The 57,671-nt window shown below is 59.1% G+C and carries 43 protein-coding genes and 2 tRNA genes; 14 read left to right on the top strand and 31 right to left on the bottom strand.

Annotated features, from left to right (window positions below; genetic code table 11):
- Positions 1-176: 176 nt before the first annotated feature.
- Both rlmB and rnr read right to left on the bottom strand, forming a co-directional pair.
- The gene (gene rlmB, locus H8F23_RS19570) at positions 177-944 is read right to left on the bottom strand and encodes a 23S rRNA (guanosine(2251)-2'-O)-methyltransferase RlmB (RefSeq protein ID WP_095047304.1); all 768 of its coding nucleotides are present in this window, start codon (positions 942-944) and stop codon (positions 177-179) included.
- The gene (gene rnr / locus H8F23_RS19565) at positions 941-3,571 is read right to left on the bottom strand and encodes a ribonuclease R (protein ID WP_093430184.1); all 2,631 of its coding nucleotides are present in this window, start codon (positions 3,569-3,571) and stop codon (positions 941-943) included. The genes rlmB and rnr overlap by 4 nt, the downstream gene beginning before the upstream one ends.
- Positions 3,572-3,797: 226 nt before the next feature.
- On the opposite strand from rnr, the gene H8F23_RS19560 reads away from it, so the two are divergent.
- From H8F23_RS19560 to H8F23_RS19545, 4 genes are all read left to right on the top strand, one after another.
- Positions 3,798-3,884 (top strand) — tRNA-Leu (locus H8F23_RS19560).
- Between the two features lie 180 nt (positions 3,885-4,064).
- Positions 4,065-4,151, top strand: a tRNA-Leu gene (locus H8F23_RS19555).
- A gap of 191 nt (positions 4,152-4,342) precedes the next feature.
- Positions 4,343-5,353, top strand: a complete 1,011-nt coding sequence (locus H8F23_RS19550) for an extracellular solute-binding protein (protein WP_194935477.1) — start codon at positions 4,343-4,345, stop codon at positions 5,351-5,353.
- Positions 5,353-6,918, top strand: a complete 1,566-nt coding sequence (locus H8F23_RS19545) for an ABC transporter permease (protein WP_194935476.1) — start codon at positions 5,353-5,355, stop codon at positions 6,916-6,918. Before H8F23_RS19550 ends, H8F23_RS19545 begins: the two co-directional genes overlap by 1 nt.
- A 109-nt stretch (positions 6,919-7,027) precedes the next feature.
- On the opposite strand, the gene H8F23_RS19540 is transcribed toward H8F23_RS19545, so the two are convergent.
- The 12 genes from H8F23_RS19540 to H8F23_RS19485 form a co-directional block, all read right to left on the bottom strand.
- Positions 7,028-8,962: a methyl-accepting chemotaxis protein gene (locus H8F23_RS19540; RefSeq protein ID WP_194935475.1), complete on the bottom strand. Its 1,935-nt coding sequence runs from the start codon at positions 8,960-8,962 to the stop codon at positions 7,028-7,030.
- Between the two features lie 140 nt (positions 8,963-9,102).
- Positions 9,103-10,392, bottom strand: coding sequence for an adenylosuccinate synthase (locus tag H8F23_RS19535; RefSeq protein ID WP_007915835.1), 1,290 nt, complete (start codon positions 10,390-10,392; stop codon positions 9,103-9,105).
- 54 nt (positions 10,393-10,446) lie between these two features.
- Positions 10,447-11,634, bottom strand: coding sequence for an ATP phosphoribosyltransferase regulatory subunit (locus H8F23_RS19530; RefSeq protein WP_038360371.1), 1,188 nt, complete (start codon positions 11,632-11,634; stop codon positions 10,447-10,449).
- 313 nt (positions 11,635-11,947) lie between these two features.
- Positions 11,948-12,817 carry a protease modulator HflC gene (gene hflC / locus H8F23_RS19525; protein WP_016984784.1) on the bottom strand — a complete coding sequence of 290 codons (870 nt, stop codon included), beginning with the start codon at positions 12,815-12,817 and terminating at the stop codon, positions 11,948-11,950.
- Complete coding sequence (gene hflK / locus H8F23_RS19520) at positions 12,817-13,992, bottom strand: FtsH protease activity modulator HflK (RefSeq protein ID WP_016984785.1); 1,176 nt, start codon at positions 13,990-13,992, stop codon at positions 12,817-12,819. The genes hflC and hflK overlap by 1 nt, the downstream gene beginning before the upstream one ends.
- A 96-nt stretch (positions 13,993-14,088) precedes the next feature.
- Positions 14,089-15,390: a ribosome rescue GTPase HflX gene (gene hflX / locus H8F23_RS19515; protein ID WP_093430181.1), complete on the bottom strand. Its 1,302-nt coding sequence runs from the start codon at positions 15,388-15,390 to the stop codon at positions 14,089-14,091.
- Between the two features lie 12 nt (positions 15,391-15,402).
- A complete protein-coding gene (gene hfq / locus H8F23_RS19510; RefSeq protein WP_007902656.1) occupies positions 15,403-15,663 on the bottom strand; it encodes an RNA chaperone Hfq in 261 nt (86 codons plus the stop codon).
- A 95-nt stretch (positions 15,664-15,758) separates the two neighbouring features.
- Positions 15,759-16,730 (bottom strand): tRNA (adenosine(37)-N6)-dimethylallyltransferase MiaA, encoded by a 972-nt coding sequence (gene miaA / locus H8F23_RS19505; protein ID WP_194935474.1) that lies wholly within the window; start codon positions 16,728-16,730, stop codon positions 15,759-15,761.
- Positions 16,730-18,631 (bottom strand): DNA mismatch repair endonuclease MutL, encoded by a 1,902-nt coding sequence (gene mutL / locus H8F23_RS19500; protein ID WP_175559558.1) that lies wholly within the window; start codon positions 18,629-18,631, stop codon positions 16,730-16,732. The genes miaA and mutL overlap by 1 nt, the downstream gene beginning before the upstream one ends.
- An 8-nt stretch (positions 18,632-18,639) precedes the next feature.
- Positions 18,640-20,013: an N-acetylmuramoyl-L-alanine amidase gene (locus H8F23_RS19495; protein ID WP_371748301.1), complete on the bottom strand. Its 1,374-nt coding sequence runs from the start codon at positions 20,011-20,013 to the stop codon at positions 18,640-18,642.
- Between the two features lie 57 nt (positions 20,014-20,070).
- On the bottom strand, positions 20,071-20,541 hold the full coding sequence (gene tsaE, locus H8F23_RS19490; protein WP_194935473.1) for a tRNA (adenosine(37)-N6)-threonylcarbamoyltransferase complex ATPase subunit type 1 TsaE: 471 nt from the start codon (positions 20,539-20,541) through the stop codon (positions 20,071-20,073).
- Entirely contained in the window at positions 20,529-22,028 is a 1,500-nt protein-coding gene (locus H8F23_RS19485) for an NAD(P)H-hydrate dehydratase (RefSeq protein WP_194935472.1), read from the bottom strand. The genes tsaE and H8F23_RS19485 overlap by 13 nt, the downstream gene beginning before the upstream one ends.
- Positions 22,029-22,091: 63 nt before the next feature.
- On the opposite strand from H8F23_RS19485, the gene queG reads away from it, so the two are divergent.
- Positions 22,092-23,165 carry a tRNA epoxyqueuosine(34) reductase QueG gene (queG, locus tag H8F23_RS19480; protein ID WP_194935471.1) on the top strand — a complete coding sequence of 358 codons (1,074 nt, stop codon included), beginning with the start codon at positions 22,092-22,094 and terminating at the stop codon, positions 23,163-23,165.
- Between the two features lie 15 nt (positions 23,166-23,180).
- Here the strand turns inward: queG and H8F23_RS19475 are convergent, their stop codons facing one another.
- The 6 genes from H8F23_RS19475 to orn form a co-directional block, all read right to left on the bottom strand.
- Positions 23,181-27,956 carry an RHS repeat domain-containing protein gene (locus H8F23_RS19475; protein ID WP_194935470.1) on the bottom strand — a complete coding sequence of 1,592 codons (4,776 nt, stop codon included), beginning with the start codon at positions 27,954-27,956 and terminating at the stop codon, positions 23,181-23,183.
- Positions 27,957-28,036: 80 nt separating this feature from the next.
- A complete protein-coding gene (locus H8F23_RS19470) occupies positions 28,037-29,023 on the bottom strand; it encodes a hypothetical protein (protein WP_194935469.1) in 987 nt (328 codons plus the stop codon).
- Between the two features lie 340 nt (positions 29,024-29,363).
- Complete coding sequence (locus H8F23_RS19465) at positions 29,364-31,793, bottom strand: leucine-rich repeat domain-containing protein (RefSeq protein WP_194935468.1); 2,430 nt, start codon at positions 31,791-31,793, stop codon at positions 29,364-29,366.
- A gap of 187 nt (positions 31,794-31,980) precedes the next feature.
- The gene (locus H8F23_RS19460; protein ID WP_194935467.1) at positions 31,981-33,012 is read right to left on the bottom strand and encodes a hypothetical protein; all 1,032 of its coding nucleotides are present in this window, start codon (positions 33,010-33,012) and stop codon (positions 31,981-31,983) included.
- Positions 33,013-33,187: 175 nt separating this feature from the next.
- On the bottom strand, positions 33,188-33,799 hold the full coding sequence (locus tag H8F23_RS19455; protein ID WP_093430171.1) for a trimeric intracellular cation channel family protein: 612 nt from the start codon (positions 33,797-33,799) through the stop codon (positions 33,188-33,190).
- Between the two features lie 92 nt (positions 33,800-33,891).
- Positions 33,892-34,434, bottom strand: a complete 543-nt coding sequence (orn, locus tag H8F23_RS19450) for an oligoribonuclease (protein ID WP_064593092.1) — start codon at positions 34,432-34,434, stop codon at positions 33,892-33,894.
- A gap of 107 nt (positions 34,435-34,541) precedes the next feature.
- Here orn and rsgA point away from each other — a divergent pair, with 107 nt between their 5' ends.
- The 4 genes from rsgA to H8F23_RS19430 all read left to right on the top strand — a co-directional run bounded on the left by rsgA (position 34,542) and on the right by H8F23_RS19430 (position 37,640).
- The gene (gene rsgA, locus H8F23_RS19445) at positions 34,542-35,573 is read left to right on the top strand and encodes a small ribosomal subunit biogenesis GTPase RsgA (protein WP_016985702.1); all 1,032 of its coding nucleotides are present in this window, start codon (positions 34,542-34,544) and stop codon (positions 35,571-35,573) included.
- A gap of 212 nt (positions 35,574-35,785) precedes the next feature.
- The gene (locus tag H8F23_RS19440) at positions 35,786-36,193 is read left to right on the top strand and encodes a TIR domain-containing protein (RefSeq protein ID WP_116255789.1); all 408 of its coding nucleotides are present in this window, start codon (positions 35,786-35,788) and stop codon (positions 36,191-36,193) included.
- Positions 36,194-36,195: 2 nt separating this feature from the next.
- Positions 36,196-37,155 (top strand): caspase family protein, encoded by a 960-nt coding sequence (locus tag H8F23_RS19435; RefSeq protein WP_194935466.1) that lies wholly within the window; start codon positions 36,196-36,198, stop codon positions 37,153-37,155.
- Positions 37,155-37,640, top strand: coding sequence for a toll/interleukin-1 receptor domain-containing protein (locus H8F23_RS19430; RefSeq protein WP_093430168.1), 486 nt, complete (start codon positions 37,155-37,157; stop codon positions 37,638-37,640). The genes H8F23_RS19435 and H8F23_RS19430 overlap by 1 nt, the downstream gene beginning before the upstream one ends.
- A gap of 42 nt (positions 37,641-37,682) precedes the next feature.
- On the opposite strand, the gene H8F23_RS19425 is transcribed toward H8F23_RS19430, so the two are convergent.
- From H8F23_RS19425 to motA, 3 genes are all read right to left on the bottom strand, one after another.
- Complete coding sequence (locus tag H8F23_RS19425; protein WP_194935465.1) at positions 37,683-38,846, bottom strand: sterol desaturase family protein; 1,164 nt, start codon at positions 38,844-38,846, stop codon at positions 37,683-37,685.
- Positions 38,847-38,936: 90 nt separating this feature from the next.
- Entirely contained in the window at positions 38,937-40,013 is a 1,077-nt protein-coding gene (gene motB, locus H8F23_RS19420; RefSeq protein WP_194935464.1) for a flagellar motor protein MotB, read from the bottom strand.
- Positions 40,014-40,016: 3 nt separating this feature from the next.
- Positions 40,017-40,868: a flagellar motor stator protein MotA gene (motA, locus tag H8F23_RS19415; RefSeq protein ID WP_007952169.1), complete on the bottom strand. Its 852-nt coding sequence runs from the start codon at positions 40,866-40,868 to the stop codon at positions 40,017-40,019.
- 166 nt (positions 40,869-41,034) lie between these two features.
- On the opposite strand from motA, the gene H8F23_RS19410 reads away from it, so the two are divergent.
- From H8F23_RS19410 to asd, 3 genes are read left to right on the top strand one after another with little or no spacing between them, the layout of a single operon-like run.
- Positions 41,035-42,573, top strand: a complete 1,539-nt coding sequence (locus tag H8F23_RS19410) for an HDOD domain-containing protein (protein WP_194935463.1) — start codon at positions 41,035-41,037, stop codon at positions 42,571-42,573.
- 42 nt (positions 42,574-42,615) lie between these two features.
- Positions 42,616-43,431 carry a thiosulfate sulfurtransferase gene (gene rhdA / locus H8F23_RS19405; protein WP_194935462.1) on the top strand — a complete coding sequence of 272 codons (816 nt, stop codon included), beginning with the start codon at positions 42,616-42,618 and terminating at the stop codon, positions 43,429-43,431.
- 18 nt (positions 43,432-43,449) lie between these two features.
- Positions 43,450-44,310 (top strand): archaetidylserine decarboxylase, encoded by an 861-nt coding sequence (gene asd, locus H8F23_RS19400; protein ID WP_194935461.1) that lies wholly within the window; start codon positions 43,450-43,452, stop codon positions 44,308-44,310.
- 69 nt (positions 44,311-44,379) lie between these two features.
- On the opposite strand, the gene H8F23_RS19395 is transcribed toward asd, so the two are convergent.
- Positions 44,380-44,781 (bottom strand): lectin OAA family protein, encoded by a 402-nt coding sequence (locus H8F23_RS19395; protein ID WP_093430162.1) that lies wholly within the window; start codon positions 44,779-44,781, stop codon positions 44,380-44,382.
- Positions 44,782-45,001: 220 nt separating this feature from the next.
- Between H8F23_RS19395 and H8F23_RS19390 the strand changes: the two genes are divergently transcribed.
- On the top strand, positions 45,002-46,756 hold the full coding sequence (locus tag H8F23_RS19390; protein ID WP_194935460.1) for a molecular chaperone: 1,755 nt from the start codon (positions 45,002-45,004) through the stop codon (positions 46,754-46,756).
- Positions 46,757-46,875: 119 nt separating this feature from the next.
- Here H8F23_RS19390 and serB read toward each other — a convergent pair whose 3' ends face one another.
- Positions 46,876-48,090: a phosphoserine phosphatase SerB gene (gene serB, locus H8F23_RS19385; RefSeq protein WP_093430160.1), complete on the bottom strand. Its 1,215-nt coding sequence runs from the start codon at positions 48,088-48,090 to the stop codon at positions 46,876-46,878.
- 134 nt (positions 48,091-48,224) lie between these two features.
- Between serB and H8F23_RS19380 the strand changes: the two genes are divergently transcribed.
- Positions 48,225-49,730 (top strand): AhpA/YtjB family protein, encoded by a 1,506-nt coding sequence (locus H8F23_RS19380; RefSeq protein ID WP_194935459.1) that lies wholly within the window; start codon positions 48,225-48,227, stop codon positions 49,728-49,730.
- Between the two features lie 320 nt (positions 49,731-50,050).
- On the opposite strand, the gene H8F23_RS19375 is transcribed toward H8F23_RS19380, so the two are convergent.
- The 6 genes from H8F23_RS19375 to H8F23_RS19350 form a co-directional block, all read right to left on the bottom strand.
- Positions 50,051-50,761: a PqiC family protein gene (locus tag H8F23_RS19375; RefSeq protein ID WP_007915780.1), complete on the bottom strand. Its 711-nt coding sequence runs from the start codon at positions 50,759-50,761 to the stop codon at positions 50,051-50,053.
- 177 nt (positions 50,762-50,938) lie between these two features.
- Entirely contained in the window at positions 50,939-53,203 is a 2,265-nt protein-coding gene (gene parC, locus H8F23_RS19370) for a DNA topoisomerase IV subunit A (protein WP_093430157.1), read from the bottom strand.
- A 7-nt stretch (positions 53,204-53,210) separates the two neighbouring features.
- The gene (locus H8F23_RS19365; protein WP_007915776.1) at positions 53,211-53,735 is read right to left on the bottom strand and encodes a retropepsin-like aspartic protease family protein; all 525 of its coding nucleotides are present in this window, start codon (positions 53,733-53,735) and stop codon (positions 53,211-53,213) included.
- The gene (locus H8F23_RS19360; RefSeq protein ID WP_194935458.1) at positions 53,732-54,721 is read right to left on the bottom strand and encodes an esterase-like activity of phytase family protein; all 990 of its coding nucleotides are present in this window, start codon (positions 54,719-54,721) and stop codon (positions 53,732-53,734) included. Before H8F23_RS19360 ends, H8F23_RS19365 begins: the two co-directional genes overlap by 4 nt.
- Positions 54,721-56,628, bottom strand: a complete 1,908-nt coding sequence (parE, locus tag H8F23_RS19355) for a DNA topoisomerase IV subunit B (protein WP_141128523.1) — start codon at positions 56,626-56,628, stop codon at positions 54,721-54,723. The genes H8F23_RS19360 and parE overlap by 1 nt, the downstream gene beginning before the upstream one ends.
- Before the next feature lie 41 nt (positions 56,629-56,669).
- On the bottom strand, positions 56,670-57,278 hold the full coding sequence (locus H8F23_RS19350) for a YqiA/YcfP family alpha/beta fold hydrolase (protein WP_194935457.1): 609 nt from the start codon (positions 57,276-57,278) through the stop codon (positions 56,670-56,672).
- Positions 57,279-57,671 lie beyond the last annotated feature (393 nt).

Below are 57,671 nucleotides of genomic sequence, written 5' to 3'. Positions count from 1 at the left end.
GGACAGAGGAGGTGCAAGGCAATTGGTGATTATTTGAACAATCACCGATCTTCGCCTTCCCACAAAACAATGCAGGAGTGAACCTGCTCGCGATGAGGGGGCAACATTCAACTTTGATGCTGAATGTTGCACCGCTATCGCGAGCAGGCTCACTCCTACAAGGGATGTGCAGCAGATCAGGATTTCTTGGCAGTAGCCTTGGCTTTTGCACCGCGCTGACGCTGCGCTTCGAACAGGCACACGCCCGTCGCAACCGACACGTTGAGGCTGCTGACGCTACCGGCCATCGGCAGCTTCACCAGATAGTCGCAGTGCTCGCGGGTCAGGCGACGCATGCCTTTGCCTTCGGCGCCCATGATCAGGATGGTCGGGCCGGTCAGATCCTGGTCGTAGATGCTGACCTCAGCCTCCCCCGCAGTACCGACAATCCACAGACCGCGCTGCTGAAGTTTTTCCAGGGTGCGAGCGAGGTTGGTCACGGCAACCAATGGAATCACTTCTGCCGCGCCGCAAGCGACTTTACGCACGACCGGCGTCAGGGTCGCCGATTTGTCTTTCGGCACGATCACCGCGAGCGCACCGGCCGCATCCGCCGAACGCAGGCAGGCGCCGAGGTTGTGCGGATCGGTCACACCGTCGAGCACCAGCAACAGCGGTGCGCCTTCGGTGCGATCGAGCAATTCGTCGAGCATCGCTTCGCCCCAGACCTGGCTCGGGCTCACTTCCGCGACCACGCCCTGGTGCACGCCTTCAACCCACGCGTCCATTTCGCGACGCTCGGCCTGGCCGACCTGAACACGGTTTTCGTTGGCCAGCTCAACCAGGGTCTGCACGCGCGGATCGTTGCGGCTTTCCGCCAGCCAGATCTGCTTGACGCGCTTCGGGTGGTGACGCAGCAACGCTTCTACCGCGTGAACGCCGTAGATTTTTTCCAACTGACTCATGACTTCGCCTTCGGTTTACGTGCCCCGCCACTTTTGGCTGGAGCGGAGCCCGCTTTTGGCGGCCCCTTACGGTGTTTGCTCGGTTTCGCTGGCTTGCCGCCGGAGGCCTTTTCAGGCGCCGACCGTCCGGTCTTTCCCCCGGACGCCGCTTTACCACCGTTTTTAGCGTCAGAAAGCAGAGCCTTCTTCATTTCACGGCTTTTGCGCAGCTCGGCATTCTTCGCCACGGCGTCGCTTGGACGATAGGCTTCAGCCGCTTTTTCCTTGGCTGGACGACGGCTGGCGGATTTAGCCGGAGCCTTTTCTTCCGCAACCTTGGCCGCCGGAGCAGCGGTTTCAGCGCCACGTTTTTTGCGACCGATCGGTGCGCTGATGGTTTTTTCGGCCATCTCGAAGTCGATCTTGCGCTCGTCGAGGTCAACGCGCATGACGCGCACTTCAACGGTATCGCCAAGACGGAAGCTGCGACCGGTGCGCTCGCCCGCCAGGCGGTGATGCACAGGATCGAAGTGGTAGTAATCGCCCGGTAGCGCCGTGACGTGGACCAGACCTTCGACGTAGATATCGGTCAGCTCAACGAACAGGCCAAAACCGGTGACCGCAGTGATCACACCCGGGAACGACTCGCCCACGCGGTCCTTCATGAACTCGCACTTGAGCCAGTTCACCACGTCGCGGGTCGCTTCGTCGGCACGGCGTTCGCTCATCGAGCACTGCTCGCCGAGCTGCTCCAGCGCCGCCTCGTCGTACGGATAGATGCGCGCCTTCGGAATGGTCATTGCCCCGGCACGGCGAACGTGCGGAGTGTCCTGTTTCGAATGGATTACGCTGCGGATCGCGCGGTGCGTCAGCAGGTCCGGGTAGCGACGGATTGGCGAAGTGAAGTGGGTATAGGCTTCGTAATTCAGGCCGAAGTGGCCCTGATTGTCAGCGCTGTACACCGCTTGACTGAGCGAGCGCAGCATCACGGTCTGGATCAGGTGGAAATCCGGACGATCCTTGATGCTTGCCAGCAACGCCTGATAATCCTTCGGCGATGGACCGTCCTTGCCTTTGTGCAGGGACAGGCCGAGTTCGCCAAGGAAGGCGCGCAGTTTTTCCAGACGCTCCGGTGGCGGGCCGTCGTGGACACGGTACAGCGCAGGAATTTCGTGCTTCTTGAGGAATTCGGCGGTGGCCACGTTGGCCGCCAGCATGCATTCCTCGATCAGCTTGTGCGCGTCGTTACGGGTGGTCGGACGGATTTCGGCAATCTTGCGCTCGGAACCGAAGATGATCCGGGTTTCCTGGGTCTCGAAATCGATCGCGCCGCGCACGTGACGGGCAGCCAGCAACACTTTGTACAGCGAATAAAGCTGCTTGAGGTGAGGCACGACGTCGGTGTACTCACCACGCAGTTTGCGTGCTTCGGCGACTTTCGGCGTTTCCAGCATCGCACTGACTTTGTTGTAGGTCAGACGCGCGTGGGAATGGATCACCGCTTCATAGAAGCAGTAGTCGGTCATTTCGCCGGACTTGGAGATGGTCATCTCGCAAACCATGGCCAGACGATCGACGTGCGGATTCAGCGAGCACAGGCCGTTGGACAGCTGCTCAGGCAGCATTGGCACCACGCGCTCAGGGAAGTACACCGAGTTGCCGCGCACCTGCGCTTCGTTGTCCAGCGCCGAACCGATCTTCACGTAGCTGGAAACGTCAGCAATCGCCACGTACAACTTCCAGCCGCCGGAGAACAGGCGCAGCTTGCCCGGCTTGGCTTCGCAGTAAACAGCATCGTCGAAGTCGCGGGCATCTTCGCCGTCAATGGTGACGAACGGCAAATGGCGCAGGTCGACGCGCTTCTCTTTGTCCTTTTCCTCAACTTCCGGCTTGAGCTTGGCCGCTTCTTTCAGAACGGCTTCAGGCCAGACGTGCGGAATGTCGTAGGTGCGCAGGGCGACATCGATTTCCATGCCCGGCGCCATATAGTTGCCGACCACTTCAACCACGTCGCCTTGCGGCTGGAAGCGCGGCGTCGGCCAGTGGGTGATTTTCACCTCGACGAACTGACCGATCTGCGCGTTGGCGTTGCGGCCCGGCGTGACCAGCACTTCCTGCTGGATCTTCGGGTTGTCCGCGACGACGAAGCCGATGCCGCCCTCTTCAAAGTAGCGGCCGACGATGGTTTCGTGAGCACGGGACACCACTTCGACGATCACGCCTTCGCGGCGACCGCGACGGTCGAGACCGGACACACGCGCCAGCGCACGGTCGCCATCGAACACCAGACGCATTTGCGCGGGGCTCATGAACAGGTCGTCGCTGCCGTCGTCCGGCACCAGGAAGCCGAAACCGTCACGGTGACCACTGATGCGACCGAGTATCAGGTCGAGTTTGTCGACCGGCGCATAAGTGCCGCGGCGGGTGTAGATCAGTTGAGCGTCGCGCTCCATGGCGCGAAGGCGGCGGCGCAGGGCTTCGATCTGATCTTCTGTGGTCAGACCAAACTCTTCCACCAGTTGCTCGCGGGCAGCCGGCGAGCCCCGATCGGCGAGATGCGCCAGGATCAGTTCGCGGCTAGGAATAGGGTTTTCATATTTTTCCGCTTCACGAGCGGCCTCGGGATCGAGGGACTGCCAATCGGCCATTAGAGAGTTTTCACCTTGTCTATATGCGGGTTAGTTTGGCATAGGCGCCATGAAACGGGAAATTTCCGACTATATAAGGCCCTTATGAGGGTCTGTATCGTCGCTTGAAAGCCGTTTTGAACACCGCCGGTAAAAAAAATCATATTTTTTGCTGACAGGGGTTTACAGTTAAAAAGACGCTCCGTATAGTGCGCGCCATCGACGACGCACAAGCGTTAACGATACTGCCCAGATGGTGAAATTGGTAGACACGCCAGCTTCAGGTGCTGGTGACCTTACGGTCGTGGAAGTTCGAGTCTTCTTCTGGGCACCAATTTCGAGTTTGAGACTAGATCAGTTTCAAGGCTCACACAAAACCCGCGAAAGCGGGTTTTTTGCATTCTAAGCCCGGCTTTTCTTAAAACTGATTTATTAAAATTAAATCAGGGGTTTACAGATCAAAACGCGCTCCGTATAGTGCGCCACATCAACAGCGGCAACGCTAGCGATGATTGCCCAGATGGTGAAATTGGTAGACACGCCAGCTTCAGGTGCTGGTGACCTTACGGTCGTGGAAGTTCGAGTCTTCTTCTGGGCACCAATTCAAATTCAAGGTTACGACCTTGGATTTCACAAAAACCCGCGAAAGCGGGTTTTTGCGTTTCTGGCTTCCCGAAACCCCATCACCATCGCACCTATCAAAACGCCAGCCCCACCGCAAGGCGCACTTGAGAAACAATATCGTTTATCATTGTTGCAAGTTTTTGCAATGCGACAGTGAGGAACCCGCGAATGACGTTTCGAAATACCCTGCGCCGAGGCCTGACCTTCACCTTCCTCGGCCTGGCGCTCGCCACTCCCCTCACCCAGGCTGCCGATGCGGTTTCCCTGACTCTCTATAACGGCCAGCACAAGGAAGTCGGCGACGCGATCGCCAAAGCCTTCGAAGCCAAGACCGGCATTCACGTCAACGTGCGCAAAGGCAGCAGCAATCAGCTCGCCAGCCAGATCATCGAAGAAGGCGACCGCTCTCCCGCCGACGTGATCTACACCGAAGAGTCGCCACCACTGAACAATCTCGGCGAACTGGGCTTGCTGGCCAAAACCGATGACACCACTCTGGCTGTGCTCCCGGAAAAATATGTCGCCGGTAACGGCACCTGGATCGGCGTGACAGCGCGGGTTCGCGTTGTCGCCTACAACCCGAAACTGGTCGACGAAAAAGACCTGCCGAAATCGGTGATGGAGTTCTCCGATCCGCAGTGGCAGGGCAAGGTCGGATTCGTACCGACCAGCGGCGCCTTCCAGGAACAAGCCGTCGCCATCATCAAAATGCACGGTCGCGATGCCGCCGAGGAATGGCTGACCGGCCTGCGCGCCTTCGGCAAGACCTACAGCAACAACATGGTCGCACTCAAAGCCGTGGAAAACGGCGAGGTCGCCACCGTGCTGGTGAACAACTACTACTGGTTCGCCCTGCAACGCGAGAAAGGCAAACTGGATTCGAAACTGCATTACTTCACCGGTGGCGACGTAGGTGGCTTGATCACCGTGTCGAGCGCTGCCGTGTTGAAATCCAGCAAACATCCAAAAGAAGCCCAGCAATTCCTCGCCTATATGGCCAGCGAAGAAGGTCAGCGCGTGATCACCCAGACCACCGCCGAATACCCACTGCACAAAGGCATGGAATCGGATCGCGGACTCAAGCCGTTCAGCGAACTGGAAGCGCCGAACGTAACCCCGGCCGATCTGGGCAATGCCGAAGAAGCGCTGGAGCTGGAACGCGAAGTTGGCTTGAACTGATGACCGCATCGTTATCGGCCCCCGCCATACGCGGGGGTTACGTGCCAAAACGCAAGCGGCCATCAATCTGGCTGGTGCTGCCGGTGTTGTTACTGGTGGTGCTGAGCCTGTTGCCGCTGGCCTATGTCGGGCTCAAGGCCTGGCAGGCCGGCTGGGCCGAGGCGTTGCATTTGTTGTGGCGCCCGTATGTGTTCGGCCTGTTGCGCAACACGTTGGCGTTGATGGTTGGCGTAACCCTCACCTGCGGCGTGATTGGTCTGTCGCTGGCCTGGCTGCTGGAGCGCAGCAATTTGCCAGGGCGTCGGCTATGGGGCGTGATCCTGTGCCTGCCGTTCGCGGTGCCGGCGTTTGTCAGCAGCTTTACCTGGGTTTCGCTGAGCGCGCAGTTCGAAGGGCTTGGCGGGGCGATTCTGGTGATGAGCCTGTCGAAGTACCCGTTGATCTTCCTGCCGGTGGCGGCAACTCTGCGCAATCTCGACCCCTCCCTTGAAGAGTCGGCGCGCACCCTTGGGCAGAATCGCTGGGGCGTATTTTTCCGCGTGACCCTTCCACTGCTCTGGCCTTCGCTATTGGCCGGCTCGCTATTGATTGCCTTGCACATGCTGGTGGAGTTCGGTGCACTGTCGATCATCGGCCTGCAAACCTTCACCACGGCGATCTATCAGCAATTCGAACTGGAGTTCAGTAACGCGAACGCGGCGATGCTTTCCGCCGTGCTGCTGGCGCTGTGTCTGGTGTTGTTGTGGCTGGAGCTGCGCGTACGCGGCAAAGGTCGGCATGTGCGCACCGGACAAGGTGCCGCGCGCCAGGCTGAACAGGTTCGGCTAGGACCATGGGCCACGGTCGGTCAGCTGTATTGCCTGATGCTGGCAATTGTCGGCAGCGGGATTCCGTTGGGGATGCTGGCGTATTGGCTGGCGGTCGGTTCATCCGCAGCATTCCCGGTGGCAGCGATCACTGAAGCCCTGCTTTCTTCTCTGGCACTTTCTCTTGGCGGAGCTGCGCTGTGTCTGGTGCTGGCCGTGCCGGTCGGCTTGCTGGTGGTGCGTTACAAAGGCCAACTGGCAATCTGGGCAGAGCGCTTGCCGTATCTGCTGCATGCGCTGCCGGGCCTGGTGATTGCGCTGACGCTGGTGTATTTCGCCCTGCACTACGTGCCAGCGCTTTACCAGACTTCGGGGTTGCTGCTGATCGCTTATGCGCTGCTGTTTCTGCCATTGGCGCAGGCGCCGATTCGCACGGCACTGAACAAGGCAGCACCGCAACTGGAAGAGGCTGCGCGAACGCTGGGGGCTTCGTCGTTCACGGCGTTTTGCCGAGTGACGTTGCCGATCATCTTCCCGGCATTGGGCGCGGCGTTTGCGCTGGTGTTTCTGGATGCGATGAAGGAGTTGACGGCGACGTTGCTACTGAGTCCGACCGGGCTGAACACTTTGGCGACTGAGGTCTGGGCGCATACTGCGAATGTCGAGTTTGCGGCGGCGGCGCCTTATGCGGCGTTGTTGATTTTGGTGTCGGGGCTGCCGGTTTATTTGCTGACGACCCGGATGTATCTGAGCCGCTGATACCGCTTTCGCGAGCAGGCTCGCTCCCACATGTTGACCGAGTTCCATCAGAGGAACGCGATCCAATGTGGGAGCGAGCCTGCTCGCGAAGAGGCCCGCCCAGACGACCTCAAGCCCTGAACTGCCCCAGACTCGCCTTGAGCTGCGCCGCCAAACCATCCAGCACCTTGCCACTCGCAGTGGTCTCCACCACCGCCTGCGCCGCTTTCTCGGCCTGCGCATGAATTGTCTCGACGCGCCCACGCACAGCCTGCGCTCCCTGCGCCTGATGCGCAGCCGCCTGCGTTGCCAAGCCAATCGCCGCATGCACCTGCTCGACTGAGACCTGTACCGAATGCTGCAAGCGCGCACTGTCACGCAACACGAGTAAACCTTCGCTGGCCTGACGCCCGGCCTGGCCGATCGCTTCGACCGCCTCACGAGCGCCCTGCTGCAATGCCACGATGTGCGCCTGAATATCGCCGGTGGAGCTTTGCGTCTTGCTCGCCAACGCACGCACCTCGTCGGCAACAACGGCGAATCCACGCCCGGTCTCGCCAGCACGCGCGGCTTCAATCGCCGCGTTGAGCGCCAGCAGATTGGTCTGCTCGGCAATCCCGTGAATCACCGTCAGCACCACCTCAATCTGCTCACTCTGCTGAGCCAGCCGCTCGATGACTTTCGCGCCGGTATCGACCTGCCCCGCCAACGCCTCGATCAGGCTGCCGACCTTGGCGGACGTCCGGGTGTTTTCGTCGGTGGCCTGGCGAATATCCACAACCTGTTTCAAAGCCGCTTGCATCGCATGGCTTTCCGACTGCGCCTCATCAGCCATTTGCGACAGCGCGCGCAGACTCTCCGCCACTTCATCACGCTGCATGCCCGCCGCCGCATCGGCACCGGCATTGCGCAGCGTCATCGCGCCGATTTCCACGCCGGTACGCTGCGCGACATCGCCCGCTTCGCGCACAATTGGCTGCAACTTATCCACAAAGCGGTTGACCGCCGAGGCCATGTCGCCGATTTCGTCCTTGCTGTTGATCTGCACACGCTTGGTCAGGTCGCCCTCGCCCGCCGCCAGGTCATCCATCGCAGCGTTGAGCATCTTCAGGCGATTGACCACGCGATGGCCGAGCACGACGGCCAGTAACAGCAGCACGCCAAAGCCGACCAACGCCAGGCCCATGCCGATCCGCCAGCGCAGGGTAGCTGCCGCCTCTTGAACAGTATTGGCGGTGTTGGCTTTCATTTCGACGGCGGTTGACTGCGCCGATTGCAGGCGCGCCTGCATGGCTTTGGCACTGTCCGCTGCAGCGCCCTTGAGGCTGTCGCCGACCAGTTGATCACTGCTCGCGATCAGCGCCGAGAAGCGCTTGTCCAGTGCCGCCAGATCGGTTTCCACCGACGCCGTGGAAACGCCCATCAGCACCTTGCCGATTTCCACGCCATTGGGATTGATCGAGGCTTCAAGGTAGTAAACCGATGGATCGCTCTTCGCCGCATCCAGCACTTTATCCAGTGCACGCTCGCCCTGGCCCTTTTCCAGCAAGGCCTTGTTGATCGGGTTTTCGCGATTGAGATAGCGGGTCAGGTGCTGGCCGGTGGCGTCGTCGTAGACCACGAACAACACATTGGGATTACGCTGGGCACGGCGAGCGAACTCGGACAGGGTCGGTACGTCGCTGTCCCACATGGCTCGCGGCGCTACCGAGGCGAGCAATTGCGCCATGTCATTGGCCGAATCTTTCAGATCTTTTTCCAGCGTCGCACGCAGTTGCGCCTGCTCTTCTTTCAGGCGCGAGGACAGGCCGGCGGTAAGCCGCTGGCGGGTGCTGGCAGACAAAGCATCGAGGCTCGAGGTGACTTCACGCCCGGCCTGCTCCAGTTCACCGGAGAGCTTCTGGCTGTCGGCGCCGAGGCGCACCGCCAAGTCAGCTTCCAGCGCCGTGACGGTGCTCCGCGTCAGGGCAACGGCCACCAACACTTGCACCAAAAGGGCGATACCAAGGGTAACGAACACGGGGCGCAACAAACGGCTTTGTAACAGTGAGAGAACGGCCGACACTGTGAATACCTCTACTTCTGACGCCATTAATTTGATGGCACTCTTGTAGACAGATTCACAGCAAAGGTCATGCCGTCCAACAGGCATAAACGACAAAGACCCCGATGAAGGGGCCTTTGTGTTTTTACATCAACGACTTATCAAGCAAACGGATGACGCAGAACGATGGTTTCGTTGCGGTCCGGGCCCGTCGAAATAATGTCGATCGGTGCGCCGATCAACTCTTCAACGCGTTTGATGTAGGCGCGAGCGTTAGCTGGCAGCTCTTCCAGGGTCTTGGCGCCCACGGTCGATTCGGTCCAGCCCGGCACTTCTTCGTACACAGGCTGCAGGCCTACGTAGCTGTCAGCGTCGGTCGGAGCAACGGCATTGCCTTCGGCGTCTTTGTAGCCAACGCAGATGTTGATGGTTTCCAGACCGTCGAGTACGTCCAGCTTGGTCAGGCAGATGCCCGAAATGCTGTTCACATCGATAGCGCGACGCAGGATAACGGCGTCGAACCAGCCACAACGACGGGCACGGCCGGTGGTCGCACCGAACTCGTGACCTTGTTTGGCCAGGTGTGCACCGACGTCGTCAAACAGCTCTGTCGGGAACGGACCCGAACCGACACGAGTGGTGTAAGCCTTGGTGATGCCCAGGATGTAGTCGAGGAACATCGGGCCAACGCCGGAACCGGTCGCTACGCCACCGGCAGTGGTGTTGGAACTGGTCACGTACGGGTAGGTACCGTGGTCGATGTCGAGCAACGAACCCTGGGCGCCCTCGAACATGATGTCTTTGCCGGCGCGACGCAGGTCGTGCAGCTCGGCAGTGACGTCGAGCATCAGTGGCTTGAGCAGCTCAGCGTATTCCTTGCACTCGGCCAGGGTTTTCTCGAACTCGATGGCTGGCTCTTTGTAGTAACCGACCAGCATGAAGTTGTGGTAATCCACCAGTTCACGCAGTTTGTCTTCGAAGCGCGGCATGTTCAGCAGGTCGCCAACACGCAGGCCACGACGAGCCACCTTGTCTTCGTAAGCCGGGCCGATGCCGCGACCGGTGGTACCGATCTTCAGCTCGCCACGGGCCTTTTCACGGGCCTGGTCCAGCGCCACGTGGAAGGACAGGATCAGCGGGCAGGACGGGCTGATACGCAGACGCTCGCGCACCGGTACGCCTTTCTCTTCCAGCTTGGTGATCTCGCGCAGCAGGGCGTCAGGTGCAACCACCACGCCGTTGCCGATCAGGCACTGCACGCCTTCGCGCAGCACGCCCGACGGGATCAGGTGCAGGACGGTTTTCTCGCCGTCGATCACCAGTGTGTGGCCAGCGTTGTGGCCACCTTGGTAGCGCACTACGGCGGCAGCATGTTCGGTCAGCAGATCAACGATCTTGCCTTTGCCCTCATCACCCCACTGGGTGCCCAGGACTACGACATTCTTACCCATAACACTTGTCCTCATTCGCGCAAACTTGGTGCCGGCGATGGCCGGCAGGAAAACTCAAGAAGCCAGTGGCGATACTTGCCAAAGCCCGTTCTGCTGAATCAATTGCCGGTCGCAGTCCGCATCACGGGCGGCGGCCAAAGGTTGCCCAGGCAAAGCCTGAACGACACGCTGACCCTCACTGCGCAACTGGCAAACCTGCTGCCAGAGTGCCGCATCCGTACTGTCAGGCATCCAGATACCGCCAGACGGTAGCTCGATCTCAGCACGCCCCAGGGTCACCAGGGTTTTCAAATCGGTGGAAAAACCAGTCGCCGGACGCGCGCGCCCAAAATCTGCGCCGATGTCGTCGTAGCGACCGCCCTGAGCGATGGACTGGCCAACGCCCGGCACGAACACCGCGAACACCACACCGGTGTGGTAGTGGTAGCCACGCAGCTCACCCAGGTCGAAGTACAACGGCAGGTCCGGGAAACGCGCCGACAGGCGCTCGGCGATCGCCAGCAAATCTTCCAGTGCTGCCAGAACCGGCGCCGGCGCATTGGCCAGTCGTTCGCGGGCAGCGCTCAACACTTCACGCCCGCCGCACAGGTCGACCAGCGCCCGCAGCATGCCGGACAAGTCGGCCGGCAAGCCTTCGGTCAAGGTAATGACCTCGTCGATGGCCTTGCGTTGCAGCGCATCGAACAACTGCTGTTCGACTTCACCGGACAGACCGGCGGCACGCGCCAGACCACGGTAGATGCCGACATGACCAAGGTCCATGTGCACATCCGGCACATCGGCCAGTTGCAGCATGGCCAGCATCAGGCTGATCACTTCAACGTCGCTGCTCGGGCTGGCGTCGCCGTACAACTCGGCGCCCAACTGGATCGGGCTGCGCGAGGAGGACAGTGCACGTGGCTGGGCATGCAGCACGCTGCCGGCGTAGCACAGACGGCTCGGACCTTCGCGACGCAGGGTGTGCGCATCGATACGCGCCACTTGCGGCGTGATGTCGGCACGAAAACCCATCTGCCGGCCCGATTGCGGGTCGATGACCTTGAAGGTACGCAGATCCAGGTCCTGGCCTGCGCCGGTCAGCAGGGATTCCAGGTACTCGATATGGGGAGTCACGACAAACTCGTAACCCCAGCTCTGGAACAGATCCAACACCTGACGACGCGCGACTTCAATGCGCGCCGCTTCCGGTGGCAGTACTTCTTCGATGCCATCTGGCAGCAGCCAGCGGTCTACCGTTGCCATTACGCCATTCCCCTTTGATCCGGGCGGCCAGCCTGCGGGCGAGCCTTGAGTGAAGCAGAAAATGACCGAACCGTTCAAAACGCACGCGCATGAACGACGCGGCGAAAGGCCTGTTACCGGCTTCGCCCATCACTTTCCTCGAAATACTCTCGGGCCATTCAACCCGATGCCTGCAACAAAAAACAGCAATCAAACGTGCAGACGCAAAAAAGCCGGGAATTTCCCGGCTGCCGCATCATACACACGTTTTCCCAAAGGATCACCCCGCCCGAGGTTTTAGCCGCCGGGCGGAATGATTCAGGTCAACGGCGTATCAAGGCTTGGCCTTTTCCAGGTAGTGGAAAAAGTCGCTGCTTGGGTCGAGGACCAATACGTCGGATTTGTTCGCGAAGCTTTCACGGTAGGCGCGCAGGCTACGATAGAAACTGTAGAACTCCTGATCCTGACCGTAGGCCTTGGAGTAGATCGCAGCGGCCTGGGCATCACCATCACCGCGAACCTCTTCGGACTCACGATAGGCTTCAGCCAGCAGCACGCGGCGTTGACGATCGGCGTCGGCACGGATGCCTTCAGCCAGCTCGTTACCCTTGGCGCGGTGCTCGCGAGCTTCACGCTCACGCTCGGTGCTCATACGTTCGAACACACTGCGGTTTACTTCTTTCGGCAGATCGATGGCCTTGACCCGAACATCGACAACTTCGATACCCAGCTCTTTTTCCGCCATTTTGTTCAGCGAAGCAGTGATGTCAGCCATCAGTGCGTCACGCTCACCCGACACCACCTCGTGCAGGGTGCGCTTACCGAACTGGTCACGCAGACCGGATTCCAGACGACGGGACAGACGCTCGTCGGCGATTTGCTTGAGGCCGGAAGTTGCGGTGTAGAAGCGCTCGGCATCCTTCACGCGCCACTTGGCGTAGGCATCGACCATCACGGCTTTCTTTTCCAGGGTCAGGAAACGCTGTGTCGGTGCATCCAGCGTCATCAGACGTGCGTCGAATTTACGCACCTGGTTAACGTAAGGCACTTTCACATGCAGCCCTGGCTGAACATCGGCCTGAACCACGCGACCGAATTGCAGCAGCACCGCACGCTCGGTCTGAGCCACGATGTAGAAGCAGTTCCAGCCCACCAGTACCACAACAACGCCAACGATCAGGGCGATCAGCGATTTATTGCTCATCAGCGGGTCTCCCTTGTGCGCGACTGCGGCAGGTCAGTGACATGCGGCGTGACGTCCGTGTTGTTGCTGGCGGCAGCCGAACCGGTGACCGGTGCATTGCTGCCCGAACTGTTCTGAATCATTTTGTCCAACGGCAGGTAAAGCAAGTTGCTCTGGCCGTTCTTGTTGCCGGTCACGAGTACCTTGCTGGTATTGCTGAAGACTTCCTGCATGGTGTCCAGGTACAGACGCTGGCGGGTAACCTCAGGTGCCTTGCGGTACTCGGCGACCAGCTTGGTAAAGCGATCGGCCTCACCCTTGGCGCGCGAGACCGTTTCGTCGCGATAACCGTTGGCGTCCTCGAGGATGCGCTGGGCCTGACCACGGGCTTCCGGCACGACGCCGTTGGCGTAGGTTTCAGCCTGGTTGCGCGAACGCTGCTCGTCTTCACGGGCGCGGATCACGTCATCGAAGGCTTCCTGCACTTCACGCGGTGCAGCTGCGCTCTGTACGTTGACCTGAGTGACGGTGATACCGGTGCGATAGGTATCGAGGAAGCGTTGCAGACGCTCCTTGATTTCGCTGGCCATCAATTCACGACCTTCGGTCAGCACCTGGTCCATGGCGGTGGAACCCACCACGTGGCGCAGGGCACTGTCAGTCGCATGCTGCAGACTGATTTCCGGCTGATCGACGTTAAGCACGAAGTCCTGCAGGTTGCTGATCTTGTACTGCACGGTCAGCGGCACTTCGACGATGTTCTCGTCTTCGGTCAGCATCTGGCCTTGCTTGGTGTACGCACGCTCACGCGTGACGTTTTCCATGTACTTCTTATCGATCGGCGGGAAGTAGATATTCAGGCCCGGGCCAACAGTCTCGTAGTACTTGCCGAAGCGCAGCACCACGGCTTGCTCCTGCTCGTCCACCACGTAGACCGCGCTGTACAGCCAGACAGCCGCCAGCACGACGAGGCCGATGCCGAGCAGACCGCCGAAGCCGCCACCGCTCCTGCCCGAACCACCGCCATCATCACCACCGCGTTTCTTACCACCACCGAACAACCCGTTCAGGCTTTCCTGCAGCTTTCGGAAGGCCTCGTCGAGATCCGGTGGCCCCTTGCGGTCGCCGTTATTGCGGCGTTTGCCACCCCAAGGATCCTGATTATTCGAGTTGCCACCCGGCTCATTCCAAGCCATAGCGCTCTCCATCTGATAAAGCAAAGACGCACCCACGGCGCGCCGACCAATGCTACAGAATGCCTGCCGTTACGGCACAACCGCTTCTTCAGGCTTTTATTGCAAAGTGTGTTGCTCGATGAACTCCATCGGCTGCAATCCTTCGCGGCTTACCAGTCGATTCAGCTCGACCCGGGGCAAACGAACGGCCAGCAGGCTGATGCCTTCTTCGTCATGCTCTTCTTTCTGCACCGCACCGAGTTCGAAAAACTGCGCACGCAGTCGGGCGAATCGTTGCGGCAAGCGCAGTGTGCCGATGAACAAATCACTGCCGAGCAATTCGGCAATGGCTTGTTCAAGCAATTCCAGACCACTGCCATCACGCGCCGAAAGCCAGACCCGCTGGGGCTTGCCGTTTTCGTCGCGCTGGATTTGTGGCTCAACGCCTTCAAGCAAATCGAGTTTGTTATAGACCTCGAGTATCGGCAAGTCCTGGGCACCAATCTCGCCCAGCACCACCATCACCTGCTCGATCTGCAACATGCGATCCGGTTCGGCCGCATCGATCACGTGCAACAACAGGTCGGAGTTGGCCGACTCTTCGAGGGTAGACCGAAATGCTTCGACCAGTTTGTGCGGCAGGTGACGAATGAAGCCTACCGTATCCGCCAGAACAATCGGCCCCAGGTCGTCCAGATCCAGACGGCGCAGGGTCGGGTCCAGTGTGGCGAACAACTGGTCGGCCGCGTAAACATCGGATTTCGTCACATTGTTGAAGAGTGTCGATTTGCCGGCGTTGGTATATCCCACCAAAGACACGGTAGGGATATCCGCACGGGAGCGGCCACGTCGCGATTGCTCGCGCTGGCTGCGCACCTTCTCCAGCCGCCCTTTGATCTGGCGCAGGCGGACCCGCAGCAAACGGCGGTCGGTTTCCAGCTGAGTCTCACCCGGGCCGCGCATGCCGATGCCGCCACCCTGACGCTCAAGGTGAGTCCAGCCGCGAACCAGGCGGGTGCTCATGTGGTCAAGCTGGGCCAGTTCGACCTGGAGCTTGCCTTCATGGGTACGGGCGCGTTGGGCGAAAATATCGAGAATCAGACCGGTACGGTCGATCACGCGACACTCGAAAACACGTTCGAGGTTACGTTCCTGACTGGGCGTGAGGATGTGATTGAAAATCACCAGATCGGCTTCTTCAGCCTTGACCAGGTCGCGCAGTTCCTCGACCTTGCCGCTGCCGATCAGAAATTTGGCGGTTGGCCGATGACGCGGCACGTTAAAAAACGCAACGGTCTCGGCGCCGGCCGAATTAGCCAATTCCTGAAACTCCTGCGGATCTTCGCGCGCCTCAGGGTCCTGTCCATCCAAGTGAACGAGGATCACTCGTTCACCACCACCGTGGCGCTCAAAGAACAAAGGAGACTCCTATCAGGCGTTACCTGGCTCAGCGTCACCTGCTTCGGATTCGGTTGCGCTAGGCAGACGAATTGGACGAACCGGCACTACTGTCGAGATAGCGTGTTTGTAAACCATCTGGCTTACGGTGTTTTTCAGCAGGATCACGAACTGGTCGAACGACTCGATCGTGCCTTGCAGTTTGATACCGTTGACCAGGTAGATGGAAACCCCAACTTTCTCTTTACGTAAAGTATTCAAGTAAGGGTCTTGTAGCGAATGCCCTTTTGACATGTGCCGCACTCCTTTAAGGATTCAATAATTAAAAATAGGTAATTCAGATGGCTTTGGCCGCCACACCCCCAAGGATAGACGGCAATTGCAAGGACTCAGCTCAATATGGAGATGGTCCCAAGGTATTTCAAGGCGCGTGGCAGATTGTCGCAATCAAGACTGTCCAGCCAGTGTATATCTTCCCAGCTGCGCAGCCAGGTGAACTGGCGTTTGGCCAATTGGCGCGTGGCGATGATGCCGCGCTCCTGCATTTCGGCCAACGTCAGCTTGCCATCCAGGTAGTCCCAGACTTGGCGGTAGCCTACCGCACGTATAGACGGCAACCCCGAATGCAGGTCACTTCTTTTACGCAGGGCTACGACCTCGTCGAGGAACCCCTGTTCCAACATATTTGTGAATCTTTGTTTAATGCGCTCGTGCAATACCTGACGATTCGCCGGGGCAATGGCCAAGTTCGCGACAGTATAGGGCAATTGTTGCAGTCCCGAAGCGGCTGCTTCAGTACTTTGCGCAGATTGTTGCTGACGCAGCTCGGTCATGCTCTGACCACTGACCCGATAAACTTCCAGCGCGCGACTTAAGCGCTGCGGATCGTTCGGGTGAATGCGCGCCGCCGACACCGGGTCAATGATCGCCAATTGATCGTGCAAGGCTTGCCAACCGAGGCGTGCAGCCTCTTCTTCGATCTGCGCGCGAACATCGGCATCGGCCGCTGGCATATCCGCCAGACCTTCGACCAAAGCCTTGTAATAGAGCATCGTACCGCCGACCAGCAGCGGAATTTTTCCGCGCGCGGTGATTTCGGCCATGGCTTGCAGGGCATCGCGACGGAAATCCGCAGCCGAATAAGCCTCAGCCGGGTCGAGAATATCGATCAAGCGGTGCGGATATTCGGCGAGCAGTTCTTTCGAAGGTTTGGCCGTGCCGATGTCCATGCCGCGATAGACCAGCGCTGAATCGACACTGATCAACTCGCACGGCAGCACCTTGGTCAGCTCAATGGCCAGATCGGTCTTGCCCGCAGCAGTCGGGCCCATCAGGAAAATCGCTGGAGGAAGCTGGCTCATCAACGACCGCGCAGAAACAGTTTGTCCAGATCGTCCAGGCCCAATTGGGTCCAGGTCGGTCGGCCATGGTTGCATTGTCCGCTGCGCTCGGTGTTTTCCATGTCGCGCAGCAAACCGTTCATTTCCGGCAGGGCCAAACGCCGGTTGGCGCGGATCGCGCCGTGGCAGGCCATGGTGCCGAGCAATTCGTTGAGGTGTGCCTGAATCCGGTCGCTGGTGCCGTACTCCATCAAGTCCGACAGGACATCGCCGACCAGACGGTTGGCTTCGGCCTGTTTCAACAACGCCGGGATTTGGCGGATCGCCAGGGTTTCCGGGCCCAGACGCTGCAGCTCGAAGCCCAGACGCTGGAACCATGCGGCGTGCTCTTCAGCGCAATCGGCCTCGCGCTGGCTAACGGCCAGGGATTCCGGCACCAACAATGGCTGCCCACTGAGGCCCTCGCTGGCCATGGCGATTTTCAGGCGTTCATACATGATCCGCTCGTGGGCGGCATGCATGTCCACCAGCACCAGCCCTTGGGCGTTTTCGGAAAGAATGTAGATACCTTTCAACTGCGCCAAGGCATAACCCAGCGGAGGAATATCTTCCTGCCCGGCCGGCAGTGCGTTGGCATTAGCCTCAGGCAGCGGCGCGAAAAACTCGCGATACGCAGCCTGAGCCTCGGCAGCCGGCGGTACCGCTGATTGTGGGCGTGGCGTGTATTGATACTGATAAGCCCCGCCAGCGCTGGCACCGGACGAGGTATTGAACGCCGGCTGCGCCTGCGGTTGCTCCAGCAGCGCATTGGCCGCCAGACGCATTTCACCCTGCGGGCCGAACTCACCGGCATCGAGGCCCGTTGGCCGCACGACAGCTGTGGTCACGGAACCGGCAAGCTGATCTTCCGGACGCACGTCGCCCAAAGCGCGGTGCAACGTGCCATAAAGGAAGTCATGCACCATGCGCCCGTCACGGAAGCGCACTTCGTGTTTGGTCGGGTGCACGTTGACGTCGACCGCCGCCGGATCAACTTCAAAAAACAGCGCAAACGTCGGGTGACGGCCGTTGAAAAGCACGTCGCGATAGGCCTGACGCACGGCGTGAGCCACAAGCTTGTCGCGCACCGCCCGGCCATTCACAAAGAAATACTGCAGATCCGCCTGACTGCGGTTGAAGGTCGGTAAACCAACCCAGCCCCACAGGTGCAAGCCGTTGCGCTCGATCTCGATCGGCAGCGCCTGCTCGAGGAAACCCGAACCGCAGATCGCCGCCACACGCCGGGCGCGGGCCGCGTCATCGTGGGCTTCGTGCAGGCTGAGAATGGTTTTGCCGTTATGCCGCAGATGGAAAGCCACGTCGAAACGCGCCAGCGCCAGACGCTTGATCACTTCTTGCAGGTGATCGAACTCGGTTTTTTCGGTCTTGAGGAATTTGCGTCGCGCCGGGGTGTTGAAGAACAGGTCGCGAACTTCCACGGAAGTGCCGACCGGATGCGCTGCCGGTTGCACCCGAGGTGCCATGTCGCGGCCTTCGGTTTCGACTTGCCAGGCTTGATCGGCATCGCGAGTACGCGAGGTCAGCGTCAGGCGCGCCACGGAGCTGATCGAGGCCAGCGCCTCACCCCGGAAACCTAGGCTCATCACCTGTTCAAGGTCTTCCAGGTTGCGAATCTTGCTGGTGGCGTGACGGGCCAGGGCCAGCGGCAGGTCATCGGCAGAGATGCCGCTGCCATCGTCACGCACCCGCAGTAACTTGACCCCGCCCTGCTCGACATCGACATCAATACGCTTGGCGCCGGAATCGAGGCTGTTTTCCAGCAGTTCCTTGATCACCGAGGCCGGACGTTCAACCACCTCACCGGCGGCGATCTGGTTCGCCAGCCGTGGGCTGAGCAGTTCGATGCGCGCGGCAGCGTTCAGCATTTCGTTCATTCTTTGGACGCCAGTTCGGTGCCAGGAATGGTCAGGTGCTGACCGACTTTCAACTCATCGCTTTTCAGATTATTGGCAGCGCGCAGCGTGGCCGGCGACACCTGATAGCGCACGCCGATCATCGCCAGCGTTTCACCCGGACCGACGCGATGATCGCGCGGGCCTTGAGCAATCTTGCCGGAATCACGCAGCCAGGCAATGTAGGTGCCCGGTGGCGGGTTCTGCTGGAAGAACTGGCGCACGCCGCTGCTGATCGAGCGGGCCAATGCTTGCTGGTGGCTCGATGCCGAGAGTTTGTTCGCCTCGTTGGCATTGGAGATAAACCCGGTTTCGACCAGAATCGACGGGATGTCCGGCGACTTCAGCACCATGAACCCGGCCTGTTCCACGCGCTGTTTGTGCAGTGGCGTGACGCGGCCGATGTTGGTCAGGACTTTCTGGCCGACGTTGAGGCTGGAAGTCAGCGAAGCGGTCATCGACAGGTCGAGCAATACGCCGGCGAGCATGCGGTCCTTGTCGTCGAGGCTGACGTTGCCGGCACCACCGATCAAGTCGGAACGGTTTTCGCTGTCGGCCAGCCAACGCGCGGTCTCGGAAGTTGCGCCGCGATCAGACAGGGCAAACACCGAGGCGCCGAAGGCGGCCGCAGACGGCGCGGCGTCAGCATGAATCGAGACGAACAGGTCGGCGCCTTTCTTGCGAGCGATTTCGGTACGGCCGCGCAACGGGATGAAGTAGTCGCCGGTACGGGTCAATTCGGCACGGAAACCTTTCATGCCGTTGACCTGACGCTGCAGTTCGCGAGCGATCTGCAGCACTACGTCTTTCTCACGCTGACCGCGCGAACCGGATGCGCCCGGGTCTTCGCCACCGTGGCCGGCGTCGATCACCACAATAATGTCGCGCTTGCCGGCCGGGGCTGGCGGCAACTTGATTGCCGGTTCGGTCGGGGTTACCGGCACCGCTGGCACAGTCGCGACCTGCGGCGTCGGCGCAGGCGGCGGTGCGGCGTCGGCCGGGTTATCGAACAGGTCGACCACCAGGCGGTTGCCGTACTGCGCGTTCGGCGCCAGCGAGAAGCTTTTCGGGGTGACGGCTTTCTTCAGGTCGATGACCACGCGCAGATCAGTCGGCGTGCGCTGGGCCGAACGCATTGCGGTGATCGGCGTGTTCGCGGTCTGCACATTCAGCGGTGCACCGAGGGTGGCGCCATTGATGTCGATCACCAGCCGGTCCGGTGCGGTCAGGGTAAACACGCTGTGCTGCACCGGGCCGCTCAGGTCGAAGACCAGTCGCGTGTTATCCGGCGCCCGCCACAGGCGCACGCTGTTGACCTTTGAATCGGCCACAGCGTTGACAGTCACTGCCATCAACAACAGTCCAGCGGCAGCCACCAACGCGCGAAAGCGCATACCTAACCCCATCATTTAATTGGATTCCAACGCCAAAGCGGCACACCAGGCCTCGCCACGCGAGCCCTGGGATAAAATTTTCAGCGAACGGCCGCTGTCTTGCGGGCTAATGGTAATGGTCAGGTCAGGCTTTGGCAAAAAGCCTGCACCTTTATCGGGCCATTCGATCAGGCACATCGCGTCATCTTCGAAGTAGTCGCGGATGCCGAGAAACTCCAGTTCTTCCGGATCGACCAGACGATACAGATCGAAGTGGAAGGCGCGGATCTCACCAATCTCGTACGGCTCGACCAAGGTGAAGGTCGGACTTTTCACCGCGCCGACATGGCCCAAGCAGCGAATGATGCCCCGCGACAGGGTGGTTTTGCCCATGCCCAGGTTGCCTTCGAGAAAAATCAGGCCATGGCCCTGGGTCACGCGGGCGATCCGTGCGCCAAAGTCGCTCATGGCCTGTTCATCGGCCAGGTACAGGGTTACTTCAGACACGGTACTTGCTCCTCCAACAACTGACGAATGGCTGGAATCAGATCACTGGCCGCCAGCCCACGGCCGAATTTTCCCTGTTGCTGACCGGCATTGGCGTGCAGCCAGACCGCCAGACACGCCGCATCAAAACCGGCCATGCCCTGCGCCAGCAGCGCACCGGTCAAACCGGCCAGTACGTCGCCGAGTCCTGCAGTGGCCATGGCCGGATGACCTTGGTGACAGAGCGCCAAACGGCCATCGGGATGCGCAATCAGGCTGCCTGCGCCTTTCAACACCACCACTGCTGTATATTTTTTGCTCAGTGCCAACGCTGCCGCGGGACGATCCGCCTGCACGTCGGCGGTGCTGATGCCCAGCAAGCGCGCCGCTTCGCCCGGATGCGGGGTGATCACGCAATCCTTGGGCAATTGAACGAAACCGCTGGCCAGCAGGTTCAGTGCGTCGGCATCCCACACTTGCGGCAATGCCGCGTTGGCCGCCGCCGACAGTAATGCGCGGCCCCAACTGGCCTGGCCGAGGCCAGGACCGACGACCAGCGTCGAGACTTTTTCCAGCAAACCCATCAACTGATTGGCCGACGAGGTGCCAAGAACCATAGTTTCCGGCACACGGGTCAGGGCTGCAGGCACATGCTCTGGCCGGGTCGCCAGCGAAACCATGCCCGCGCCGCTGCGCAGAGCCGTTTCGGTGCTGAGCAGAATTGCCCCGCCAAATCCGTGATCGCCACCGATCAGCAGCACATGGCCAAAACGGCCCTTGTGCGACGCCGGCGCGCGCGGCGCCAATCGAGGAAGATTAGCGGCATTGAGTCGCTGGGCGCGGACAGGAATGTCACGGTAAGTTTCCGCTGGCGCCTGCAAATCATTGAACAGCAGCGCGCCGACATGATCCGCCGCGTCACCGGTGAAAAGCCCAAGCTTCAGACCAATAAAGGTCACCGTGAGATCGGCACAGACCGCGACACCCAGCGCTCGCCCAGTGTCGGCACACAATCCGGAAGGGATATCGACCGCAGCAACCGGCAAACCACTGACGTTGATCGCATTGATCGCGGTGGCATACGGCTCACGCACGTCGCCACTCAGGCCGGTGCCGAGCAAGGCATCGAGGATGACCCCGCGCAACTCGCTGTGAGCGCTCCAGCCCTGAATCGCCACACCGTGCGTCGAGGCCTCGGCATGGGCTGACGCTGCGTCGCCCTGCAATTGCCGGGGATCACCGACCGCCAACACCCGCACGAGCAACCCGGCTCGCTGGGCCATTGCCGCGACCAGATAACCGTCTCCCGCATTGTTGCCATGCCCGGCCAGCACCGTCAGTTCAGTCGCCGAAGGCCACTGTCGCACCAATGCGCGCCACGTCGCATGGGCCGCGCGCTGCATCAATTCGAAGCCCGGCGTACCGGCGGCAATCAGCCGTGCATCGAGTTCGCGCACCTGTGCGGCGCCATACAGCGCGTCGGGTAATTCATCTTTCGTATGCGGCATGCGTCTTCGGGCTCCGATGTCTGGCAGAATTATACGCACCTCAGCTCCGGTTTCTCTCGCCTCATGTCCGCCATCACCACAGACCTGCCCGCCCTCGCCCAATCGATCAAGGATTGGGGCCGCGAGCTGGGCTTCCAGCAAGTCGGCATCAGCGGCCTGGATCTGGCCGAGCATGAGCAGCACCTCGCGCGCTGGCTCGAGGCCGGCTACCACGGCGAAATGGACTACATGGGCGCCCATGGCAGCAAACGCTCGCACCCCGAAGAACTGGTGCCGGGCACGTTGCGCGTGGTCTCGCTGCGCATGGACTACCTGCCCGGCGACACGCAAATGGCGCAAATGCTCGCGCAACCGGAAAAAGCCTACGTGTCGCGTTATGCCTTGGGCCGCGATTACCACAAATTGATCCGTAAACGTGTGCAGCAATTGGCCGACAAGATTCAAGCGCAGATCGGCCCTTTCGGTTTCCGCGCGTTTGTCGACAGCGCCCCGGTGCTGGAAAAAGCCATCGCCGAACAGGCCGGGCTGGGCTGGATCGGCAAAAACACTCTGGTGCTGAATCGCAAGGCCGGCAGCTATTTCTTCCTGAGCGAGTTGTTTGTCGATCTGCCACTTCCGGTGGATGAACCGCACAGCACTGAACATTGCGGCCGCTGCACCGCGTGCCTCGACATTTGCCCGACCAATGCTTTCGTCGGTCCCTACGTGCTGGACGCGCGGCGCTGCATTTCCTATCTGACCATCGAGCTGAAAACCGCAATCCCCGAGGATCTGCGGCCGCTGATTGGCAATCGTGTGTTCGGCTGTGATGACTGCCAGATCGTCTGCCCGTGGAACCGCTTCGCCAAGCCCTCAGGGGAAAGCGATTTCAAGCCACGGCACAATCTCGACAATGCCGAATTAGCGGAGCTGTTTTTGTGGGATGAAGAGAAGTTTTTGAGCAGTACTGAAGGTTCGCCGTTGCGGCGGGCGGGCTATGAGCGCTGGTTGAGGAATCTGGCGGTAGGATTGGGCAATGCGCCTTCAACGATTCCGGTGCTGGAAGCGTTGAAGGCTCGACGGGATTATCCGTCAGAGTTGGTCAGGGAGCATGTGGAGTGGGCGCTGGAACAACACTCCAGACTTTCAACCCCATAAAAGGCAACAAAGTACTCAGGTCGCTGGCAGACGCGTTGTGTCAATGCTTTTAGCCGTTTTCATCATTGTGTTGGTCTGCCCGTCGGACAAATGGCCGCCCGCCTGCAAGACTTTGCATACTCGCTGCTTACTGTCCTCTAGAAGGTAAATACGCTCGCCACGTCCTTTGGTCTTCGCAAAAAAAACATGCGTTACTTTTCTTCCAGCGCCGACGGGTCCGAACTCCTCGTACAGCATCTCGGACTCCGCCGCTGCCTGGCTGGCGGACTTATTGCTTTCCACGAGTTCGTAGAAACCTTTAGCCCTCTGCTCATTGATTTCAGACACGAAATTGTCTTTTTTGGCCCTGTGCAGTTGCCAAGGTTCATCCGCCACTTTCTCAACCGGCGCGTTGGCTTTTTTGGCTGCAGCCTTGGCGCCTTTGCCGCCCTTCTTCAAAAATTGCCCCGCTTTGCCTGCGCCCCTGCCACTGAGCCCTTGGCTAAAGGCTGAAGCCATCTTCCTGCCAGCATTCACAGCAGCTTTTGCACCTGCCGCCATACCTGCACCCAGCGAAGCCAGCCCAAGACCAAAGCTGATCCAGCCCAAGATCTCGCCTGCTTGAGAACCCGGTGCCAGCTCATTGACCACCTCGCTGGCAATACCCGCCAGGCCTGAAGCAACCGCCAGCCCCAACGCCGCCACTGCCCATGGCGTCGCCGCGCCCATCGTCAGTACGCTGGCCACAACCCCGAGAATACTGAGTCCGATGCCCAGGATCGTTTGCCAGGATATATGCCCGGTTGGGTCGACACGATTGACTGGGTCGCCCAGGCAATAACTGTAGGCATTCAATCCGCCCGCGCCGAACGGACTCATGCTGTCGGGGGCGAGAAAACGCATGAGTGTCGGACTATAGGCCCTGTAACCGTTACCCAGCAGATACAACCCGGTCACCGGATCCAGTTGCTCGCCGTTGAACCCTGCCAGGCTGAACAATCCACCTTCGGCAGGGCGATGCCCGTAAGGGCTGTAGGCGCAATCGGTGAGCTGTTCCTTGCCCAGCGTTGCCAGCACGCTTTGCTGCTGATCGGTACCAAACAGCTGCGCGCCGGCGTTCGGACCGAGCTGCTGTTGCCCCACAAGCGCTCCACCGTGACGCACAACACTGGACGAGTTTTCACCACTGACCTCATTGGCGACCCGGCCCGCATGGTAGTAACGCTGCGTAAGCACCTTGTCGGGTTGCGACAGTTCGACCAGATCGTCGAAGCCGTCGTAATGGTAGCCACGAATGACTGATCCCCCTGCGCTGGACAATTGCTCAAGACGTCCGAATGCGTCATAGGCCAGGGTTCGCGCCTGGTCGTCCTTGATCATCCTGCCGTTGGCGTCGTATTCCAGTGTCACTGCCGGTGGATAGTCGGCATGGGAATGTTTGACTGCACTGAGCTGTGCAGGATCAGGATTGTCATAACTGAAGGTGGTCAGATTCATGCCCAGCGGGAACTTCGTCTGCACGGTCAGAATGTTATCCAGCGCATCGAACGTGAACGTCTGCCGGACAATTTCCTTGCCATACGGATCGCGGGGCTTTTGGGTGCCGGCGCAGTCGTACTGGATCAGCCGCCCGCGCACATCGTAGGTGAATTGTTCGTCGCGCAATACTTGCGTGCCGCGCCTGGAGATTTTCTGCGCCAGTTTGCCGGCAAGCGTGTAAGTCGATTCCAGCGTCTGCTCGGGCTGGCCCTGAATCTCGAACGTACGGCGGGTTTCACGACCGATATCGTCATAGGCAAACCGCGTGATCATCTGCCGCTTGATCGACGTGTCTTCGGTTTTCGTCCAGCCCAGCATCCCCGTCTGGGTGTCGTAGTGGAATTCGGTTGTCAACGAACCCCGTGAGGTGGATAGCAGGCGGCCGTGCTTGTCGTATTCGGATCGGCTTTCGGAGCCGAGTACATCGACATGGCTGATCGGTCGTCCCTGCAGGGACCAGGTACTGGACGTTGATTTTGTGATAGCGCCGAAGGTCGTCGTTTCGGATTTGAGGCGTCCGGAAGGGTAATAGGCAAAACTGCGTTCCCTGCCGTCTTCGGTACAGGTCAAGGGATTGCCACTGACCTTGTCGTAAGTCAGGGTAGTGACCAGTTCCCCGGCCTTGCGCTCCGTCAGCACACCGCCCAGATCGCGCAAATATGTGAATTCGGTTTTTTTGCCATCGGCACTCTTGTACCACTGAGGCTGAGTGAAGCCCGCCTCATAACCCGCCTCGGACTTTCGTCCGCCGACGGTACTTTGTATTAAACGACTCAAGCCGTCATAAGTTTGCTGCCCCAACACCTTGTCACCGACCTTAATGCTGATCGGTAGTTCTTCATCGCTATGCTCGGCGTAGTCGTTCACGACGGCACTGGCGTCAGGCAGGACAGTGCGAACTATCCGGTCAAAAACGTCGTATTCATATCGAGTGGTGTTACCGACAGGATCTGTCTGGCTGGTTGTGCGCCCGAACCCGTCATAGCTGTAAACAGTTTTGCCCAGACTCTTGTTCTTCAGATTGAAGCTTTCCACACTCAGCGGTTTACCGAAGTCATTGACGAGGGTGAGTGTCTTGCCCAGCCCCTGTAGCCAATGGGTTTGCTGGCGAAGAACCGGATTCGCCTCGCTGTGTTCGATACGCCCGTCGGCATGCAGCGTCTTGCTGACCTGGCCCCAGGAATCGAATTCGTAGCGGGTACTGACCGGATAAGGCTTGCCGTCACGCCAATCGGTCAGCGTCACTTTCATCGTATGACCGACCGAATCATGCAGGGCAGAATAAATCGTGCGGGCCTGAATAAGCCCGTCCTTGTCAGGATGGTCGCAGTCCTTTTCCTGAACGGTGATCACCCGCTCCAGGCCGTCATAATGCACTCGTTGCTCACCACCGACGGGATCCGTGGTCACCATGGTCGCCGGTTGCTGTTTACTGGCGGCCAGATAGGCAAACTGGGTAGCGGCCGCATAAGGGCTCCCGGAAGCAACCGTTTTGCGCACTGCCCGGCCGATGGCGTCGTATTCATGTTCGACGTGCTCGCCATCGACACCGACCTCTGACATCAGTAATCCGGTCAGCGTCGAAAGCACTTTCTCACGGGTCTGTAGCGCACCGTCGAATCCACATGTGCTGGACTTGACTCGCAACCTGTCACCCTCGAGTTCATAGGAAAACCCGGTAGAGGTTTTTTTCTCATTGAGGGTGATACTTTGCTGTTTCGTGGCACCGTGCTTGAGTGGGTCCTTGGGCGTATCCAGATAGCTGCGTTCGGTTTTCGAGCGTAAGACTTCAACATCTGCCACAACTTCGTAAAAACGTTCAGCAACCGGCAACACGAATGCCAGCTCCGCCCCCTCCAATGCAGTATGCAGCGCATAGTCGTAGTACGTGACAGTCGTAGCCCCATCCGACGCGGCAGCGGTAACCGTTCTCTTTTTCGGGAACCTGGAGAAACCCAGCGGATCCTCTGGGCAATTGTCTCCACCATCTACCGGATAAAACTCCGTCGAAGTCGTCACCCCACTTGGCTCAATGTGTTTGAGCAAGTTGCCTTCGCCATCGAACTCGGTGACGGTGGTTTCCACACGCTGCTGTTGGGTGCGTCGATCGAGGTGAGTCACCGTATGGACTTTCGGCATGCGAAACTGAGCCGCCTGCTCATTGAAAGGCTTGGTGACGGAGCAGTGATACTCGGTGGCGGTGGCGATCTGGGCGTCACCGCAGGTTGTAACCTCAGCCACCAACAGATGGAACTTGTTGTAGGTGCGTTTAATGCGCGTATGCACTTTGCCGCTCAGTAACAACTGCTCGTCCGAGGTATAGACATAGTGGCCGGGCGCCAGATAGAGCGGGTCCAGGTCATTATCCTTGGCAGGGAGGAGGCCCTGCCCAAGGAAGTTATGGTCGGAGTACGTGTATGTCTTGCAGAGTCTGGGTTGGCCGCGCCCTGGGTAGATATCGTGCGCGATAACAAACGGCAGTGTCTGTTCCGCGCCATTTACGAAGCTATGACCTTGCCGCTTGTAGCGAATGATTTCTACGCCGCGTAGTGGATTGACGACTCGGTGCAAATAGCTGCCCTCGTCTATGACTTCATATTCCAGCTCCCAACCTTTGCCTACCGGAAGCTCGATAGCCGTTACCCGAGCGTTTTTCAAGATCAACTTGTAGTCGGAACTGGAAGAGGTATCGGGATACCGGGTCAACGTTACCTGACCTGCATTGCGGGTGATTTTCAGCAGGCATTGTTTGGCGTCACGAACTTCGGCCAACCTGGGGAACTGGTTGAACATCTCGTGCTTCAACGCGATGCTTACACCGTTCGCCGCGATTATTTTTTCCGCTACGGCGACCTGAGTGCCAGCCAGGACCTTGAGCAGTTCACGCCGACCATCCTTGTATCGAACTTCATAGCGCCCTGCTCCGGTCACCAGCACCTTTGCCGTTTGCAGCTTCATTTCCTTGAACTTCAAACCGGTGGACGTTTCCACAGCCTTGTAACGCTCACCGTTGGACAGCGTCATGACTTTGCTGCGCAAGTCGTAATGGGTCAGGGTCAAAGACCAGCCAATGCCAAAACCGGAGTCCGCTTGATTGAGCGGATTGAAACCCATTGAAAGTGCAAGCTCAGGACCATTGAGATCCGCCGAGTGCAGCTTTCCTAACGAAAACGAACACGTATACATGCCGGTGCGGGGATCAACACCACCGGAGACAAACTCACCGAAGTTGAAAGCATTTGAATGAACAGCGGCAGATAAATTACTTTCCATTGAAAAACGTCCTTTTTATTCAAGATCCAGATATTGACTCGTAAACCTGGCCAGCCAACATCGCTGGCCACATTATGAAATCAGACAAGCTGTTTCATTGGTCGCTTGGACTCACCCAGAATAAAAGTGCGCTGCTCTTTATTACCTTCGATACACAGCCTGTGTTCCGAGCCAAACTCATCGATCACTGCAAACTCAAATGAACCCTCGCTTTCCCGCCCCACTTGCAGGTCAGCGGAAATATATTGAACAAGCGTCAGTTGCCCAGGCGCATTGTTGATCGGCACGTTCATGACACCGAGGGGACTGCGGAAATTTGCTTTCAGGCCGTAGATGGGTGCCATGTAACCGTAAAAGTTTCTGCGCCCGTCGCGAGTACCAGGAATGTTTCCAGAGGCATAGACTTGCACCGCATTTTCGGAATCATAAGGATCAAGTTTTACCTCACTGCTGTACCAGTCAAACAGGTGAATCTGCCTGCCGTCCGCGTGCAGCCCAATGTGATGACTTTGAACCCAGTCATATTGTGCTTTCTGCTGTTTGCTACCATATTCATTAAATGTAAAGCTCTTCAGCGAATATTCTTTCGGCGGAATTGCCTCCAGCGTAACACTGCTGTCAAAGCCAATTCCGTTACTTCGCAATAACACGCCATCCACGAGAATTTCGGCGGCCACTTCCATGATTCCGGGCCTGGTGGCCGAAACCCAAAACTGGAAAATCTGCACGGGATCAGAGTCGTCACTTATCCGATTGTGCGCGGCACGTGGTACTTCGGTAATCCGCGGTGCACCACCCGACATTTCGTGAGCATAACGATTTTCCTGCAGCGATACATTCCAGTCGCCTTCCAGAGGGCGCGCGCCGTTATAGGCGATCAACCGCAGTGTTTGCAGGGCGGGATGCCCATACAGAGATGCGCCATCGCCATTGTTATCGATCCCGTGCAGAAGGACCAACACCCGCACCTGCATGCGCCCATTGGCATACAGCACTTTATGCTGGCCTGACCTTGTGGAGTCGAGCTTTACCTCTATACGGGAAATACCAATTTGATCATCAAACATTTATCAATACCTTGCTGATTAATAGATTTCGCCCTCTAAGGACTCAGCAAACTATTGACGATCGTTTTAAATAAGAACAGCCGCGACATTCGACAAATTATTAGAAAGTAATATTTCAACACCACCCTCAACAACCCTCACAAATGCTAATACTTTCAAAAATTGCAGACCACCTTATGCAAACTTCAACCACACTCTTTCCGCCCCTTTGATTTCAGCACTCAATAATCTGGCTCCCCTTATGACTTCAACTACTCACAATCAAAAGGGGAGCCAACGGACAGTTTATTCTTGTCAGGTTATGTTAGACAAATAAAGGAGCGGTTACTTCCACCAACATTCAGTCACTGTCTGAACCTGTCGAGAATCCGCTTTCCGAGGACTCGCTATCGGAGTCAGATTCGAAAACCACCTCCTCCGTCTGGATTGCCACCTTCCGATCCATACTGGAGTTTTCAAGATACTGACTAATCCGTTGCCTTGACGCGTCACTCAGCGGATTATTCAATAAACCAATGAACAGATCCTGTGTATCGGGAATCTCGAACAATTCATATCCCACGTCAGAAATATTATTATCATGCAATGCCACGACCCCCAGTTTCCTGAGCGAATCTATGCCTGAAGGAACGTTCGAAAGATGTGCGTTGCTCAGCATCAATCCGGTTAAACCGGCCATGTAGCCTACATGCGGAGCAACTGTCAGAGGATTGTTTGCCAGATTCAATCGGGTCAGCGTTTCGATTCTGGACAATCCTTCAGCTGTGACCTCGGATAGTTTTAGCGAGCACCCGTCCAGCGTAAGCTCGCTTAACTGGCGCATTTGAAATATTCCTGACGGGAATCCCTCCATTTTTATGCCAACGACTCCCAAATATTGAATATTCGGAAAGCTGTCGAGAAACGCACCTATCCGTGCACCCGGTTCATTTGCGGTCAATACCAACTCTGCTACATATTCAAATCGGGCGGACAACCCTGGTAACTCACCCGAAAAATCAACATAGTGAGAAAAAAAATAATCCCCCTCGCCCCACCTCGAAACCGACTTGCGCTGCCAGATATCTTGCAGCTTTGCGCTGAACTTCTCGCGAGCCAGGCGTCGTTCGGCAAGCGTCGACGCGCCCTCTGGTTCCGACGTCTGCGTATGAGATGACGCCCCATCGGCAGTCCATATCGCCAGTTCATTACGCAATGTCGCAAATTCTTTTTCCAGGCGCAGCAATACGCCGGATGGATCACTCTTCAAGCGCTCGGAGATAAATGCCGTCACCTCCTCATCTGGAAGATGCGGATAAAGATCACGCACACGGTCGGCAACGGACTTGGTCGATGTCAGGTTGTTGTCGCCGCCGCCACGCAACTGCCCCGTTTGCCGGTGTTGTGCAGTGGCAGGATCAACGGTAACCGCAAGCGGCGCCATCCCCAACAACTCACTCACGGTTTGGCGTGATGGCAACGGCTGCGCACGGACCCACTGTTGCAACGCCGCACCACCACCTTCTGTCACACCCAGCAACTGACGATGCCCGGGCGACAACAGAAACCAGATGGTTGAATACAGGTCCTTCGATTTCCGAGGTGATTGGGCGTCGCTGCTCTGGAGGACATAGCCATCATCCCGACGGATCAGTATGTGACGAAACGGTGATCGGGCATCGCCGATAGCGCTCAGGACATGCCCGTCCATCGTCCCTTGGCGAATTTCGACACGCGTCTGCCGCGGCCAATTCGCCAGATTTCCGAGCATATGCAGCACTAACCGATCACTGTCCGGGTTGGCTACGGCCTCTAAGTGAATGCCTTCCACGGCCCTTGCCAGGCGAATGTCTCGCAGCGCCACCAGTGCCTCTTTCGCCACTCGCTGAGGCATGCCTGGTTGGTTGTGCATATGTAAACGCTCGGCAGCGCTCATATTGCGCCATATCGACAGCGCGGCCGTTTTCGGTAGACGTGGAAACACCCGACGCATCCGTAAAGTGTTTTCATCGCAATCGGATTCGAAGGCACCTTCCAGATCCTTGAACCGCCTAAATCGCTCAGGGGCGGCCCCGCGTCTCTGCGCCTGAATCGTCTGATCAAGTTCGAATCGCCTGATGGTGTCCTCCAGTAAAAAAGGCGCAGGGCGATCATTCATGAGCACATCGCGCAGCACTGATTCATTGACCCCGCTCACTGCCAGCACACGTGCAACCATGACGGCGGAAAATTGCGCCACGGAACGGCCCATCCGCCGAAAAAGTTCTGCGGTTTGTACTGCGATTGAGTCAGTGAAGGGGGTGACATCGCTGTCCAGCGGCCCCCAGAACCGACCTTCGCTGTCCGGCTTCAATAGCGGGCCGGAGGGATCGAGTTCACTGGCCAGCGTGGCGCGAAACAGCCCGCTCTCAGCGTCGAGCACCACTTGCACGATATGGTCATCGGCTACGGCGACGTACTGGCGCTGCTTCACAACCCGGATGCCTTGCGCTTCGGCTTCACCGAAGATTTTGGGTGCGGGTATCCAGTAATCTGCCAGTGAGTACTTCGCGACATGCATCGCGAAATCATCGATCGCAGATGACCTCGGGTTCACGCTCACTCTGATCGCTGGCGTCACGGCGATCGAGTCAGGCCCGAAGGAAACGGGCAGCGTTTCGAAATGGTGGGGTATAGGCAGGTGCGGCATTGCTGAAGAGCCCGGCGGTGGCCGATGAGTACCGTCTACGCTGAATTCGGGGATTTTGATTGGGGCAGGTACAGGTTTGACCTTTGGCGGTTTGCCAGTCATGGCTGCTCATCCTTGAGATATGGCTGCGTTGGCCCCGCATTACAGAAGGGGCCAACACTCGATATAAGCAAAAGCACTTTGAGTGCAATTACCTGATAATTGAACACCACAGCTTATCGGTAGTTACCATGCCAAAAAGCATATATATCTACTACATCCACTGGCATTGCATCAGCGAAGGTGAGTCTTAGCCTCGTTCCAGATATAGATTTCGCTCGTAAAAGTTTACGCGAATCGCCAGCCTATGCTCTGTACCGTGTTCATCAATGGCAAGAAAGTGAAGCTTGTTTCCGTACTTGGAACCTTTACCAGCTTCCGAGTATTCGGACAGGGCTTGCACGACAGTTAGCTCGCCATCGCTCTGAATCTTCACATTATAATGTTCTCGACCCCATGTATGGGCGTCAGGAAAAAAGGTGTATACAAAAGGATCTCCGTTAGCCGGCAAGATCACAGTCACACTTTGTTTTTCAGGGCGAACAAGAATGACCTCCATATAATTGGTTTTTACTTCATTAAGTCTGTTACCCCCCGCAAAATTATGGTCAACGCCTTCTGCTACTCCGTCTACAACCCAATCGACCAGTTTGATCTGCTGCCCTCGCGGATAGAGCCCAAGACGATGGTTCCAGATTCGATTGCCGGGCAATTCATCGCCGCGCCGGGTTTGATACCAGCGAAATTCTTCGATGGAATACGCCGATGGAGGTTGTGCTTCGATGGTTACACTACTGTCATGAACACTGGAGAGTGTCGTTCCATTACTGAGAATCCTCTCACCGTTCAGCGACAGGCGCGCACCAATCTGGGTCGTCCCGGCGCTCGATGAGGATACCCAAAACGTGCGGACCTGCGGATGAACGCTGTCATTTTCCGGATCGTTGTCGGGAGCGTCTCCGGCGGAGGTTGAAGGTCGCGCCTCAATCGTAAACCGCCCTTGATCGGTACTTGCGGCCCAGCCGTCGCGCAACGTTTTGCCAGTGCTGTAATGAATCAGCTCGATGCTTTCCATTACATCTGCAGGCACGTGCATGGCATTGCCGTTGGCATCTACCCCGGAAACCAGAACTTGTACTTTCACCTGCATCCGGCCATTACCAAACAGCGACTTGCTGCGAGCATTGTCGCTCGCATCAAACTTGACCTTCATAATGGCAAGGCCTGCAAGAATGGGCGCAGTAGTTTGCTGATCGTGTGTAGCATCCATGCTTTCGCTCATGATGTGTTCCTTCGAAGAGTAATATTTAAATGTCGACATCGAAAATATGCCAACAAAAAAATTACAGACCTTTCAAATAAACAGCAAAGCGAAAAATGTAAGAAACATACACTTGCAAACCTTTAGCGGCTTACAGACTTTTGTCGGACGAACAACTGTTTTCCGGCGACAAGCATCAAGGCTCGTCGTTATAAACAAACTTGGGCATTTCCCAATGAAAACGGATGGCCAGCAGACGTAACAAGAACCCGCCGAACAGCGTAATCAGAATGGCTTGTTCACCGGGCACATTCAGATAAAGACACAGCATGTAGCACCACGCTGCAGCAAAGGAGACGCTCGCATACAGTTCGCGGCGAAAGATCAGCGGAATGTCGTTGCAGAAAATATCGCGCAAGATGCCACCGAACACCCCCGTGATCACGCCACTGACCGACGCCACCAGCATGCCGTGGCCCATTTCCAGTGCGGTCATGCAGCCAATCAGGGTGAACGCCACCAGACCGACGGCGTCGAGCACCAGGAACAGCGACCGCAAGTGGCGCATCCAGCGCGCGGTGAACACGGTGAACATTGCCGCGACCGAAGTCAGCACCAGGTATTCCGGGTGTTTAACCCAGGTCAGCGGATAATGCCCGAGCAGCACATCGCGCACAGAGCCACCGCCCAAGGCTGTTACGCAGGCGATCAATACCACGCCAAACCAGTCCATGCCGCGCCGCCCGGCAGACAGGGCGCCAGTCATGGCTTCAGCGGTGATGGCGATCAGATAGAGCATCAGCAACATGGTGGCGATCCAGGCAGGAAGGCGCGCAGTCTAGCCATTTCAGTGCGGCACCAAAAGGGGGCAATCGCAATGCCCGCCCCCATCGCCAGGCATCAGAACTTGATGAAATGCTTGCGGTAGTGCTGCAACTCGGCGATCGACTCACGGATGTCGTCCAGCGCCAGGTGCGTGCTGCCCTTCTTGAAGCTGTCGCGCACGTCCGGTGCCCAGCGCGCGGCCAGTTCCTTGAGCGTGGAGACGTCGAGGTTGCGATAGTGGAAATAGCTTTCCAGCGATTTCATGTGGGTATAAAGGAAGCGGCGATCCTGACAGATGCTGTTGCCACAGATCGGCGACTTGCCCTTCGGCACCCATTTTTCCAGGAAGGCGATGGTTTCAGCTTCGGCTTCGGCCATGCTGATTCGGCTGTCACGCACGCGCTGGGTCAGGCCGGAGTTGCCGTGGGTGCGGGTATTCCACTCGTCCATACGCGCGAGCACTTCGTCACTGTGGTGGATAGCGATCACCGGGCCTTCGGCCAAGGTGTTCAGATCACTGTCGGTGACGATGGTGGCCATCTCGATGATGACGTCGTTTTCCGGATCCAGACCGGTCATTTCCAGGTCGATCCAGATCAGGTTCTGCGGGTTTTGCATATGTCGGCTCCTAGGCAATGCTGCGCAGTTTAGCCTAGGCCGGTGGCCGGGCGTGCTAAACTCGCGGCCGTTTTACCTAATCGCTGCATTCTTCAGACGGAACACCCATGGCCAAACGCCAACTCAATCGTCGTCAAAACTGGCGCATCGAAAAGATTCAGGGCGAGCGCGCTGCACGCGCCGCCAAACGCGAGTCCTCGGCTGTCGAAGCCCTTGAGGGCGGCGACCTGGGCCCGGAACAGACCGGCCTGGTGATTGCCCACTTCGGTGTACAGGTCGAGGTCGAGGCCGTTGACGGTGATCAGGCCGGCCAGGTGTTCCGCTGCCACTTGCGCGCCAACCTGCCTGCGCTGGTAACCGGCGACACAGTCGTCTGGCGTGCCGGCAATCAGGGCATCGGGGTGATTGTCGCGCAACTGCCGCGCACCACTGAACTGTGCCGCCCGGACAGCCGTGGCCAGCTCAAACCGGTAGCCGCCAACGTCGACATGATCGTCATCGTCTTCGCGCCGCTGCCCGAGCCGCATGCCAACCTGATCGACCGCTACCTGGTTGCCGCCGAACACGCTGGCATCCGGCCGCTGCTGCTGTTGAACAAATTCGACTTGATCGACGAGCAGAACGCCCCAGCACTGAATGCGCTGCTGGCGGTGTATCGGACGCTGGGTTATCCGGTGCTTGAAGTCTCGGCACACCACGGCAACGGCATGGAACAACTGCAACAGCAGCTCGACGGCCGCATCAGCGTGTTCGTCGGCCAGTCCGGTGTCGGCAAGTCGTCGCTGGTCAACAGCTTGCTGCCTGAAGTGGAAACCCGTGTCGGGCCGTTGTCCGAGTTGTCCGGTCAGGGTACGCACACGACGACCACTGCGCGTCTGTTCCACTTCCCTGGCGGCGGTGAGCTGATCGACTCCCCGGGTATCCGCGAATTCGGCTTGGGTCACGTCAGCCGAGCCGATGTTGAAGCCGGTTTCATCGAGTTCAATGACCTGCTCGGCACCTGCCGCTTTCGCGACTGCAAACACGACCGCGAACCCGGTTGTGCACTGCTCAAGGCGCTGGAAGATGGCCGCGTGCAACAGCAGCGGATGAACAGCTACCGCTCGATCATCGCCAGCCTGCCGGAAAACGGCTACTAAACATCTGCACCGGCAGTACCTCGCCCGAGGGCTGCCGGATGTCGGACTGCGCCTGACAAACCCCCGACTCCGTTAAACGCCAGACTTTTCTTACAGGCCCGCACACGCCTGCTTGCAGGACATTTCTCTTTCACCGCCCAACCCTTGTAGGCAAGCTCCAGATGCCTAGATTGGGGTCCTCCTTCGCACCTTCGCGACCTTCGAGGAACCCCATGCAGACCTATCACCTGTTCATCAGCCATTCGTGGAACTACGCCCACGCTCACGACAATCTGGTACGCCTGCTCGGCGCCAAGCCGGATTTCAGTTTCAAGAATTTTTCCGTGCCGCCACATAACCCGATCATGGGCGCGCAGACCGACAAGCAGCTCGAAGAAGCCATCGAAAACAAGATTCGCCCCTGCTCGGCGGTACTAATCATGGCCGGGATGTATTCGACCTACAGCAAGTGGATCAACAAGGAAATCGAGATCGCCAAACGCATGGGCAAGGTGATCATCGCGATCAAGCCATTCGGCGCCGAGCGCATTTCCGCCGTGGTACGTGACGCGGCACACGCCGAATGCGCGTGGAACACCAATAGCATCGTCAGCGCGATTCGCCTGCATACGGCGGTGTGATCATGCGCAAGGGACTGTTTATCGGCATCAACCACTATGACTATGTCTCGCCGTTGAGCGGTTGTAACAACGACGCAATGGCCATGGCTTCGGTACTGGAGCGTCACGCCAACGGGCGCCCGAACTTCAGCAGCAAAGTGCTGACGTCGGCCGAAGAACAACTAACCCTCAAACTCATGAAACAGCAGATCCAGAGCCTGTTCTCAGGCGACTGTGACGTGGCCCTGCTGTACTTCGCCGGTCATGGGCAGTTCGACACCAGCATCGACGAAGGACTACTGATTCCCCAGGACTATCAGCCTGGCGGAGACGGTATCCGCATCAGCGACATTCTGGAATGGGTAGACAGGGCCCCGCACATCAAGAATAAAATCATCATTCTCGATTGCTGCCAGGCCGGTGCAGCAGGCGCCCTGCGCAACCTGCGCGGCGGCAGCAGTGTGATCGGCGAAGGCGTGACCATTCTCACCGCCTGCAAAAAAGAACAGTACGCCCTGGAAAGCCGCGGTCACGGTGTATTTACGGATCTGTTGCTGCAAGCGCTGCATGGTGGCGCTGCCAACGTGCTCGGCAAGGTCACCCCCGGTAGCGTCTATTCGTTTGTCGACAATGCGCTGGGAGCCTGGGAACAGCGTCCGGTATTCAAGACCAATGTCTCGCAGTTTGTGCCGCTACGCGAGGTCGCGCCGCTGATCGCCGAAGAAACCCTGCGCAAACTCAAGGACTGGTTCCCGGAACCGAGCTTCGTTTTCAGACTCGACCCCAGCTACGAGCCCACCGAAGCGCTGTTCAACCCCGAGCACGGCGACATCTTCAAGCAACTGCAAATGTGCAATCGCCACAGCCTGATCGAGCCCGTGGACGCCGAACACATGTACTACGCCGCCATCAACTCCACCGGCTGCCGCCTCACCGCCCTCGGCGCCTACTATCGCGAACTCGCCATAAAAGGACACTTCTGATGCCCGTATTCATCAGCTACCGCCACATGGATCGCGCCCACGCCATCGCCATCAATAGCCGCCTGATCCAGGCCAACATCAAAACCTACCTCGACGTGCTCGACCCCGAGTCGCAGACCACCGACGACATCACTGGGGTCATCACCCGCAACATCACCGAATGCACGCACCTGCTGGCAGTGGTCTCGGAAAAGACTGCGTTATCGTGGTGGGTGCCGTTCGAAATTGGCGAAGCGACCATCAGCAACCGGCGGATCTGCTCGTTCAAGACAGGGCCGACGGAGCTGCCGTTGTATCTGGATAAGTGGCCGAAGCTGAGCACGGACAGTGATCTGAATTTCTTTATCGACGCGTATCGCGAGGAAGTGTCGAACAAACGCTCGATGACGCTGGATTCGAGCAATGAATCCTTTAGCGGCACCTATAAGCGCAACGCCGAGATTTTCCACGAACAACTGAAGAACCGGATTCGGCGTGGGTTCTGACAGACGTAAAAAAGCCGCGATCATCTCGCGGCTTTTTTTGCCTCACGCGCTGGCCGGCGGTTTTGGCACAACCACCTTTGGCTCAGGCTTGCGAAACGCATACAGGTGCTGACGCACAATCCCGCCCGGCAGCTCCTTGCCAAACACACCATAACGCACCGGCCATTCCTTTGGCGGCAGCTTGAACGTACCGAAGAGCATATCCACCAGCGGCGTGTGGATCGCGTAGTTTTTGTAGATGTAGTCCTTGTGCCGGGCGTGGTGCCAATGGTGATAGCGCGGCAGCACGATCAGGTAGTTCAGCCAGCCGCCGTTGATTCGCACGTTGGCGTGGGCCAGTACCGCTTGAACGCCGACCAGGATCACATAGGCATTCAACGCTTGCGGCGCGAAGCCCAGCAGCATCAATGGCACCAGCACGCCAGTGCGGGTCAGCAGGATTTCAATGAAGTGCACGCGGGAGCCGGCGAGCCAGTCCATGTGCGTACTGGAGTGATGCACCGCATGAATGCGCCACAGCCATGGCACTACATGGTAGAGCCGGTGCAGCCAGTACTGACCGAGATCGGCGACCAGTATCGCCAGCAGAAACTGCACAACGAGCGGCAGGCTTTGCACGCTCGCTTGCAAGCCCGGCGACATCGCCCAGCCGGCGATGTAACTCGACGAGGCGGTGATGAAGATCAGGATGAACTGCACCAGCATGTGGCTGACGAAAAAGTAGGTCAGGTCGGTGCGCCAGTGCGGGCGCAGGATGTTTTGCTCGGGATCCTTGGAATAGAGCTTTTCCAGAGGAATGAACACAATGGCCGACACCAGCAGCGCCAGCACAAACCAGTCCAGGCCGAGCGAGTACGGCGTCTGCCCGATCGCGCTGACCTGGACATTGGTACCGCCCAGAAACACCGCCAGCCCCGATGCCACCAATCCGGTAATCCCCAGACGTTTGCGCTTGTTGAGCAGGATATTCAGGGTGCCGAGGCTGAACGACAGCACCAGACCGAGCAACAGCGTGGTGCGCGCAAATTGCTCGTCATAGACCTTGCGCAGTTCAGCCGTGGTCAGCCATTCCGGGAAGAGAAAGCAGAGTACCGCCAACAGGCTCAACAGCCCGAGGGTGGCTGATATATAGCCACTGACCCGCCCCTCGCCAAACTTGAAGGGTGCGTTGCCGTGCCGCTGAAAATAGGCTTTGAGTCTTTCCATAACTGATCTTCCGTGATTGCGAAAACTGCGACTGGTGATTGCGACGCAGGCAGAAACAAAAAAGCCACGGTGACCGTGGCTTTTTGTGAATCACTGCTTGGGCGCGGGAGCCGGTGCAGTGACTGGCGGAGCAGCGGGAGCAGGCGCCGCACTCCCCGGCTCGGCCGGTTTCGGTGCGGCGTCGTCGAACAGATTCAAGCGCTCGCGAAGCTCGTGCGCCGGCACCGGTTGCTGATCCGCCGGCAGCGCGTTCGGATCAACCGGTGTCGCCGGGGCGTTGCCGTTCTGACTCTGATCCGCCGGTTTAGCCGCGTCGGCACCTTGCGCACCTTCGATGGCCGCCTGGGCCTTCTTGGTCAGCACGACAATATCGATGCGGCGGTTGACCGGGTTGAACGGATTTTCCTTGTCGAACAATGCCGACGAGGCGTAACCCACTACCCGCGCCACTTGCGCATCCGGATAGCTACCGGCAACCAAGGCACGCCGGGCAGCGTTGGCACGGTTGGCCGACAGCTCCCAGTTACCGTAATCACCGGTACCGATATAAGGCTTGGCATCGGTGTGGCCGCTGATACTGATCTTGTTCGGCACCGCTTTGATGGTGTCGGCCATGGCCAGCAGGATGTCTTCGAAGTACGGTTTCAGGCGTGCAGAACCGGAGTCGAACATCGGCCGGTTCTCGGCGTCCATGATCTGGATGCGCAAGCCATTCGGAGTGATCTCGAAGAGAATCTGATCCTTGAATTTCTGCAGTTGCGGGTTCTCGTCGACCTTGTTCTGCAGTTCTTGCAGCAGCAGTTCCAGACGCTCCTTCTCGACCTGCTCGGCCATGCCTTCAACCTGTTCAGTATCGACCGTAACCTTGTCAGGCTGCGGCTGCGATTTCACTTCCGGGTTAAGGGTGTTTTCCGGGGCCAGGGTCGGCGTGCCGCCCAGATCGATGATGTACGGCGTGCCGCTTTCGGAGAAGCCGACCGGGTCTTTGAAGTAACCGGCGATAGCGATCTTCTGCTCGGGCGTGGCGGTGGACAGCAGCCACAACACCAGGAAGAACGCCATCATCGCCGTGGCGAAGTCGGCGAAGGCGATTTTCCACGCCCCGCCGTGATGCCCGCCGGCTATGCGCTTGACGCGCTTGATGATAATCGGCTGATTATTTTCCATGACTTAGCGACCGCGAACCGCTTGTTCCAGCTCGGCGAAGCTTGGACGGTGCGCCGGGTACAAAACCTTGCGACCGAACTCGACCGCCAGCGAAGGCGGCATGCCGGAAGCCGAAGCCACCAGCGAGGCCTTGATGGCTTCGTAGACGTTCAGCTCTTCCTTGGCATCATGAGCCAGGGAATGCGCCAATGGGCCGAAGAAACCGTACGCCGCGAGAATACCGAAGAAGGTACCGACCAGTGCCGCACCAACGTGCAGACCGATGGACTTCTGATCACCTTCACCCAGCGAGGCCATGGTCACCACGATACCGAGTACCGCCGCGACGATACCGAAACCGGGCATGGCATCAGCGATGCCGTTCACCGCATGAGATGGATGCTCAAGGTCTTCTTTCAGGCTGTACAGTTCCATGTCGAACAAGCCTTCCAGCTCGTGCGGCGCCATGTTGCCGGACGACATGATGCGCAGGTAATCGCAGATGAACGCGGTCATGCGCTCGTCTTTGAGGACTGCCGGGTACTTGGCGAAGATCGGGCTCGCGGCGGCATCTTCGATGTCGCCTTCGATGGCCATCATGCCTTCGCGGCGGCTCTTGTTGAGGATCTCGTAGATCAGCCCGAGCACTTCCAGATAGAACGTGTGGCTGAAGCGCGAACTGAACATGCTCAGGGATTTCTTGAGCACGTGCATCGTCATGTAACCGGGGTTGGCCTGGAGGAATGCACCCAGTGCCGCACCACCGATGATCATCACCTCGAAGGGCTGGATCAGGGCGGCAATCTTGCCGTGGGAGAGCACGTATCCGCCGAGCACGCTCGCGAATACGACGATGATGCCGATAATTTTAGCCATAGGTAGAAAGTACTTATTTAAGTCGGGTTCAAGGTCATATTCGGAAGTTAAAAAATCTCTTCTTCTACTTATCGGCAAAACTGCGCCAGACTATAGCCAGTTCAGGCGAAAAGCCAATTTAGCCCATGCCGGGCGCGTCTACAGTCAGTGAAGATCCCGTCCAGACATGGCTAATGAAACGAACGTCCCACACGCAATACCGACCACGCTCGACGGCTGGGTCAAGCTGCTCGACAGCGTCCGGCTGCCCGTGCCGCAAGAGGCTCACGACAAAGTCTGTCGGGCGATCCGCGACAATCGCAGCTCGCTGCGCGACATCGCCGAACTGATGCAGGACAGCCCGGCACTGGCCTTGAGCATCATCCGTGAGGCGAATCGTCACACCCACGGCACCATGGCCGCACCGGCGGAAAATCTCGAGGTGGCGATCAACCGTCTCGGCCTGGCGCGGACTGAAGAATTGCTCGCGCGCCTGCCCGCTGAACCGCAGATGCAAATCCCCAAGGCCCTGCGCCAATTGCAGATGATCAGCCAGCACGCGACGCAACAGGCCAACGGTTTTTTCGCCAGTCGGCTGGCGCGGCTGTGGCAGGACATTCATTGGGGCAGCCTGTTGTTTTTGTCGCCGCTGTGGCCATTGGCGCTGACTTATCCGCAATTGCTCGAAGAATGGGAACTGCGGGTTATCCACAAGGGCGAATCGGCGCGCGTGGTCGAAAAGCAATTGTTCGGCGCACGCCTGCTGAAAATCGCCGAGGCGCTGGTGCAAGTCTGGCACCTGCCGATCTGGGTGCAGCAGGGTTATAAGCTGCTGCTGAGTGAACAGCGCGAACTGGTCAAAGTGCTGCGCATCGCCCGCGACAGCGAACATCCGTTGCGCCAGCAAAACCGCCTCGATGACGACCCGACCCTGCGCCGCTGGCTCAACCAGCCAGCCAACACCGTGCTGCTGGCCAACGGCCTGGCACTGTCTGCGCAACAGGCGTGGGACAGTCCGCACAGCGAACGCTGGCAGTACCTGACCAGCCTTTATCTGCAGATTTCCATGGATGAAGTGCAACAACAGTTGCACCAGCAAGCCGCCAACAGCGCGCGCCATCATGCGATGCCCGACCTGTGGCATCCGGCGGTTTCGTTGCTGTGGCCATGGGGCACCCATCGTTTGCCAGCCGGCATGCTGCCCGCCGCTGCGCCAACCTCGGAAGATCTGACGCAATGGCGCCAGCAATGCGCCGAGCTATTGGCCGAGCCAAGCCGCTTCACCAATGCCATGAGCCTGACCGTCGCCGCTCGCGATGCGCTGGTCGCCAGCGGCATGCGCCGGGTGATGATCCTGATGGCCGATCGCACACAGTCCAATCTGCGCGTGAATCAAACCGCCGGGCTGCCGAAAGAAGGGGCGGCGCTGAATTTCGTCGTCAGCCAGAGCAAGGTCTTGCAACGGCTGCTCGCGCAACAGGCGCAGGTGCGGATCAATCCCGAGAACAACGCTCAGTTCTCCGCTCTGCTGCCAGCGAGCCTGCGCACCCTGTTTCGTGGCGAGCATCTGTTCCTGCGTTCCCTGGTCAATAACGGCCGGGTGATCATGATTGTCGTCGCCGATCAGGGCGGCGGGCCGTTCGCCGATATCACCGTGCAAGCCTTTGGCAAAACCGCACAGTGCATCGAAAAGGCCCTGCACAGCTTTAGCAGCCGCGGCCGATGAGGCTGCGCTACAATCCTCCCCTTTGTGCTCTGGAGACCTCACATGTCTGACTTCTCTGGCTTGCCGCTCGTCATCGAGCCGAGCGACCTGCTCCCGCGTCTCGATTCCCCTGAACTGATTCTGGTGGACCTGACCAGCCCTGCCCGGTATGCCGAAGGTCACTTTCCCGGCGCACGCTTTGTCGACCCGAAACGCACCCAGCTCGGCCAGCCACCGGCGCCGGGCTTGTTGCCGGCCAAAGGCGACCTGGAAGCGTTGTTCGGTGAACTGGGCCATCGCAAAGATGCGGTCTACGTGGTCTATGACGACGAAGGCGGCGGTTGGGCCGGGCGTTTCATCTGGCTGCTCGACGTGATCGGTCACGACAAGTATCACTACGTCGACGGCGGTCTGCCGGCGTGGCTGGCGGCCGGCATGCCGATGTCGATCCAGATTCCGCCTGCAGTGGGCGGCCCTGTGCCATTGACCCTGCATGAAGAACCGACCGCGACCCGTGAATACCTGCAGAGCCGCCTCGGTGCTGCCGATCTGGCGATCTGGGATGCGCGCGGGCCACTGGAGTATTCCGGTGAGAAAGTGCTGGCCGCCAAGGCTGGGCACATCCCCGGCGCGGTCAATTTCGAATGGACTGCCGGCATGGACAAGGCCCGTCAGTTGCGCATTCGCACAGACATGCCGCAGATCCTCGAAGACCTCGGGATCACCAAGGACAAAGAAATCATTACCCACTGCCAGACCCATCACCGGTCGGGCTTCACTTATCTGGTGGCCAAATCCCTCGGTTATCCGCGGGTCAAGGGCTACGCCGGTTCCTGGGGCGAATGGGGCAACCACCCAGATACGCCAGTCGAGATTTAAGGTTTTTAAGGACAACTAATGAAAGAGCGTCTGTTTATCCTCAGCCAGTACCTGCTGCCTCATCACCTGCTATCGCGTCTGGCCGGCTGCATTGCCGAATGCCGCGTGCGCTGGTTCAAGAATGCCTTCACCCAATGGTTCGCCAAGCGCTACCAGGTGGACATGTCGCAAGCGCTGGTCGAAGACCTCACTGCCTACGAGCACTTCAACGCCTTCTTCACCCGGGCCTTGAAAGAGGGTGCGCGTCCACTGGACGAAACCCCGGGCGCGATCCTCAGTCCGGCCGACGGTGCGGTCAGCCAGCTTGGCCCGATCGAACACGGTCGCGTGTTCCAGGCCAAGGGCCACAGTTTCAGCGTGCTGGAACTGCTCGGCGGTGATGCGGCTAACGCTGCACCGTTCATGGGCGGCGACTTCGCCACCATTTACCTGTCGCCGAAGGACTACCACCGCGTGCACATGCCGCTGGCCGGCACCCTGCGCGAAATGGTCTACATCCCGGGCCGGATCTTCTCGGTCAACCAGACCACCGCAGAAAACGTTCCGGAACTGTTCGCCCGCAACGAGCGCGTGGCGTGCATTTTCGACACCGAGCGCGGGCCGATGGCCGTGGTGCTGGTGGGTGCGATGATCGTCGCTTCGATCGAAACCGTATGGGCCGGTCTGGTCACGCCGCCGAAGCGCGAACTGAAAACCTTCCGCTACGACGAAGCCGCCCGCGCGCCGATTCATCTGGAAAAAGGCGCCGAACTGGGTCGCTTCAAACTGGGTTCGACCGCGATCGTGCTGTTCGGGCCGGATCAGGTGACATGGGCGCAAGAGCTGGTGGCGGGTTCGCCAGTGCAGATGGGTCAAGGCCTGGCGCTGCCAAAAGCCTGAACATGATGTGAGCCACTGATCCGCCTTTTCACACGTCTGCGAAAAGGCGGATACGACTCGGTGGTGCCGTTACTCTATTTGCCCACGAAAGCCGATCGGGCCTTCGTTGGCATAGGTATTGGTGCCACTGAGGTTTTTCCCTCCGTCACTGGACGTGACGCTCAACGCGATAACGTTCTGATTGTCCCGGCCGCCAATCACCCACTTGCCGCCCGGATGCCATGGGGCATCATTGCCACCCCACTGATTCTCGACGTTGTACTGGTTCTGACCGGTGCGTTGCGCTTTGAAGCCAATGGGACCTTCCCCGGCATAGGTCATGGTGCCGGTGAACGTTTTACCGTCATCGCGCGACTTGATCTCGATAGCGACGACATTCTGGTTGTCCCGCCCGCCGAGTACCCAGGTTCCACCCGGATGCCACGGCGCCGAACTGCCACCCCATTGATTTGCCACTGCATATTTAGACATGAACCTCATCTCCTTGAAGTTTCGGGAGACCTGCCCGAGGTTGACGGCAGGCCGTGCAACCGTGCGTTTCCGATCGCACGCCTGAGAGCCTAGTAGGGCTTGGGGAATGGCATCCGGCCAGCAGACCAGCGGTCAAAAAGTCTGACGCTACCCAGCGAAACAGACCACAGCTGCTAGAGTTTTGGGCATTGCCCCTTCCGCCGCCGGAGCCCGTCAAGGCATGAGTGAGTCTCGTCCCCAACCCTCCCTGAGCGCCCCGCCCCCGACGCAAACGCGTCTGTCGTTTTGCGAAGCAACGCCGCGCGACCTCAAGCGCTGGATCGCCGGCCTGCCCAAGGCCAACATCGGTGAAACCGCCCGCCTGCTGTATCAAGGCCTGGGCGAACTCAATCTACTTCTCACCCCCAGTGACAATCGCCTCAACCTGCTGGAGCTGCTGCGACCCGAGGTGTATTTCGTCTGCCAGCATCTGGAACGGCACTTCCTGCATCAAGCGATCATGCTCGACGAGCGTTCACGCAAGATCAGCAATTTGTGCCAGGCGCTGCAAAGCCATCTGGCCGTCGGCTACAAACAGATCGTGTTGCGGATTGCGCCGAAGTACAGCAAGGATCGCGCGATATTGGTCAGCACCGCCCTGCAACGGGCGGCCCATGCTCTCAAGGGTCAACTGCTGCGTGCGACGCAACTGTACAGCGCGGCACCGGAGCAGGTGTGGTTCGAACTGCATCAGCTGTATCGCATCGCCTGCGAACTACAACTGCAACAGCGCCGGGTCCGCGACGATCTCGCCAGCCTCACCACCGAACTCACGCTTGAACAGACTTACATCGCCGCCCTGCTCCTGGGCAGTGCCCGCTGCAATCAATTGCGGCAGAACCAGATCGCCCGATTGGCTGAAGTACTCGAACCGTGGAGCGCCCTGCTCAAATTGCATCCCGGTCGCTCGAGCGAAGGACTGTTTGCGATCAGCCCGGCGATCGATACCGGCCCGCGCTACCGCAACATGTTTCGCAGCGAAGAACAGGCCGGATTGCTCGGCTTCGATCCGCAGCCACTGGTGAACGCCATCGAAGCGCATTTGCAGCACCAGCCCACATCGACACCGCTGCCCGTTCCGCCCGGGCTCAGCTTCGACACCCTGCAACACCTGCATGCCACCTGGGGACAAGCTGCCGAGCGCAGCTTTCAGCGCACCGTCGGCCAAGGCCATCTGACCGTGTGCGTGGGCATGAGCGCCCTGCACTTTTATCTGGGTGGCGAGCGCAGTTTCAGCGAGCTGCTCAAGCATCCCGGAACGCGCTCGGCGAATTTCAGCAGTGCCGTCGCCAAAGGTGAAAAGGACAGTTGGAGCCAAGCCTTCGACGCCGCACCGCAGAGCAAAACTGATGAATTTTTGCCTTACGAGGAAATCCAGTACGACCACTTGTTCGAGGATGAAAGCGGCACCGACAGTACGCCGCACTACCCGACCCATGCCCTGCCGGTGATCAATCACAGCCCCGGCGGATATTGCCTGGCGTGGCCGAATGAAGTGCCCGCCGAGCTGCAGGCCGGAGAAATGCTCGGCATTCAGGACAGTGTCAGTCTGGGCTGGAGCATCGCGGTCATTCGCTGGATCCGCCAGGTGCGCGGCGGCGGCACGCAAATGGGCATTGAGCTGGTGGCGCCACATGCCCAGCCTTGCGGCCTGCAACTGGTGCGCTCACGGGACGATCACAGCCAGTATCTGCGCGGATTATTGTTACCGGAGATCAGTGCGATAGATTTGCCGGCAACCTTGCTGGCGCCGCGCTTGCCGTTTCAGGAAGGCAGTAAAGTGCTGATAAACACCCAAGGCGAAGAACACCGCGCCGGGCTGGATCGACGGGTGGCGAGTACGCACAGTTTCAATCAATTCGCCTATCGCTCGCTGGAAACCGCGCGCAATGCCGGGAGCGAAGAGGATTTTGATTCGTTGTGGAAATCGCTTTAAGTGCCCGCCGATGGATCGGCGGCGCAACCTTCGCGAGCAGGCTAGCTCCCACATTGGAATACATTTCAACTGTGGGAGCGAGCCTGCTCGCGAAGAGGCCAAGTCAGGCGATAGAGATCTCAGAGCTGCCCGTCGCGGTCACGGAAACCCAGCAGATACAGCACGCCATCCAGCCCCAACGTCGAAATCGCCTGCTTCGCCGACTGCTTCACCAACGGCTTGGCACGGAACGCTACGCCCAAACCGGCAATCGCCAGCATCGGCAGGTCATTCGCGCCGTCGCCGACCGCGATGGTCTGCTCCAGACGCAAACCTTCCTTGTGTGCCAGCTCTTTGAGCAAATCAGCCTTGCGCTGGGCATCGACGATCGGCTCGATCGCCACGCCAGTACACTTGCCATCGACCACTTCCAGTTCGTTGGCAAACACATAGTCGATGCCGAGTTTGGCCTGCAATTGCTTGGCGAAATAGGTGAAGCCACCGGACAGGATCGCGGTCTTGTAGCCCAGACGCTTGAGTTCGGCGAACAGCGTTTCGGCGCCTTCGGTCAGACGCAGGGAAGCGCCGATCGAGTCGAGCACGCTGACATCCAGACCTTTGAGCAAGGCCAGACGCTCTTTGAAACTGGCGCGGAAATCCAGCTCGCCGGCCATCGCCCGCTCAGTGATTTCGGACACCTGCTCGCCCACGCCGGCAGCCTTGGCCAACTCGTCAATGACCTCGGCCTCGATCAGCGTCGAGTCCATGTCGAACACCGCCAGACGACGGTTGCGCCGGAACAGCGAATCTTCCTGAAAGGCGATATCGACGTTCAGCGCTTGGGCAACGCTGAGGAATTCGGCACGCAGCGCCTGTGGATCGGCCGCTTCGCCACGCACCGAGAACTCGATGCAGCCCTTGCCTTTGTCCGCTGGAGTGTCCAGCGGCATGCGACCCGACAGACGGTCGATGTGATCGATATTCAGGCCGTATTTGGCGGTGATCGAGCTGACAGCCTGCAATTGACCAGCGGTTACTTTGCGGGTCAGCAGGGTGACGATGTGGCGCTTCTTGCCCTGATTGCCCACCCACTGCTGGTAATCCTCTTCGGACACCGGCGTGAAGCGTACCTGCTGATCGAGCTCGTAGCCCTTGAACAGAATGTCCTTGAGCACGGACTTGCCTTGCTCGGAATCGGGGATTTCAACCAGGATGCCGAACGACAGGGTGTCGTGGATCACCGCCTGACCGATGTCGAGAATGTTCACACCACCTTGTGCCAGAACGCCGGTAATGGCCGCAGTCAGACCCGGACGGTCGACTCCCGTGATGTTAATCAGGACGATTTCGCGCAACGCGCACCCCCGCAACTGGAAAAAAACCGCATTCTACCCACTTTCAGTGACCATCGGGCACCGCGAGCGCTTTGCCGGTCTAGGGCCTGTCGCTATACTGCGCGTCAACTTCACGGACAAAAGAGCCGAGCTCAGTGAACCGGCCCACGCCAGTTAAAACCGATAACTTCTTCCTGCTGATCTTCCGTGCACTGCGCCACCGCCGTGTACCGATTGCATTGCGCATTGCCAGCCATAACGTGATCCTGGTCGCTCTGGCCCTGGTGATCTATGCCGGCGTGATGGGTTTGCAATTCAAGCAGGCCATGCACCAGCAGGCCGATGCGCTGGGCGAAAGCCTGACCACGCAGACCGCGACCTCGGCCACGGAGCTGTTGGTATCCAACGACATCCTCAGCCTCAACGTGCTGCTCAACAACCTGACCAAGAACAAACTGGTGGCCCACGCGGCGATCTACAGCGTGGATAACCGCATCCTCGCCGAGTCCGGTCAGCGGCCCAAGCACAGCCTGCTGGGCGAAGCCGAGGGCATGTACGAGAGCAAGATCACGTTCCAGGACGTGACTGCCGGGCAACTGCGCATCAGCCTGGACATGGATCAGTTCCAGCAGCCGATGACCATCAGCCTGCAAAGCATGGGCATTCTCAGCGGGATCCTGTTGGCGCTGTCGCTGGCCCTGAGCCTGCGCATGGGCCGCTATCTGTCGACGCCGTTGCTGCAATTGCGTGTCTGGTTGCGACGCATCGACGAACACACGCCGGGCATTGATCGTCAGGATGAAATCGGCGATCTGGCGCGTCAGCTGCACGCCAACTACGCGCCGGAGCCTGCACCGGAACCGGAGCCTGAGTTCGAGGACGAAGAGGACGAGCCGGAATTCGAGGTGCGCAACTTGCGTGATCCGAGTTTCGACGAAACCCGTCCGATGGCCGCGCAGAAGCCTGCACCGCGACATCTGGTCAGCACCGTCGAAGACGATGATGACGATGACGCGTTCGCTGATCTGCGCGATGAATCGCTGGACGTTGCCTCACAACCGGTCGCCCGCAAGGCGACTCCGAGCGTGCCACAACACAGCGCCGTGCTGGCGGTACAACTGGGCTCACAGGAACAACTGCGCCGCTTGCCGCGGGCACGCCTGGAAGAATTGCAGGAGCGTTATCGTGACTGCCTCGATCAGGCTGCTTCGCTGTATCAGGGTGAAATCGAGACCCTCAACGACGGCAGCACGCTGATGCTCTTCCACACCGAAGACAGCGGTGACGATTACCTGACCAACGCAATCTGCTGCGGCGAGTTGCTGCGGGCCTTGGGTCATCAGTTGCAGATTGAAGTCGCGGACAGCGGCATCACCCTGCAACTGCAGCTGGGCCTGACCTTGGGCGATGAGTTGTTCGGCTTGAGTCAGATTGATCTGCTGCTGACCGATTCGGCGCAGGATGCGCTGGCCTTGTCGCAGCACAGCCGCAACCTGTTGCTGGTCGAGCGCAAGATCAGTGACGATGCGCTGATTCGTCAGCGTGCGCGGATCCGGCCGATCGCCAGCCCTGAAGGCGCTTGCTGCGTGGAGCGGTTGATGGAGCCATATCCGTCGATGCTCGAGCGGCAACTGGCGCGGATGCATGAGCGTCGGGCTTAAGCCTTAGGCCTGAAACACAGAAGCCCGCAGACGAGTGATTGTCTGCGGGCTTTTTTGTGGGTGACTGAAAAGCCCCTCACCCTAGCCCTCTCCCCGAGGGAGAGGGGACTGACCGAGGTGTCTGACGCGATACATCGACCTGACAAATCGAGTCGATTATGGATTCACAGCAGGACGATCAGGTCGGCGTAACTCTGCAATATCCCCCAATCGGTCCCCTCTCCCTCCGGGAGAGGGTTAGGGTGAGGGGCTTTTGATCCTCTAGCGCCCAGACACAACAAAGCCCGCACAAGGCGGGCTCTGTTCTGACTCGATCCAGCTTAGAAGCGGAACACTTCCATATCCGTCCGAATCGGCGAAGCCATCGGAATCTTCGGCTGCTTCTCGGCTTCCGCCGCTGGCGCGGCCGGTTTCGGTGCCGATTTACGTGGTGCCTCAGCCACCGGTGGCTGATTGGCCAAAGGCTTCAGCGCTACCGACAATTGCTCGGCCAGACGCTGCAGCAAAATGCCTTGGGCCTGAACCTGCGAAGCGGTACTGCCGGCATGCAGTTCTTGCAGATGAACGATGCGGTTATCGCGCACCTGACCACGACGGTCGATCAGACGCCATTGAGCATCGAGAATCGCCGGTTGTTTCTGGCCAGAGTCCAGACGCGTGATGGTCAGCAACACCTGCACATCCGGAGTGAACCCCGTAGTGGCCGGTGCCAGCACTACACGCTGGCTGTCCAGATGGCCAGCAACCTGACGCATCAGCAACTGATCGATATCCGACGAAAGGCTGCCAGCCCAACGACCGTCTGTCGCTGCCTGCAGGCTGCCATCGGGTTGACGTTGCAGCAATGTCTCACGTTGCAGGTAATCGGCTACGACTACCGGACCCAAAAGAACCGCCATGCCCGCGCTTTGCGCAGGCTGAACCGGACTTCCGCTGTCCAGTTGATACAGCGACACCGGCTGGTGAACGCTGCAACCCGCCAGGCCCAAAACGCCGGCGAGCAGGAAAATAAGGGGGCGCAGAGCAGTCATCATCCCGTCCAGGTGGCCGCCACAAGGCTGACCACAGTGAAAATACTCAATAAATATGAAGAACGCTCGGCCACGCCGGCGCTTGGAAAGGCCATATCATCCGTGAATATGCGTTCCGACTCCAGCGCCAAAGCGTCGATCTACGCGTTAAATCGTAGATCCAACGCTCTAGGGCGCCTAATTGAGGTTTTCGACGAGCAGCGCATCCACTCTCTGGAAGCCCCTTGGCAGCTTATTGCCACGACGCCCACGCTCACCTTTGTAGTGTTCGAGGTCATCGGCCTTCAGCGACAGGGTCCGTTTTCCGGCCTGCAGCACCAACGTGGCGCCTTCCGGAAGGACGGCGATGTCCGTGACATATTCTTCGCGACTGGCCACACGTTCACCGGAAATACCGATGATCTTGTTGCCTTTGCCCTTACCTAATTGTGGCAGATCGCTGATTTTGAAGATCAGCAGGCGACCTTCGGTCGTGACCGACGCCAGCCAGTTGTGCTCACGATCGGCTACCGGGCGTGGCGCGATCACTTTGGCGTTGTTCGGCAGGCTCAACAGGGCTTTACCGGCCTTGTTCTTGGCTTGCAGATCTTCGCCCTTGACCACAAAACCGTAACCGGCGTCGGAAGCGATCACGTACAACGCGTCGTCTTCCGGCATCAGCACGCATTCGAAGCTCGCGCCGGGCGGTGGCGTCAGACGACCGGTCAACGGCTCGCCCTGGCCCCGAGCCGATGGCAAGGTATGCGCGGCCACCGAGTAGCTGCGGCCGGTCGAGTCGATAAACACCGCAAACTGGTTGGAGCGCCCCGCTGCCGAGGTCTTGAAGCCGTCGCCGGCCTTGTATGACAGGCCGGTGGCGTCGATGTCATGACCTTTGGCCGAACGGATCCAGCCTTTTTCCGACAGCACCACGGTGACTTTTTCGTTCGGCAGCAGATCGTGTTCGGTCAGCGCCTTGGCCTCAGCGCGCTCGACGATTGGCGACCGACGGTCATCGCCGTAGGTTTCGGCGTCTTTCAACAGCTCGGTGCGCACCAGCTTCTTCAGCTTGGCTTCGCTGCCCAGCAGGGCTTGCAGCTTGGCTTGTTCCTTGAGCAGTTCGTCCTGCTCGTCGCGCAGCTTCATCTCTTCCAGTCGCGCCAACTGACGCAGACGGGTGTCGAGGATATAGTCGGCCTGAATCTCGCTGAGGGCGAAACGCTCGATCAGCTTGGCCTTCGGATGCTCCTCGGTACGGATAATGTGGATCACTTCATCCAGGTTGAGGTAGGCGATCAGCAAACCGTCCAACAGGTGCAGACGACGCTCGACCTTGTCGAGACGAAATTGCAGGCGGCGACGTACGGTCAGCACGCGGAATTCCAGCCACTCGACCAGCAGCGCTCGCAGGTTTTTCAGCTGCGGCTTGCCGTCCAGACCGATGATGTTGACGTTGACCCGGTAGGTCGACTCCAGCTCGGTGCTGGCGAACAAGTGCTGCATCAGCGCTTCATGATCGACGCGGCTGTTGACCGGGATGATCACGATGCGGCACGGGTTTTCGTGGTCGGATTCGTCGCGCAGGTCAGCGATCTGCGGGGCTTTCGACGGCTTGGCCTGCATCAACGCGGCGATCTGCTCCAGCACCTTGGCGCCGGACACCTGATGCGGCAGCGCGGTGACGATGATGTCGCCGTCCTCGACGTGGTACACGGCGCGCATGCGCACCGAGCCCTTGCCGGTTTCGTACATCTTCAGCAAGTCGGCGCGCGGTGTGATGATTTCCGCTTCGGTCGGATAGTCCGGGCCCTGAATGTGTTCGCAGAGCTGCTCGACCGTGGCTTTCGGCTCATCGAGCAGACGCACGCAAGCGGTGGCGACTTCGCGCAGGTTATGTGGCGGCACGTCGGTGGCCATGCCCACGGCAATACCGGTGGTGCCGTTGAGCAGGATGTTCGGCAGACGCGCCGGCAGCACCAGCGGCTCTTGTAAGGTGCCGTCGAAGTTCGGGCCCCAGTCGGCAGTGCCCTGGCCCAGTTCGCTGAGCAGCACTTCGGAATAACGCGACAGGCGTGCTTCGGTGTAACGCATGGCGGCGAAGGACTTCGGATCGTCCGGCGCACCCCAGTTACCCTGACCGTCGACCAGCGTGTAGCGATAGCTGAAAGGCTGCGCCATCAGCACCATCGCTTCGTAGCACGCCGAGTCACCGTGCGGATGGAATTTGCCGAGCACGTCACCGACGGTACGCGCCGATTTCTTGTGCTTGGAGTCGGCGTCCAGCCCCAGCTCGCTCATGGCGTAGACGATACGCCGCTGTACCGGTTTCAGGCCGTCGCCGATATGCGGCAGAGCACGGTCCATGATCACGTACATGGAGTAGTTGAGGTAGGCACTTTCGGTGAAGTCGGCCAGCGAGCGGCGTTCTACACCGTCCAGGCTGAGATCAAGGGGGTTGCTCATGCAGGCCTCATCGGTTCGTTGTCTGGCGCAGCAGCATGGTGCCACCGCGCTGAGTAAATTCAAGTTTGTTCAGGGCGCTCATTCCAAGCAGCACCTGATCGCCATGCAGCCCCGGCGCCACCAGTGCGCGGACGTCGCGCAGCACGATGTCACCGAGTTGCAGGCGGTCGATTTTGGTTCGATAGCCCTGGCTCAGGCCATTGGCCGTGCTCAGGGTCACACCGAAACCTTCTTCCAGCTTCAAACGCTTGGCCAGATCCGCCGGGATCGCCACATCGGTTGCGCCGGTGTCGAGCATGAACTCGACCGGTTCGCCGTTGATCTGACCGCTGGCGACAAAATGCCCTTGGGCATTGCCGGCCAGCTTCACCTCGATAAACCCTTCGCCCTGCTCCGAACTGACCACGACGTTCGGATTCTGCTGGCGCTGCTCCCACTGGCCAAAAAACCGCGTCGCCAGAAACAGCGCCGCGCACCATGCCAGAATCATCAGCACCCGACCGGCGCGTTTGCCCGGGGGTTGCTGGCTCAAGGCTTGGCGCTCCAGCCGCCGTCAGGCGCGGCGAAGCGCCAGACGATCGGCCGAACCTCACCGTCGGCCCGTGGGCCGAAATTATTGTCGACGCCGACCCACGCACCATCAGCGTCAACGATCAGCGCCTCTTCCAGCCCGAAGTTCTGCGAATAACGGCGGTTGGCCTGCAACAATTCAGCGGCGTACGACCAGCAACGTTCGACCTTGGCGGTCTGCGCATCGCGCCGACAAATCTGAAAGGCGTTGCGCTCAAGGGTAAACAATTTGCCGTTAAACAATGAAAGGTCGGAAAAGTCTCGGTCGACCGCTCTGGCCTTCGGGAACTGCGGCGGCTGCATTTCCTTGCCGCCCTCGCTGAGCAGCACGCAACGACCGTCGCAATTCCACACCGTCTGCTGGCGCTTGATCAGCAGCAAGCCACGGCTTTGCCGCTCGGCAGCCAGCCACATCTGATCGCCCGCCGGATTGATCGCCAAGCCCTCGAAGATCGCATTGAAATGCAGGAGCATGCCGCTGGCCCGCGCTTCGCGAACCATCATCGGCGAGATCTTCAGCCAGTTGACCGGGCCGCTGACGGGCACCTGCAAGACCGCCGCATGGCCCTCGCTGACAATGTAGCGATTGCCGGCGCTGTCGCAGCTGATGCCTTCGAAATCCAGGTCGCCACCGCGCACGAACGATGCGGCCCAATTGCGCGAGCGCAACCCCCACGGCAGACCGGTCTCCGGCACCAGAGGCACGTCGATGTGCAAGGCTTCGGCCTGCCAGACCTGATCGGCGGTATTGAGCCGATAGATCTGATCGTCATCGCGGTCCGACACCGTCCACAACTCGCTGCCACACATGGCCAGCCCCGACAGGTTACCGCCGCGCATGCCGTCGACCGGGTGTTCGGAGAGCACGCGCAACTCCTGCAACGGCTCGGCCGACACGCTCATCGCACTCAGCAGCAACGCACCCGCCAAGGCCCAGCCAAACCGCATCAGGCCAGCACCTCGGCGAGGTTGCCTTTGGATTCGAGCCAGGTCTTGCGGTCACCGGCGCGTTTCTTCGCCAGCAACATGTCCATCATTTCCGAGGTTTCGGCGAAGTCTTCACCCAGCGTCAGTTGCACCAGACGCCGAGTGTTCGGGTCCATGGTGGTCTCACGCAACTGCGGCGGGTTCATTTCACCCAGACCTTTGAATCGGGTGACCTGTGGTTTGCCGCGTTTCTTCTCGGCGACCAGACGGTCGAGAATGCCGTCGCGCTCGGCTTCGTCGAGGGCGTAGTAAATCTCTTTGCCCAGGTCAATGCGGTACAACGGCGGCATCGCCACATAGACGTGACCGGCATCCACCAGCGGACGGAAATGCTGAACGAACAGCGCGCACAGCAGCGTTGCGATGTGCAGACCGTCGGAGTCGGCGTCGGCAAGAATGCAGATCTTGCCGTAACGCAGCTGGCTCATGTCCGCCGCACCCGGATCGACACCGATGGCCACGGCGATGTTGTGCACTTCCTGGCTGGCGAGTACTTCGCTACCGTCGACTTCCCAGGTGTTGAGGATCTTGCCGCGCAACGGCAGGATCGCCTGGAATTCCTTGTCCCGCGCTTGCTTGGCGGAACCGCCGGCGGAATCACCTTCGACGAGGAACAGTTCGGAACGCATCGGATCCTGGCCAGCGCAATCCGCCAGTTTGCCCGGCAATGCCGGACCGGCGGTGACGCGTTTGCGCTCGACTTTCTTGCTCGCCTTGAGACGACGACCGGCGTTGTTGATTGCCAGTTCCGCCAGGGCCAGACCGGTTTCCGGGTTGGCGTTGAGCCACAGGCTGAACGCATCCTTGACCACACCGGAGACGAACGCCGCCGCTTCACGGGACGACAGACGCTCTTTGGTCTGGCCGGAGAATTGCGGCTCCTGCATTTTCATCGACAGGACGAACGCGATGCGCTCCCAGACGTCTTCCGGCGCCAGCTTGACGCCGCGCGGCAGCAGGCTGCGGAATTCGCAGAACTCGCGCATCGCATCAAGCAGGCCCTGACGCAGACCGTTGACGTGAGTACCGCCCTGCGCCGTCGGGATCAGGTTGACGTAGCTTTCCTGCACCGCGTCGCCACCTTCCGGCAGCCACAGCAGGGCCCAGTCGACGGCTTCTTTATTACCGGCGAAAGCACCGCAGAACGGCTCGTCCGGCAGGCGTTCGAATTCGCTGACCGCATCGACCAGATAGGAACGCAGACCGTCTTCGTAATGCCACTCGACTTTCTCACCGGTGCCTTTGTCTTCGAAGCTGACCAGCAGCCCCGGGCACAGCACAGCCTTGGCCTTGAGCACATGTTTGAGGCGGCTGATGGAGAATTTCGGTGAATCGAAGTACTTCGGGTCCGGCGCAAAGTACACGCTGGTGCCGGTGTTGCGCTTGCCGACGGTGCCGACGATTTCCAGTTCCGAGGCTTTGAAACCGTCGTTGAAGGTCATCTGGTATTCGTTGCCGTCACGTTTTACGCGCACACGGACTTCGGTCGACAAGGCGTTGACCACGGAAATACCCACGCCGTGGAGACCGCCGGAGAACTGGTAGTTCTTGTTGGAAAACTTGCCGCCCGCGTGGAGTTTGGTGAGGATCAGCTCGACACCCGACACGCCCTCTTCCGGGTGAATGTCGACCGGCATGCCACGGCCGTCGTCACTGACTTCCAGCGAGTGGTCGGCGTGCAGGATGACCTGCACCGATTTGGCATGACCCGCCAAGGCTTCGTCGACACTGTTGTCGATCACTTCCTGGGCGAGGTGGTTCGGCCGACTGGTGTCGGTGTACATGCCGGGGCGTTTGCGCACCGGGTCGAGGCCCGAGAGGACTTCGATGGCGTCGGCGTTATAAGAGCTAGCGCTGGGAGTGGCCATAGGGTCTCGTCGTCAGTCATTCATGAAATAGGGGCAAGACTTCACAATGCGGTGAAATCGATTGCCTGATACACATCGGCGCCAATGCCGGCAAAACTCAGCAACGCCGGCAATTGCCCGGCGAAACCCTGAAAACTGTGGTCGCCGCCGGCCTGAATACGCAAGGCGCAGGCGCGGTAATACTGCTGGGCGAGGCGATAGTCCAGTGTTTCATCGCCGGTCTGCAACCACACCTGATAACGCTGCGCATCCTGAGGCGCCGGCACTTCCAGTTCGGCCAGGGCCGTGACGTGGTCGTGGGTCAATTCCCAGGTTTCATCGGTATACAGGTTTTTCTGCGGGCCCAGATAGCCGTCGAACATCCGGTGCGGGCTGACCGCAGGGTTGACCAGCAGGGCTTTCAGGCCATGGCGCTCGGCCAGGTGAGTCGCATAGTAGCCGCCGAGTGAGCTTCCCACCAGCAGCGGGCTGCCCAGTTCGGCAATCGCTTGTTCCAACTGACCGATGGCTTCGCGCGGATGGTGATGCAGGGCCGGAACACGCAGTTTGTCGCTCAAACCCAGCCGCTCCATCACCGTCACCAGCTGACAGGCCTTTTTCGAGGCCGGGGCGCTGTTGAAACCGTGGATATAGAGGATCGAACCGGACATTTGAGCTCCCTGAGTGTCGGTTTGGATTTGCGGAGTTTACAGGGAGAGAAGATTGGATTGGGGGTGGTTTCGAGAAATTGGTGTGGCAACACGCGCTGCCCTCACCCTAGCCCTCTCCCGGAGGGAGAGGGGACCGAATGGGGGATATTTACGAACTACATCGACCTGAACGCTTTGCTGTGAATCCATAATCGACAACGCTGCTTCAGATCGATGGATAGCGAAAGACACCTCGGTCGGCCCCCTCTCCCTCAGGGAGAGGGCTGGGGTGGGTAAAGACCGGGTACATCCTTTACGTTTGAGACCGGGGACATGGTTTACAGGTATCAATCATGGTCAGGAGGTGCTGACCATGCCCTGGAAACAAGAGTCCCCAATGGATCAACGAGTGAA

The organism is Pseudomonas neuropathica (assembly GCF_015461835.1).
GTDB lineage: Bacteria > Pseudomonadota > Gammaproteobacteria > Pseudomonadales > Pseudomonadaceae > Aquipseudomonas > Aquipseudomonas neuropathica.
Note: the sequence above shows the minus strand (reverse complement) of the source record. Positions and strands in the feature narration are given on the sequence as shown.

Coding starts and splice junctions, on each gene's coding strand:
- parE (WP_141128523.1), bottom strand. CDS start 56,628: ATGGCCACTCCCAGCGCTAGCTCTTATAACGCCGACGCCATCGAAGTC.
- H8F23_RS19550 (WP_194935477.1), top strand. CDS start 4,343: ATGACGTTTCGAAATACCCTGCGCCGAGGCCTGACCTTCACCTTCCTC.
- H8F23_RS19350 (WP_194935457.1), bottom strand. CDS start 57,278: ATGTCCGGTTCGATCCTCTATATCCACGGTTTCAACAGCGCCCCGGCC.
- miaA (WP_194935474.1), bottom strand. CDS start 16,730: ATGAGCCAGCTTCCTCCAGCGATTTTCCTGATGGGCCCGACTGCTGCG.
- H8F23_RS19465 (WP_194935468.1), bottom strand. CDS start 31,793: ATGACTGGCAAACCGCCAAAGGTCAAACCTGTACCTGCCCCAATCAAA.
- rsgA (WP_016985702.1), top strand. CDS start 34,542: ATGGCCAAACGCCAACTCAATCGTCGTCAAAACTGGCGCATCGAAAAG.
- motB (WP_194935464.1), bottom strand. CDS start 40,013: ATGGAAAATAATCAGCCGATTATCATCAAGCGCGTCAAGCGCATAGCC.
- parC (WP_093430157.1), bottom strand. CDS start 53,203: ATGAGCAACCCCCTTGATCTCAGCCTGGACGGTGTAGAACGCCGCTCG.
- H8F23_RS19425 (WP_194935465.1), bottom strand. CDS start 38,846: ATGGAAAGACTCAAAGCCTATTTTCAGCGGCACGGCAACGCACCCTTC.
- H8F23_RS19470 (WP_194935469.1), bottom strand. CDS start 29,023: ATGTTTGATGATCAAATTGGTATTTCCCGTATAGAGGTAAAGCTCGAC.
- H8F23_RS19485 (WP_194935472.1), bottom strand. CDS start 22,028: ATGCCGCATACGAAAGATGAATTACCCGACGCGCTGTATGGCGCCGCA.
- H8F23_RS19530 (WP_038360371.1), bottom strand. CDS start 11,634: ATGGCAACGGTAGACCGCTGGCTGCTGCCAGATGGCATCGAAGAAGTA.
- H8F23_RS19440 (WP_116255789.1), top strand. CDS start 35,786: ATGCAGACCTATCACCTGTTCATCAGCCATTCGTGGAACTACGCCCAC.
- hflC (WP_016984784.1), bottom strand. CDS start 12,817: ATGAGCAATAAATCGCTGATCGCCCTGATCGTTGGCGTTGTTGTGGTA.
- queG (WP_194935471.1), top strand. CDS start 22,092: ATGTCCGCCATCACCACAGACCTGCCCGCCCTCGCCCAATCGATCAAG.
- asd (WP_194935461.1), top strand. CDS start 43,450: ATGAAAGAGCGTCTGTTTATCCTCAGCCAGTACCTGCTGCCTCATCAC.
- H8F23_RS19545 (WP_194935476.1), top strand. CDS start 5,353: ATGACCGCATCGTTATCGGCCCCCGCCATACGCGGGGGTTACGTGCCA.
- H8F23_RS19430 (WP_093430168.1), top strand. CDS start 37,155: ATGCCCGTATTCATCAGCTACCGCCACATGGATCGCGCCCACGCCATC.
- H8F23_RS19375 (WP_007915780.1), bottom strand. CDS start 50,761: ATGACTGCTCTGCGCCCCCTTATTTTCCTGCTCGCCGGCGTTTTGGGC.
- H8F23_RS19460 (WP_194935467.1), bottom strand. CDS start 33,012: ATGAGCGAAAGCATGGATGCTACACACGATCAGCAAACTACTGCGCCC.
- H8F23_RS19475 (WP_194935470.1), bottom strand. CDS start 27,956: ATGGAAAGTAATTTATCTGCCGCTGTTCATTCAAATGCTTTCAACTTC.
- H8F23_RS19535 (WP_007915835.1), bottom strand. CDS start 10,392: ATGGGTAAGAATGTCGTAGTCCTGGGCACCCAGTGGGGTGATGAGGGC.
- H8F23_RS19360 (WP_194935458.1), bottom strand. CDS start 54,721: ATGCGGTTTGGCTGGGCCTTGGCGGGTGCGTTGCTGCTGAGTGCGATG.
- hfq (WP_007902656.1), bottom strand. CDS start 15,663: ATGTCAAAAGGGCATTCGCTACAAGACCCTTACTTGAATACTTTACGT.
- H8F23_RS19395 (WP_093430162.1), bottom strand. CDS start 44,781: ATGTCTAAATATGCAGTGGCAAATCAATGGGGTGGCAGTTCGGCGCCG.
- H8F23_RS19495 (WP_371748301.1), bottom strand. CDS start 20,013: ATGGCAGTGACTGTCAACGCTGTGGCCGATTCAAAGGTCAACAGCGTG.
- rhdA (WP_194935462.1), top strand. CDS start 42,616: ATGTCTGACTTCTCTGGCTTGCCGCTCGTCATCGAGCCGAGCGACCTG.
- H8F23_RS19390 (WP_194935460.1), top strand. CDS start 45,002: ATGAGTGAGTCTCGTCCCCAACCCTCCCTGAGCGCCCCGCCCCCGACG.
- H8F23_RS19435 (WP_194935466.1), top strand. CDS start 36,196: ATGCGCAAGGGACTGTTTATCGGCATCAACCACTATGACTATGTCTCG.
- hflK (WP_016984785.1), bottom strand. CDS start 13,992: ATGGCTTGGAATGAGCCGGGTGGCAACTCGAATAATCAGGATCCTTGG.
- orn (WP_064593092.1), bottom strand. CDS start 34,434: ATGCAAAACCCGCAGAACCTGATCTGGATCGACCTGGAAATGACCGGT.
- rnr (WP_093430184.1), bottom strand. CDS start 3,571: ATGGCCGATTGGCAGTCCCTCGATCCCGAGGCCGCTCGTGAAGCGGAA.
- motA (WP_007952169.1), bottom strand. CDS start 40,868: ATGGCTAAAATTATCGGCATCATCGTCGTATTCGCGAGCGTGCTCGGC.
- H8F23_RS19455 (WP_093430171.1), bottom strand. CDS start 33,799: ATGTTGCTGATGCTCTATCTGATCGCCATCACCGCTGAAGCCATGACT.
- H8F23_RS19410 (WP_194935463.1), top strand. CDS start 41,035: ATGGCTAATGAAACGAACGTCCCACACGCAATACCGACCACGCTCGAC.
- rlmB (WP_095047304.1), bottom strand. CDS start 944: ATGAGTCAGTTGGAAAAAATCTACGGCGTTCACGCGGTAGAAGCGTTG.